41 protein-coding genes, 1 tRNA gene and 2 pseudogenes (1 of these 44 only partly in view) are annotated in these 43903 nt (G+C 59.8%); 26 read left to right on the top strand and 18 right to left on the bottom strand.

Annotation, left to right across the window (positions count from 1 at the left end; genetic code table 11):
- Positions 1-83: 83 nt before the first annotated feature.
- Positions 84-254, top strand: a pseudogene (locus ACT4MF_RS14550) (DUF8076 family protein); the annotation flags it as partial.
- 32 nt (positions 255-286) lie between these two features.
- On the opposite strand, the gene ACT4MF_RS14545 reads toward ACT4MF_RS14550, so the two are convergent.
- The 4 genes from ACT4MF_RS14545 to ACT4MF_RS14530 all read right to left on the bottom strand — a co-directional run bounded on the left by ACT4MF_RS14545 (position 287) and on the right by ACT4MF_RS14530 (position 8109).
- The gene (locus tag ACT4MF_RS14545) at positions 287-1012 is read right to left on the bottom strand and encodes a hypothetical protein (RefSeq protein ID WP_444683138.1); all 726 of its coding nucleotides are present in this window, start codon (positions 1010-1012) and stop codon (positions 287-289) included.
- Positions 1013-2026: 1014 nt separating this feature from the next.
- The gene (locus tag ACT4MF_RS14540) at positions 2027-2698 is read right to left on the bottom strand and encodes an HNH endonuclease (RefSeq protein ID WP_444683137.1); all 672 of its coding nucleotides are present in this window, start codon (positions 2696-2698) and stop codon (positions 2027-2029) included.
- A gap of 413 nt (positions 2699-3111) precedes the next feature.
- Positions 3112-4071 (bottom strand): phage NrS-1 polymerase family protein, encoded by a 960-nt coding sequence (locus ACT4MF_RS14535; RefSeq protein ID WP_444683136.1) that lies wholly within the window; start codon positions 4069-4071, stop codon positions 3112-3114.
- 3039 nt (positions 4072-7110) lie between these two features.
- Positions 7111-8109 (bottom strand): tyrosine-type recombinase/integrase, encoded by a 999-nt coding sequence (locus ACT4MF_RS14530; RefSeq protein WP_444683135.1) that lies wholly within the window; start codon positions 8107-8109, stop codon positions 7111-7113.
- A 268-nt stretch (positions 8110-8377) separates the two neighbouring features.
- Here ACT4MF_RS14530 and ACT4MF_RS14525 point away from each other — a divergent pair, with 268 nt between their 5' ends.
- The gene (locus tag ACT4MF_RS14525) at positions 8378-8659 is read left to right on the top strand and encodes a hypothetical protein (RefSeq protein ID WP_444683134.1); all 282 of its coding nucleotides are present in this window, start codon (positions 8378-8380) and stop codon (positions 8657-8659) included.
- A 101-nt stretch (positions 8660-8760) separates the two neighbouring features.
- On the opposite strand, the pseudogene ACT4MF_RS14520 reads toward ACT4MF_RS14525, so the two are convergent.
- Positions 8761-9234, bottom strand: a pseudogene (locus ACT4MF_RS14520) (DDE-type integrase/transposase/recombinase); the annotation flags it as partial.
- 93 nt (positions 9235-9327) lie between these two features.
- Here ACT4MF_RS14520 and ACT4MF_RS14515 point away from each other — a divergent pair.
- The 7 genes from ACT4MF_RS14515 to ACT4MF_RS14485 all read left to right on the top strand — a co-directional run bounded on the left by ACT4MF_RS14515 (position 9328) and on the right by ACT4MF_RS14485 (position 16637).
- Positions 9328-9825, top strand: a complete 498-nt coding sequence (locus ACT4MF_RS14515; RefSeq protein ID WP_144050392.1) for a hypothetical protein — start codon at positions 9328-9330, stop codon at positions 9823-9825.
- Between the two features lie 182 nt (positions 9826-10007).
- Complete coding sequence (locus tag ACT4MF_RS14510) at positions 10008-10463, top strand: hypothetical protein (RefSeq protein WP_144050393.1); 456 nt, start codon at positions 10008-10010, stop codon at positions 10461-10463.
- A gap of 313 nt (positions 10464-10776) precedes the next feature.
- Positions 10777-11097 carry an antibiotic biosynthesis monooxygenase family protein gene (locus ACT4MF_RS14505; protein WP_099254811.1) on the top strand — a complete coding sequence of 107 codons (321 nt, stop codon included), beginning with the start codon at positions 10777-10779 and terminating at the stop codon, positions 11095-11097.
- Positions 11098-11504: 407 nt separating this feature from the next.
- Positions 11505-11642: a hypothetical protein gene (locus tag ACT4MF_RS14500; RefSeq protein ID WP_180271734.1), complete on the top strand. Its 138-nt coding sequence runs from the start codon at positions 11505-11507 to the stop codon at positions 11640-11642.
- Positions 11643-12510: 868 nt separating this feature from the next.
- Positions 12511-12870 carry a hypothetical protein gene (locus ACT4MF_RS14495; RefSeq protein ID WP_144050407.1) on the top strand — a complete coding sequence of 120 codons (360 nt, stop codon included), beginning with the start codon at positions 12511-12513 and terminating at the stop codon, positions 12868-12870.
- A gap of 833 nt (positions 12871-13703) precedes the next feature.
- Positions 13704-15815: a PAS domain-containing protein gene (locus ACT4MF_RS14490; protein ID WP_444683133.1), complete on the top strand. Its 2112-nt coding sequence runs from the start codon at positions 13704-13706 to the stop codon at positions 15813-15815.
- Between the two features lie 57 nt (positions 15816-15872).
- Entirely contained in the window at positions 15873-16637 is a 765-nt protein-coding gene (locus ACT4MF_RS14485) for a response regulator receiver protein (RefSeq protein ID WP_444683132.1), read from the top strand.
- A 345-nt stretch (positions 16638-16982) separates the two neighbouring features.
- Here ACT4MF_RS14485 and ACT4MF_RS14480 read toward each other — a convergent pair whose 3' ends face one another.
- The 4 genes from ACT4MF_RS14480 to thrS form a co-directional block, all read right to left on the bottom strand.
- Positions 16983-17702, bottom strand: coding sequence for a class I SAM-dependent methyltransferase (locus ACT4MF_RS14480; RefSeq protein ID WP_444683131.1), 720 nt, complete (start codon positions 17700-17702; stop codon positions 16983-16985).
- 83 nt (positions 17703-17785) lie between these two features.
- Positions 17786-18895, bottom strand: coding sequence for a guanosine monophosphate reductase (locus tag ACT4MF_RS14475; RefSeq protein ID WP_444683130.1), 1110 nt, complete (start codon positions 18893-18895; stop codon positions 17786-17788).
- A 138-nt stretch (positions 18896-19033) separates the two neighbouring features.
- Positions 19034-20200, bottom strand: a complete 1167-nt coding sequence (locus ACT4MF_RS14470; RefSeq protein WP_444683129.1) for a pyridoxal-phosphate-dependent aminotransferase family protein — start codon at positions 20198-20200, stop codon at positions 19034-19036.
- A 65-nt stretch (positions 20201-20265) separates the two neighbouring features.
- The gene (gene thrS / locus ACT4MF_RS14465; RefSeq protein ID WP_444683128.1) at positions 20266-22242 is read right to left on the bottom strand and encodes a threonine--tRNA ligase; all 1977 of its coding nucleotides are present in this window, start codon (positions 22240-22242) and stop codon (positions 20266-20268) included.
- A gap of 175 nt (positions 22243-22417) precedes the next feature.
- On the opposite strand from thrS, the gene ACT4MF_RS14460 reads away from it, so the two are divergent.
- The gene (locus ACT4MF_RS14460; protein ID WP_444683127.1) at positions 22418-23398 is read left to right on the top strand and encodes a PLP-dependent cysteine synthase family protein; all 981 of its coding nucleotides are present in this window, start codon (positions 22418-22420) and stop codon (positions 23396-23398) included.
- 20 nt (positions 23399-23418) lie between these two features.
- Here ACT4MF_RS14460 and ACT4MF_RS14455 read toward each other — a convergent pair whose 3' ends face one another.
- Together ACT4MF_RS14455 and ACT4MF_RS14450 are read right to left on the bottom strand one after the other, a co-directional pair.
- Positions 23419-23841 (bottom strand): CoA-binding protein, encoded by a 423-nt coding sequence (locus tag ACT4MF_RS14455; RefSeq protein ID WP_444683126.1) that lies wholly within the window; start codon positions 23839-23841, stop codon positions 23419-23421.
- Positions 23842-23940: 99 nt separating this feature from the next.
- A complete protein-coding gene (locus tag ACT4MF_RS14450; RefSeq protein WP_444683125.1) occupies positions 23941-24543 on the bottom strand; it encodes an RAD55 family ATPase in 603 nt (200 codons plus the stop codon).
- Between the two features lie 214 nt (positions 24544-24757).
- Here ACT4MF_RS14450 and ACT4MF_RS14445 point away from each other — a divergent pair.
- The 5 genes from ACT4MF_RS14445 (at position 24758) to ACT4MF_RS14425 (ending at position 30309) form a co-directional block, all read left to right on the top strand.
- A tRNA-Arg gene (locus ACT4MF_RS14445) sits at positions 24758-24832 on the top strand.
- A gap of 239 nt (positions 24833-25071) precedes the next feature.
- Entirely contained in the window at positions 25072-25422 is a 351-nt protein-coding gene (locus tag ACT4MF_RS14440; protein WP_444683124.1) for a hypothetical protein, read from the top strand.
- Between the two features lie 519 nt (positions 25423-25941).
- Positions 25942-26517, top strand: coding sequence for a DUF7342 family protein (locus ACT4MF_RS14435; RefSeq protein ID WP_444683123.1), 576 nt, complete (start codon positions 25942-25944; stop codon positions 26515-26517).
- Positions 26510-26947: a toxin-antitoxin system TumE family protein gene (locus tag ACT4MF_RS14430; protein WP_444683122.1), complete on the top strand. Its 438-nt coding sequence runs from the start codon at positions 26510-26512 to the stop codon at positions 26945-26947. The genes ACT4MF_RS14435 and ACT4MF_RS14430 overlap by 8 nt, the downstream gene beginning before the upstream one ends.
- A 1691-nt stretch (positions 26948-28638) precedes the next feature.
- A complete protein-coding gene (locus ACT4MF_RS14425) occupies positions 28639-30309 on the top strand; it encodes a hypothetical protein (RefSeq protein ID WP_512053301.1) in 1671 nt (556 codons plus the stop codon).
- 551 nt (positions 30310-30860) lie between these two features.
- Here ACT4MF_RS14425 and ACT4MF_RS14420 read toward each other — a convergent pair.
- The 3 genes from ACT4MF_RS14420 to ACT4MF_RS14410 all read right to left on the bottom strand — a co-directional run bounded on the left by ACT4MF_RS14420 (position 30861) and on the right by ACT4MF_RS14410 (position 32898).
- Positions 30861-31772, bottom strand: a complete 912-nt coding sequence (locus ACT4MF_RS14420) for an alpha/beta fold hydrolase (protein WP_180271795.1) — start codon at positions 31770-31772, stop codon at positions 30861-30863.
- Positions 31773-31892: 120 nt separating this feature from the next.
- Positions 31893-32549, bottom strand: a complete 657-nt coding sequence (locus ACT4MF_RS14415; RefSeq protein WP_099255643.1) for a helix-turn-helix domain-containing protein — start codon at positions 32547-32549, stop codon at positions 31893-31895.
- Positions 32550-32634: 85 nt separating this feature from the next.
- Positions 32635-32898: a hypothetical protein gene (locus ACT4MF_RS14410; RefSeq protein WP_180271794.1), complete on the bottom strand. Its 264-nt coding sequence runs from the start codon at positions 32896-32898 to the stop codon at positions 32635-32637.
- Positions 32899-32974: 76 nt separating this feature from the next.
- Between ACT4MF_RS14410 and ACT4MF_RS14405 the strand changes: the two genes are divergently transcribed.
- The 3 genes from ACT4MF_RS14405 (at position 32975) to ACT4MF_RS14395 (ending at position 35352) form a co-directional block, all read left to right on the top strand.
- Complete coding sequence (locus tag ACT4MF_RS14405) at positions 32975-33598, top strand: class I SAM-dependent methyltransferase (RefSeq protein ID WP_444683120.1); 624 nt, start codon at positions 32975-32977, stop codon at positions 33596-33598.
- A complete protein-coding gene (locus ACT4MF_RS14400; protein ID WP_099255641.1) occupies positions 33595-33915 on the top strand; it encodes a DUF3784 domain-containing protein in 321 nt (106 codons plus the stop codon). Before ACT4MF_RS14405 ends, ACT4MF_RS14400 begins: the two co-directional genes overlap by 4 nt.
- A 105-nt stretch (positions 33916-34020) precedes the next feature.
- Positions 34021-35352 carry an amidohydrolase family protein gene (locus tag ACT4MF_RS14395; RefSeq protein ID WP_444683119.1) on the top strand — a complete coding sequence of 444 codons (1332 nt, stop codon included), beginning with the start codon at positions 34021-34023 and terminating at the stop codon, positions 35350-35352.
- A 7-nt stretch (positions 35353-35359) separates the two neighbouring features.
- On the opposite strand, the gene ACT4MF_RS14390 is transcribed toward ACT4MF_RS14395, so the two are convergent.
- Complete coding sequence (locus ACT4MF_RS14390; protein ID WP_444683118.1) at positions 35360-35899, bottom strand: type IV pilin; 540 nt, start codon at positions 35897-35899, stop codon at positions 35360-35362.
- 84 nt (positions 35900-35983) lie between these two features.
- Between ACT4MF_RS14390 and ACT4MF_RS14385 the strand changes: the two genes are divergently transcribed.
- Complete coding sequence (locus ACT4MF_RS14385) at positions 35984-37315, top strand: GTPase (RefSeq protein WP_444683117.1); 1332 nt, start codon at positions 35984-35986, stop codon at positions 37313-37315.
- Between the two features lie 79 nt (positions 37316-37394).
- Positions 37395-38300 (top strand): amino acid kinase family protein, encoded by a 906-nt coding sequence (locus ACT4MF_RS14380; protein WP_444683116.1) that lies wholly within the window; start codon positions 37395-37397, stop codon positions 38298-38300.
- Between the two features lie 8 nt (positions 38301-38308).
- Here ACT4MF_RS14380 and ACT4MF_RS14375 read toward each other — a convergent pair whose 3' ends face one another.
- Together ACT4MF_RS14375 and ACT4MF_RS14370 are read right to left on the bottom strand one after the other, a co-directional pair.
- Complete coding sequence (locus tag ACT4MF_RS14375; RefSeq protein ID WP_444683115.1) at positions 38309-38476, bottom strand: hypothetical protein; 168 nt, start codon at positions 38474-38476, stop codon at positions 38309-38311.
- Positions 38425-38805, bottom strand: coding sequence for a phosphoribosyltransferase family protein (locus ACT4MF_RS14370; RefSeq protein WP_444683114.1), 381 nt, complete (start codon positions 38803-38805; stop codon positions 38425-38427). Before ACT4MF_RS14370 ends, ACT4MF_RS14375 begins: the two co-directional genes overlap by 52 nt.
- A gap of 237 nt (positions 38806-39042) precedes the next feature.
- Between ACT4MF_RS14370 and ACT4MF_RS14365 the strand changes: the two genes are divergently transcribed.
- Complete coding sequence (locus tag ACT4MF_RS14365; RefSeq protein ID WP_099255637.1) at positions 39043-39462, top strand: CBS domain-containing protein; 420 nt, start codon at positions 39043-39045, stop codon at positions 39460-39462.
- A 137-nt stretch (positions 39463-39599) separates the two neighbouring features.
- A complete protein-coding gene (locus ACT4MF_RS14360; protein WP_444683113.1) occupies positions 39600-40679 on the top strand; it encodes a hypothetical protein in 1080 nt (359 codons plus the stop codon).
- A gap of 16 nt (positions 40680-40695) precedes the next feature.
- On the opposite strand, the gene ACT4MF_RS14355 is transcribed toward ACT4MF_RS14360, so the two are convergent.
- Positions 40696-40938 carry a hypothetical protein gene (locus ACT4MF_RS14355; RefSeq protein ID WP_144050425.1) on the bottom strand — a complete coding sequence of 81 codons (243 nt, stop codon included), beginning with the start codon at positions 40936-40938 and terminating at the stop codon, positions 40696-40698.
- On the opposite strand from ACT4MF_RS14355, the gene ACT4MF_RS14350 reads away from it, so the two are divergent.
- The 4 genes from ACT4MF_RS14350 to ACT4MF_RS14335 form a co-directional block, all read left to right on the top strand.
- Positions 40926-41597 (top strand): SipW-dependent-type signal peptide-containing protein, encoded by a 672-nt coding sequence (locus tag ACT4MF_RS14350; RefSeq protein WP_444683112.1) that lies wholly within the window; start codon positions 40926-40928, stop codon positions 41595-41597. The genes ACT4MF_RS14355 and ACT4MF_RS14350 overlap by 13 nt on opposite strands.
- 26 nt (positions 41598-41623) lie before the next feature.
- A complete protein-coding gene (locus ACT4MF_RS14345; protein WP_444683111.1) occupies positions 41624-42610 on the top strand; it encodes a hypothetical protein in 987 nt (328 codons plus the stop codon).
- A 21-nt stretch (positions 42611-42631) separates the two neighbouring features.
- Positions 42632-43168 (top strand): signal peptidase I, encoded by a 537-nt coding sequence (locus ACT4MF_RS14340; RefSeq protein WP_444683110.1) that lies wholly within the window; start codon positions 42632-42634, stop codon positions 43166-43168.
- Positions 43169-43762: 594 nt separating this feature from the next.
- A protein-coding gene (locus ACT4MF_RS14335) for a surface glycoprotein (RefSeq protein WP_444683108.1) crosses the window boundary here: on the top strand, positions 43763-43903 show its 5' end (the start). 2235 nt of this gene lie beyond the right edge of the window; only the first 141 of its 2376 coding nucleotides appear in the window; it begins with the start codon at positions 43763-43765; the stop codon falls past the right edge of the window.

Below are 43903 nucleotides of genomic sequence, written 5' to 3'. Positions count from 1 at the left end.
CCCTTCCTCTGACGTATCAACTGCTACTTCGTTGCGTCGAGTGTTGGCTTGGTTCTAAATGATCTTGCGACGCGACCAATTTTTTAATGACCCAGAATCCAAGGATTCTGTTCATCGTTGATGACTTGGAGTACTGGGATACAGCTGTCATACCTCAAAACGACGAGGAAATTCCCCTTAGCGATATTTTTCATGGCAGTCTAGAACACGAAGGGGCAGACTGGTTCTCGAGTCGGCTCAACGTGAGCTCGTAGTATCTATACATTCTTCTCGCAAGCGTTCAAACTTATCTATCTGATTCTCTTTCCCTTATTCTTCGCTCTTCCATTTGGATTTCTGCTTCCCAATCTCGCCAGTATTCTCCTTCTTCAATCAAATTCTCTTGTTTTTCTAGTCCTTTTGCATCTGATAGCAGGTATACCAATTCGTTTGTAATGCCGTCTGTTTCAGCTATTATTTCTTCTAACTCTTCTCGCAACTCCTCTGCCTTGGTATTCACCCCTCTTTGTTCATCCTCAAATTCCCGATAACGGTCGTCTGGCGAGGTAATAGTATATTCAATTGATTGTCTTATTATTCGAATAATAGTTTCTCGTGCATCCAATTCGCCTTCTACTTCTCTGTACCGCTCTCCTTGATCTGTTAGCCAATTTGCCCAATCATCTGCCTTGTTCCTGAGTTCCCGAAGTCGGTCTACTGGTGGGTTTTTGTCGTAATCGTGGTCTACCTCGTTGCTGATCGTGTTAATCTGGTATGGTAGACCGGAGAATTCTGAAGGAACAGAAAAATTATCTATGGCTTCAAAACGTGTTTTGACCTTGTTCCACTGTTTCTTTGGCCCGTCCTTTCGAAGTTCAGGGTCAAAATGTAGGTATTCTTGTCCGACCTTGCTTAGTTTTGTTCCGTAAAAATCCCGAAGTGCATAAGTTGCAAGTCTCCGTTGGGGCATATTCTCTAAATCAAAACTATCGAATTGTTTAAGTATTTCATCCGGCGGTTGTCGCTCAGACATAATATACCTATGTAACTCCTCAGTTTAGTCTCTGTTGAAGTTATCTACAGATGATATATTCTAGTACTATTGTGCCAATACTTCGTACCCTGTCTTAGTGTAGAGGACTCGGCTTTCTGTGTGACATCTCGCAATACCTTTCGCGAGTCTCTCTAATATCATTGTATACTAACTCGATCAACGATCGATTAGATATAGAAGAGCAGCTAGTGTCGATATACTGAGAATCCTCAGTTTGAATCATAAGGCGTTTTAAATAAAAACGACCAATACCATTCGGACCCCACTGCGACCGGTTTAGAGAGGATAGTGGCACCATTAGAAATTGATATGATGACCGTTGTGAATTACATTTGACCAACTAAGTCGCGAATGAGTTGCTCGATCCCGTTATTAGTCCGAATGTTCCAACTGACCATCTCTCGCGAGTGGAAGTTGACTATTGCACTCGCTTTGATGGGGTTGGCCACCATGTCGTACACACGGTTCAACATCAACTGAGAGTACTAGGAGATGGGGGTCTAGCACGTTCCAGACGACCCAGTTGAAGCCGTCACTGTTATTCGGGAAGGAACAGTCCCTTTCGGCGCGTTCCGCTTCAGATCAAGCACATGCGCCTGTAAGCGCTCCGTGCTGTCGTCGAACTGGTAACCGTACTCGACGTCGTCGTTGAGGTCGATGTCACCGTGACTTCGTAGTGTTTGGCGAATTTTTGAGCTTAAAATGAGAATACTGTAACGAACGCATGGAAGCCTCGCGCACGCGCGAGGCAGAGCTAGTTCCATCAAGCCTCTCAACGAACTATCTGAAAAGCGGATAGCTCAATCGAGAATAACACTGCGTCTATTAACTGATCTCAATGGTTGCATCCCAGTGGACAGCAGAGAGAACACGGTGGGGTTCTCTACTATTACATAGTCAGTCAGGCTCCACTCATCCACTTCTTGTTATAGATACAACACAGTATCAGATAGATCGCAACCAATCAACCCTATCTCGATCTTGAGGAACATCTCACTGGGGCTCAATTTCTAACAGCTTCTCACGGAGCTGTTCATTGTACTCGTTTCCATTTTTGCCGTGATGGACTCGATAGTGACAGTTAGGACAGAGGGCAATAACCGTTGAGGGCATATCTGAGCCTCCGTCGCTAAGTTCGTGAACATGGTGTGCATGGAAGTATGGGTCACCCGTTTTGCTAACAAATGGTGCTGATTCTTTGCACCCCTCACAAGACCCACCTGCTCTGGCTTTCACGTAGTCACGTACTGCACTTGAACGAGTATACTCAGTTGCATCTGAACGTGCTACAGATGTATCCTCAGAAATCTCCTCAACTGCTGCCTCTTTTGCTTGGTTTCGCAATTGCTCAAGACTAGGATCCTCATCTGGAGAGGCTGTTTTGGATGGATCTTGGCCTGTAGAATTTGTTGTCTTATCAGTTCCCTCTGATGGATCTGTATTCTCTGATTTGGTGGATTCGTCCGTATCTTTGGTACTCGGATTTGTTGATTTCTCGCTTTTTTCCTCTCCCTCAAGATTGGTGTCTTCTTCGTCTCTTCGTTGTTCTGGAACTAAATCGTCCATGGTGAATGGACCTGAATCCACTCCGATTTCTAATTCAATGTAATCCGGTATCTCATGATCGAGAAAATCAATTGGCTGGCCTGCGGGTTCTATCTCCATCAGGCGCCCATAATAGGTTTGCCTACCAACAGTTCGTCGGGGCAATTGAATTGGTCCAACATACTCCATTCCCTTTTCAATCGCTCCTTGTTTGAATTTGCCAATCCAAGTTTCAGCAGCCTTGTGAGAGTTTCCAACAATACCGATATATATAGTCGACATATAAGTTACTAGTACCTCTACCTGCCAATGACTTAGTCTCCCGCATGTCTGAATTACACTTATTGAGCCTTGTTCAGACGTGGTGTGAATCGGACGAACCGGTCGCTATCGGAAAACAAAATCGAACGGAGAGGCTCTCACAGGCTGATCCTGTTCAGCCGACACAGACACCAGCCACTGTTATCGGGGGCGTCTAAACAAGGCCCAGTTATTGTAGACCTGCCGTGTAGATCTCGATGTGATGAAGGCGGTTACCTCGTCACATAACGACCAGAGAACGTGCTACCGTTCGTTTTGATTGCTTTCTGGATGGTAACATTTCCATAGGTTCGCCCATCCGAGTAGTGGACTACATCCCATTTAGACCGGATCCGGCTCGAATGTCGAAAGCATTTATCTATCAATTGTGCGTCCTCCTTACACCAAAATGCGAGGTCCGAGGCGAAGCCAAGATCAGCCTCTGACGGAGACGCGAGTCCACCACTAGAATTGGGTGTCGAATCCCATCGATCAAGAGTCCGTTGCGCCTGTTGGGAGCCGGTCTTTGCGTACTCTTCTAGTGTACGTCGGACATCCTCGACGCTGAGACCTGTTGACACGCTAAAGGCCGACTGGGACTCGGTGATCGAAATGACCTCCTCAGAGCCTACATGACTTGTCTGTTCAGGTAGATATTTATCCTGGAGCTTGGCTATGACGCTTCCAGCATCTCTTCGAACGGACCGTTTACTGGTGAACCCTCCGCTGGGATTGTAGAGATCACCCGTCAGTACGACGTACTGATCTCGATCGAACATCTCGATCTTACCGATGTCGTCAAGCAGTTCGGATTCACTTCGTTCAGGGGGATGCGTCCCTTCGGTTACTAGATGTAGGCCCTCACCGGACCGGCTCCACTCCGTGTAGGTATTCAGCTGCCGGACAACCTCGGTAGCCTCCTGCGAGATCGCCGTTGAGTCCTCAGGAACGACGTCGTCAAGATCAACAACGACAAACGGGTCGTCTGCCCGGAGTACGTATGCCAGCTCTCCAGCATACTGTTTTATTCCTCTCAGGGCGGTGTTTAGCACCAACTGATTCTCGGGTTTCTCCCAGCCACTGACCGGTCGTTTTGGAGCCTTATCTCTCGTGACGATCCACTGGTCTCGCTCCTGAAGGGGTTCAGGGACAGCCCCCACACCGTGTTCTCTCGGCGGTATCGGTCGCTTCATTAGTTATTCTCCCAGTCTTCATTATACACGTAGCTGATCAGATCCTCTACCTTTTGTCGGTCAAACTTAGGGAGGACCTCTACAGCTTGGTCTGCCACCCAACAGTCTTTAGCTGCTTCTGGGCACTCACATAGCTCCATTAGGGCGAACCCCACACAGGCGCCGTCGGCGCCACTGTAGTGGCGACTGAATCCCTGTAGATCGCGTTGGAGTACGTTGCGAATAGCCGTGTGGCGCTCCCAATCAGGCACTTCAGACTGCTGAAGTATAGTATCGCAGCGCTTCCACGTCGAATCATCTCGGACCGCATGCTTGTTGCGTGAGTTCTCATACGTTTGCCTGCGACCCATCTGATAGCTCCACATCTTGTCGAAGTCAGTGGGATTAGAGCTATCCGCATCGTTTGATCGAAATGTGGTTCGGGCCGAGCTCCCGGTTATCCCAGCAGTGTCCGTTTTTTCATCCCATTTCTCTCCCGTGTAGATTAGATCTGCACGCTCGTAGATGCGTTTCTTCTCCCACTCTTGTGGGGCAGATACATCTCTGTGGTAGCTAGTGATGTATTCGCCTTTGTCGGCTGGAGCGGGAAAGTTAGTTTCCGGTACTCGTTGCGGTACGGTAGTTTCTTTTGTCATTGTGCCACACGACCGCCTGCCAATACTGGTCGAACTCGGGATGAGACCGAATTGGTCCCATCTAGAATCAAGCCTTCAGCCCTTGTGAGAGCGTAGGCTAGACTTTTAGGAGCGAGCGAGCACAGTTGATTGAGCAGTGCGATCAGTGCGACAGTACCCGGAACGAATTACTGACGGATCGGGTATCAGCTTCAATTGAACAATAAGCCGGCTTTGGCTAAACTGTTTCCCATTTGGTGCTAGCGTAATGTTGGTAGCATCAATTTTTTTAAATGAGTGCGAATGGGAATCCCTCCACAGCGGGGGTAATCCTTCCAAAAATATCTGAGTAGCTCAGGGTCAGGATCTGCCGATTGAGCTGTCTCGCCGGAGGTGGGGATCTTGTACACAGAAATGAGTTAGAGTCAAGTTCTAATTCATCTTCTTTTCCGTTGTCACCGTGTAGATCAAGCGACATCTCGACAACCAATCCCAGATCGCTATTTATTATGCAGACTCTGTGCGACTCACTAGGACCTGGTAATTATTATGATATGACGTCCTGAATATGAGTTTGCTGTTATTTTTGCGATAGAGTACTCCAAACCCTAGGTCCCTCATTGTCTTGCAAAATTGGTCACGAACCTCAATGAGGTGGTGGTTAAGACTATATTCACAGCATTCGCACTGGTCTTGTATCCAGTTTGAGGGCCTAGTAAGCAGAAATGGGCAGGTGAATAAGACTCTGTGCCTGCCTTTCGGCATTGCGTGCCGGTATTTATTTGGATCACCTTTTGCGATACTCTTAGAAAATGAAACGTTGGTATCGCGGTAGCGGTATAAAAACAATTGAGAGATTTCATCTTGGATACTCTTTATACCAGTATCACCAAAGCTGGTCAGGTCTTTGTCAAGGCATCTGTAAGCATCTCCAAGCTTACACTCTATAAAAAACGGATTTGATAGTTCTGTGTCATCATCAATCGGCATATCATGGCGTAGTGTAATGTCTGGACGACATTTGTGCCCGCTAGAATGTTCTGCGTCAATCGTGTACCGTTCTGTGATACCCAATGGATGGTACGAACCCTGTGTGAAACTCAACTCATCTAGTTGCTCTGTCAATTGCTTGCTAAAATCTGTTTCTTTATCAAACACATCGGGCATCTCCTCACGGATTAACCACCAATTGTCCATTACGGACGTAGATTGGCAGAATTATTATTAGCTTTTCCCTGTTATTCCTATGTGCACATAAAACGTAAGAAATACTTGTGGAAACGAGCAGTAGCACTATTCTTAGACGGGATCTAAGGCGTGATCTCGACTGAATAGTGATTGTCTTGACGGAAGTGTAGACCCAGCTGTACTGTAACTAATGTTGAGAACTACTATTTCTGATGAAATACAGAGCAAAACGTGGTGGTCAATCTATCGCTGATAGTACTCACTAGACAGCTGGCTTTTGAAGCTTGTATCTACGATGTGCATAGTATAGAGTGGAAGGAGGCATCAAGGTAGGTCCAAACAAAGTATTAGTCTGATATCAGTGTGAAGTTCTCTCTGCAAAGGAGGCAACCGTTCGTTGCTTAGCTTAGTCCTGTTCCAAATGACCGTTGACTGGTCTGTATCGACTAGCTTGGGTGTGTTGTTCTCTGTTGAGAGGAAGTAGATGAGTCGTGTATGATAGGCTGTTGTGTCTACGACTGTCTGCCTCTACGACTGAGCATGTCGCATACGATTGGTAGTCTTGGATGAACCTCCCATCCGTGTTCTCTCTGCGGTCGTGGTATTACACCAGAAAATTTGCAAAGAGTTCGCCTAGATCGTCGTTTCATCAACAGATAGAGTCCAATTGAGTCCCTCCTCATACGGCTCACAGAGGGTGACAGCGTTCGCACGTTAGCGTTCGACGTCGTCGTCGGAGACAGTGGTGTCGAACTCGTCAAAGTCAAACTCCGTCTGGGATTTCTGTGCGGACATGGCAAAGGCGTTACCCCCGAACTAAATCAAAGTGTCTCTGTCGGAGCGTCCGGTATTGAGCGATTCTCAAAGAGCCACACAAGTATACTAACTGTTCTACAACACCCTAGCTACGATGTGCATAGTATAGAGTGGAGGGAGTCGCAAGGTAGGTCCGAACATTGTCCATCTCAGTATCAGTGTGAATTCCTCTCTAAGAAATGAATGATCGGTGGTTGCTTAGCTTGATACTGTTAGAGATGAACGTTGATTAGTCGAAGTTTATGTAGTTGTAGTGCGCTGTTCTTTGTCGGGTAGGACTGTCTGAGTTGTATCTGACTGACTGTATCGTGTACAGCTAGTTGTGTTATATCCGAGTGGTCGTGTTAGATGAACCCCCACCGTGTTGTCTCTGCTGTCAGTGCTGTCCAACGAGAACAAAAATATCTGGTTCTACTAAAGACTAGATGTTATCTAAGTGCTCCCTCCTCAGATTCATCTGTTCCTCCAAGCTAGTTTGGTCGTAGTGCTTTTCCAGTACACCACCACTCACATTTGCCCGTTCAGAAACGACTGGACGAGGGACTTCTGATCGTAGATGGTGGGTGATAGATCCTCTCCGAAGTGCATGGGGACTCACTGCGTCTTCACACTGGTGCACTTCATCATACGGATGATCCTCAACCTCGCATTGACACTCCTCTCCGACGAACTGTGGTCTAGTCACCCAGTATGAGTTCTTCCGAATATTACTTCTGCTAATTCGTCCGTACCTAGTGGCCAGTAGTGGTGTCTGACCGTGTTCATCTTCCGTATCTGGATGTTGATCCTCTATCCAGTCAGTGAGGATCCGTCCTGTCTCATCAGAGATTGCGATGAACCTCTCTCCAGAGGATTTGTTCTTCAGTGGTGTTCCATACTCTGGTCGATGTCTGACTTCGATGTATCCGTCGTCACTATCGACATCATCTACGTTGATGCTGCGCACAGTCCCGGTTCTCACTCCCGTTTTCCAGAGCAACAGGATGAGCACGTGCCGAAGGCTCGCATACTCATATTTAGCAAGCTTAGACAGAATCTGTTCTGCGTGATCGTTATCAATGTGTACTGATCGTGCGTTTTCGCCCTCATCGAGCTCTGGAACATCAACCGTTTCCTTGAGTCCCATCTCAACGGCGTCGATCTGGGCGCAGAAATCGAGGAAGGCTCTGAGGGTAGACATCTGTGTCCGAACAGACACGCGATTGAGGTCGCCCTCTTCTGTTCTCCAGAGGCGGTACTCATGGAGACGTCGTCCAGTGAGCTCGTTGAGATTGGTGATATCCCGCTCTTCACACCATTGGAGTAGGTGTTTGAGCCGAAGTCGGTGTGCGTTGAGAGTCGAGTCTGCACAGTCGTCTGCTCGGTGTTTGAGATACAGTTGTACGCCTCGTTCAGGTTCAAGAGGTTCAAGTTCGGGCATGGCTCGTGTGCGATGCCAACCGTGGGGGCGCACAGAGTACCTCGTCCGGGAGGAGCCGATCTCGCTTAATCCGTCGGTCGCGTGGTTACTGTGCCTGTCTGTGCGCGGTAGCACAGACGGCAGAGAGTTCTGTGTAAGCGTCCGGGAACCGCTGTACCCCGACGCCTTACGCAGGACGTATTCGCGCCCGGCCCGCTTCGTTAATAAACGGTAGAGGTATCTTACTTACGTTTTTCGGCCGATTAGCGGTTAGTCCGGAGGTGGCGTCATGAGCGTCGATCGCCGGACCGATCTGGAGGTCGACCTCGACGACAACTGCGCGGTCGCGACCGTCGTAGAGAAGCGGACGATCGAAGTCGGCGACCTGTTCAACGACGACGGCGAACTGCGGCTCTGGAACGTTTTGCGAGATACAGAGGGTATGTCGGTCAGAGTCGCTGGACTCTATCACCGGAGGTGGATGTTTACCGAACCTGTGGAAATTATGCCGCTAGCAGATTTTCGCTCGGGCGGGTGCGCGGACATACCGCCACGGGATTGGCGGTCGTGATGGTGAGCAGGAAGCGGTTAGTGCGTGGGGTCGGAAATCATTCCAATGGATAAAGACCGCAGGGAAGCAAATGCGGAGATGGAAAAGTTAGCATCTCGGGTGCGGGGAGACTCAGTCACCGCAACTGATCCGAGATAGTCTGCGTCATCGACGAGAAATTCCACGTTATTGAGCTGGTATCGCCGGTGTAGCTCGGTCAGAAACCATCGCGTTGTCTGTTTATTTGCGGTCGGATAGAGGCTCACGTGGAGGATTTCGTTCGTCTGTGGATCAACCGCGCCGTACAGCCAGAATTTCTGGCCGTGGAGGCGGATCATCTTTTCGTCAACCGCGAGTTGATCCTCGGAGACGGTCGAGATCGGCTGTAGATCTGCTTTCTGAACCCAGTTATGGATAGCGACGTGACGCCGATCGATCCCAAAACTCTCGAGATGTTTACTTACCTCACGCAGTGACATGCCGGCCAAATGACAGCGGATCCCTACTTCAATCCCCCAGCGCGGAGTTCGATCTCGCTCCACAAACGACAAGTCGATCCACGCGATACGTTCGCTGAGGCGGTCGAATTCTGCCATAGACACTCAGAACTCGTCCGCCTCATCCGCTAACTTAACGCGACGGAATCGTGGCGGGAAAAAGATATATTTCAACCAGTGTTTCGTTCGTGTATGGATTTCCCGCTCTCCCGCCGTCGAATGCTCCACCTCTGTAGTGTGACGAGCATCGCGGCGCTCTCGGGCTGTGTCGCTGACCCGGGAGACAACGGTGGTCTATTAGAGATTCTTCGCGCAGATGCACCAGACGGGGCAACGGTGACGCCGTCGAGTGATGAACGACTTCGCTCCGTCGAGCCGATTCAAACCGCGCTTAGCCGTGCAGCGGAGCGTTCGGTCGCCGACCAGCGCGTGGACAGTTCGGAGTTTTCAGACGTCAGAGCGGCGCTCTCTCCGCTACCCTACTACGAACGCAGTGACCCGCAGAACGACAGCTCCCTTCCCTCTGGAATATACCTCCGTCACAACGACTCGACGTATGTCGCCTCACTGTGGCCCTACTGTACTGATTCGATTCTCGGAAGCGCAGAGAGTGAGGAAGGAAACTACGGCCGGGGGGGATGTTTAAATCCCGAGGAGCGTCCCGGCGACTCGTTAAATGGGTCTACATGACCATCGCTTCCCGAGTTCTACAAGCTACGGACTCGCTGAACAAACGTGAACGAACCGCTACGTTAGGACGCTTGTCGTGTTAGAACCATGGTCTGTATTGACCCAAACCGGGTCAGAAAAATCACTTGCTGAGGGGTTCAACAGAGCCGAAAATATATATTCCTCTACTATATTCCCAAAATATGTCAGATACATTCCCGGCCGGAGCAGTCCCCTTATCAATGCTTGCTGGGATATTGTGGGTTGTCCAACCGGCAGCGTTATTCCCGCTATTCGAGCCCCTTCTTGGTGATGCCTCGCTCGGTATTGGATTTATCTTTGCCGTCATCTTCGGTCACGGAGGCAGAAATTTTCTTCTCCTGGTCCTCATAATTAGCATCTTCTGGATGGTCTTTCGGGATCCTCGGTCGCTGTGGGAATTTGATCGACCTATACAGGTCGCTGCCGTCGCCGGCGTCGTATTCTTACTTCTACTCTCGCCCGTCAGCGACGTCTTCTCCAATTTCCTACCACGAGGTGACATTCCCTTAGTATTCCGTTCGATACGCATCGCTGGCTCGATCTGCGCCGCTGTTCTTATTGGAAGCGTTCTGGTCAGCAAGTTACGCTCCGTCCGTTCCCGATCCACGTCGGCTTAGCAAGCGGATCGCAGATTCATTTGAGATCGTACGTATGGCTTGTACTAAGTGATTTGAGAGTTCTGTACTGGGCGATCACCATCTTGGTAAACCGTGCTCGATCGGTTGCGACATTCGTGCGCTGTATTCAGCAGCGCCGTCGCTAAGTACTTGAACTCTGTCAGTGCCGGCGTGGCCGATACGGAGGATGTAGTCAGCATTCGAACAGTGTTATTTTCTCCAAATATGCTCTGAACTAGCTGATAGAATCCATCTGCGTATCTAGCTCTCGAAGAGAAAGCATCTTGCTCGCGCGAGGGCGAGACTCGTAGTAATGTATCTCGTTACGTTTCGCCTTGACCCGGGGGAGTATGACGAGGAGTTTCACGAGCTGAATGACGCGATACAGGCGGCTGCTGAGGACACGGACGGTTATCGCGGCAAGCGAACATGGAATGCTCCAGAGAGTGAGGAGGTTCTCGTCGCGTACTACTGGGAGTCCTTAGACGCGCTTGAGACGTTTGGCGCATATTCAGAGCACAAAGAGGCGAAACAGCGGTGGACAGAGTGGTACGATGCCTACGAGGTCACCGTCACGGAAGTCATCGAATCGTATGGAAGTGGATTTGGGAACGACGCAGACCCACCTGCGTAATGTAATTCTGTACTGACCGATTCATGAGTCCTCTGTACTGAGCGATTGAGGGTGCGAAGATATCAATTGAGAAGATTTTCAACAAAGCCCAAAAGCTCTGTGCTGGACGCATTCTCTGTATCTCGCACGGTGCTACTGATGGATGGGAGTGTTCTGGCTTTTGTCCTCAATTAAGTTAATTGGCAGTTAACGGCCATCGGAGCTGAATTTCTGTTCGGTACCGCAACCCAATCACGTCGGTGTGAGACGATTGCGAGCGAGACGCGGGCTGTTTCGGCTGAGTAGCGACGAACCACCGCTAACGACTTCTAGGACAAGTTGTCACTCAACAGGCGAATACCGGCCCGATCACGCCGGTCGACCCGTGGGCTCTGCCGTCTTTTATGCGACCTTGTTAGAGAACTTCCATGGGCCTAGAGGCGACCGGCAAGCCGGACCGGTACAAAGTGTGGCTCCGTGACAACGACGAATGGACGCTTGAACGGGCGAAGGTCGAAGGGGGCGAGAAGGATCTCCAAGGTCTCGGTGAGGAAGCTGCGCAGTAGGGACAGCGAGGCAATTCTACAGAAAACCGTGTGGGAACAGGGTGAGAGGAGCACGGTCGACTCGAACTTGAAGACGATCTGTAGTCGAATACGGTTCGCGTGCAGGTGACAAGTCCTGACTCGGTCGTGGTCAATACAGACCAAGCAGGCATCGCTCTGTATAGGCGAAGGACTGCTCAGGGGCCATCAGCGTTCTTCAACAATCGTAGCAGTAGACACAGAGTCAATATCATTGCGACGACGAACGTAATTCCGATAATAATAGTCCCTGTGCCGACCATACCTGTTCTCAAGTGTATAGCTCCAAGAAGACACTGGCTCGAAGTACCTCTTTTCGGATTCAATCAGTTCGCACTCTTCGTCGACCGGCTGTTTCAGACATTAATGTGTCTGAAGAAGAGGGTTTCAAGAGGGCCGTCTATTTGGGCCTGCTAAGTAGTGCTGAGAATCAAAACAGTACCAAAAGCAGGTATACTTCAACAGGGCAAAACGAGTTTGGGATTCTCTGTATTGAATCCCAAACTCGCACACTAACTAGACGACAGAACGCGTTTACGACCACATTGACCGGGTCTAACCAGAACGGTCTCAACGTCTCTACACCGTTCAGGTTCTGTTTTCGATCAGATCGCGGCGAACCGCGTCGCTGGCGGAACTCGCACTCGCGCGTGCGCCAGCCCCCCACCCCTCCCGCGGGATGGAGGGCGTGAACCTAGATATTTTGAACGCACGTGGATCCGCCGACCTGGAACGCCGGTACCGATAAAGTTGGACACGAATCGATTGCGTGAACAAATCATCGACAGACATTATCACTCATGTTAATAATAGAAATGATTATGTGATCGAGTGAACATAACGGGGAGACATGATCAGGCGGACATATCTCAGTGCGGTGGTAGGCGTGGTGACAGCCACAACACTCTCAGGATGTACACAGGGGGACGCAGTGCTGCACGAGACGCAGCTCTCGGCTACTTCACCGACAAAGGAGTGGGAAGTAGAATTAGAAGAGGGCAATCGAATGCGGCTCGAGGTTGAATCAACAGACGACGGTCCCGGCAGCATCGGTGGATACGTTCACCATGCTGACACAGGCGAAGAAATCGCGAGTACAAGCGACAGTCAAACGGACGAAACCTTCGAAGTGCCAACCACAGGGACATACATCGTTTCAGTCGATCCGAGAGGGGTCACGGGAGAAATCATACTCCGTGATCTGGACTGAGTCGGAAGACATTCTTTGATACCTCTGAGACTGCTTCTACCGTCATAGTGCTGACTGCACCCCCTGTATTCAGCACATGCTCAGTAAACTATCAGGGGGTGTTTCAACAGGGCACGCTCGACTGAAGCGGCGCCGCGGGACCAGTTCTGATCGGCGGTCGAGTATGTATACTTCCACTTTCAGTCCGGGTTCTGAGTACACTTTTGAAGCATATCTGTGTCGATCGGTGTATGATGAAGGCGCAGGAACTCGTTCGCAATGCCGATGGCACGATTCCCGATCCGGTCCTCACACTCACCCTCAAACCCGAGACATCTTCGCGGTCGGGATGGCAGTCACACCGGACCGCCTCTGAACTGATGTTGTACTCACGGATGATGTTCGGGCATAGCGAACTAAAATTCAGTTCGTGCACACCCTCGTGAACGCCGAAATCCGACCCGAACGTGAACCCACACTGGTCAGCCGCGTCCAACTGCGCGGCAGTCTTGAACCGTTCCGTTCGCCATGACCGCCACGTCATCACAAACGCGATCTTGCGATCGTAGGTGGAGAAGACTCCGTGGAAACGACTGTCGAAGCGGCCATCGGGCCGCATCCCCGTAGATTATTTTTGCAGAGCCTTCTATGAATTCAAATCGTGCCCGACCCCCTCTCTGTTGACCCCACGCCCGATAGCGGCCGCTCGCTGCAGCGTTCTACGCGAAGTCCGACCCGAACGCGGCGCCGTGCGCCCTCAACGCTGACACCGTGGATCACCCCGATCCGCTGCGGTGTTTAAAACTGATAATTCGCGCTATACCTTTTTATCCACCTCCGGGTTCAAAATCCGTATGCAGCCTCGTGGAGAGTCAGTTCTGACGGTCGTTCACCTCGGCTCCGGCGCGGATCTGGTGCGCGAAGCGGCTGCGGAGTCGACGGTCGTCGCCGGGGCCGACCGCGTCCTGTCCGTCGGAGAGCAGCTGCCCGAAACGCCTCCACAGGATCCGGGGGACGTGCGACTGATCGTCTGTGGGCTGACGGGGTCGTTGGGCGTCGACGCCCTCGTCGGACTCCGCGAGGCGTTTCCGAACACGCCGTCGCTCGCGCTCCTCTCCGACGACGACGCGCTCGACGACGCGCTCGACGCCGGGGCAACGGACGTGTTGGTTTGCGGCGGCGACGCCGACCGATCGGCGCTGCTCGCTCGGCGGATGGACACGGTCGCCACCACGCCGGTCGAGGGGTCGCTCACCGCGAGATCGACCGAGCGCCTCCTCGACGCGATCGACGACTCGTTTTACACGCTCGACACGGACGGCACGCTTCGGCGCTGGAACAGTCGCTTCCGGGAGGTTACCGGCTACGACGACGAGGAGCTCGCCGAGATGCACGCGCTGGATTTCTTCGCGGGCGCCGACAAGGACCGGATCGCCGGAGCGATCGACACCGTGATCGAGAGCGGCAGCGCCGCGGTCGAGGTGGAACTGGTCGCGAAAGACGGGACGACGACCCCGATCGAGTACACCGGCGCGCTCGTGACCGACGCCGACGGGACGCCGCGAGGGATCGCCGGCATCGGGCGGAACGTGGCCGAGCGGCGCGAACGCGAGGACCGGCTGGTGCGTCTCCGACAGGCGGTCGAGACCGTGGTCGACAGCGCACCCCTGACGCTGTTCGAGGTCGACGCCGACGGCGCGATATCGACGGTTCGGGGAGAGACGCTTTCCCAGGGGCTCGGACGGCGAATCGCCCGCGGCGACTCCGTCACGGAGGCGTTCGCCGACCGGCCCCGGCTCCGGCGTGATATCGAGACCGCCCTCGGTGGCGAGGCGGTTCACGAACTCGTCGACATCGGCGATTCGACGCTCGAAACGTGGTTCCAGCCGGCGTTAGACGAGACCGGGACCGTCAGTCGGGTGATCTGTCTGGCGCTCGACGTGACCGAACGGGAAGCCCGGGCCGGCATGCTCGATCAGATCCAGGCGAACGCCGGCGAGGTGATCTGGCTGTCCACTCCCGGGAAGGGGTCGATGGACTTCATCACCGATTCCTACGAAACCGTCTGGGGGCGCGATCCCGAGACGCTCGTCGAGAGTCCCACGTCGTTCGTCGAGGCGATCCACCCCGACGACCGCGACAGAGTCGAGGCGGCGCTGGCCGAGCAGCGCGAGACCCCCGGCGCGTACGAGGAGACGTACCGCGTGGTCCGCCCGGACGGGGAGGTCCGATGGGTCCACGACCAGTCGGCCGGTGTCTACGAGGACGGAGAGCTGACGCGCATCGTCGGGATCGCGAGCGACATCACCGTTCGGAAACGGCGCGAACAGGAGCTGCGGCTGAAGAACCGCGTCGTCGAGACCGCACCCGTCGGGATCGCGATCCACGAGCGGGCCGGAGAGGCGGCCCCGATCACGTACGTCAACGATCGGTTCGAGTCGACCACGGGCTACGAGTGTGATACCGTCGCCGGCGAGGGGGTTTCGGTGCTCGCCGGGCCCGACACGGACACCGACCGCCTCCAGCCGATAGCGACGGCGATCGAGGCGGGCGAACGCCGCAGCGAGACCCTCGTTCTCTACCGGGCGGACGGGACGCCCTTCTGGGGCCGCGTCGACGTCGCACCCGTCGTCGACGCCGACGGGGCAGTGACCCACGCCGTCAGCTTCGTTCAGGACGTAACCGAGTCCAAAGAGCACGAACAGGAGATCGAGCGACATCTCGCGGAGTTCGGTGAAGTGCTCGCCGAGGACCTCGGCGTTCCGCTGCGGGAGGCGAAGCGACGCCTGGACGCCGCGGCCGACGGCGGGTCGGAAACGGAGCTCCGCCGGGCGGAACGGTCGGTGGAGACCGCCGTCTCGCTCGTCGAGGACCTCGCGACGGTCCACTCGTTCTCGGTCGAATCGCGGCAGCTCTCGGAATCGATGCGCGAATCGGCGCCCACGCCGACCAGTCACGATGAGTGAGGCGACGGGACCGCGATCCGGGGTCGCCCCCCGCCCCGCGGTGGGTGGGTGATCCCCGTGGAGCTGCCGGCGTCGGAGGTCGTCATCTGCGAGACGAACAAGACGAGGGCGGACCTCTACGGGCTCTGGCTCGACGACTACGCTCCGCGCCGGGCGCTGACGACCGCGCAGTTCGCCGAGGCGTTCGACGCCGGGGTCGCGGTCGTCGTGTGGGACGGGGCGTTCGGCGACGGCGAAGCCGAAGCGGTCCTTGACACGGTCCGGTCGGGGGCGTCCCACTGTCGCGTGCTCGGGATCCGAGAGCGATCGAACACGGGGCCTGCCCCGGCGTACGACCGGAATATCGAACGACCCGTGTTCGAGACGGAGCTGGCGGAGTGCGTCGAGACGCTGTTTCACCGGGCGAACTACCACCTGCTGCTCGATCAGTACTACCGGACCACGGTGTTGGTCTCGGCGTACGAGTGGCAGGGCAGCAGCGACGGACGCGACAACGAGCGGTACGAGCGCCTGCGAGATCGGGCAGCGCGGCTCGAGGGGTACCTGAACGGCCTTCGCCCGCGGATGAGCGACGAGGATGTCCGCGCCGTCGCGGACGGGATCACGGTCACCGATGTCGACGACACCGACGACGGACCGTCGATCGAGAGCAAGTACCGCCCGGACGAGTGTGCGCGGTGCGGCCGAGACTGGACCGGGGGGGCCGACGGCGAGGCGCCGACGGTGAAGCTGGCGGCGTACGTGTGGCGGTGTGACGACTGCGGTCACGTGGATATGCGCGTGGATCCGAATCACCGACACGTCACCTCGTTCAGACGCTGACCGGCGAGAGCCCGGCCGCTCGCGGGTCGCCGAATGAGCTCGTCGTGCACCGCGGCGTGAGTCCTTTATGCAGTCTGCCGACGACGGTGCCTGCATGTCGACTCTCGACGACGCGACGGCGCACGCGCTCGCGGAGCGTGGCGGCGAGCGCCCGCCCTCACCCCTCGGCGTCCTCGAGCCGCGCGCCGCACTCCGGGCAGACCTCGTCGGCGCGAGAGACCGCGAGGTCGCATTCCGAACAGAATCGACGGTCGCAGGCCGGGTCGCCCATACCCGTTCGTCCGCTCGGCCGCCTCATAACTCCGACGGAGGGGGAGCTCCCCACAATAGCACGCCGAGGCCCGCCTACCGCTTTCGCAGCGCGGCCCGGTAATGCGGTCCGTCCCCGGTCCCGCTGCGATCGATCGCGTCGACCTCCCACCTCGTTCCGAGCGCCGCTTCGCGGAGCCGGTCCGGGGAGAACAGCCTGAAGTGGAGCGTCGGGTCGGTCGTGCCGGCGTACGAGAACCACATGACGCGGTGCGCGAGCCCGGGCGTCGGATCCCCGCGGTATCCGAGGAGCGCCGTCGCCTCGGGGTGTGACGGATCGTAACAGTCGACCACGGCGGTCGCGTCGGGCGTCGTCACGAACGCGAGATCACCGAGAAACGCCGAGAGCCCGCCCATCGACCCGGCCAGTCCGATCTGCGTGCCGATCGCGAGCGCCGACGCGAACCGGTCGCGCTCGAACGCGTCTCGGAGGGCGAACATGTCGCCTTCGCGAGCGTCCTCGACGCCGCGGTCGCGCATCGTCTCCACGAGCGCCGGGCTGGTCTCGACGGCGACCGTCTCGAACCGCTCTTGCGCCCACAGCGCGTGGCGACCCGCCCCGGCACCGAGGTCGACGACCGGCCCCTCGAGCCGCGACGCTAACCACGATCCGGCGTCGCTCTCGGGGTCGAACGCGTCGAAGTAGAACGCCTCGATCGGATGCTCGCGCGTCTCCTCGCCGTCGCCCTGCCTGAGCGGGTCGGTCCGGTCGCCGCGGTGGTGATCGCGGACCGCGCGTCCGAAGGCATCGGTCATGCACCGATGGTGTCCGTCGGGCGTGAAAAGCTATCCGTGGGGGCGCCTCACATTCACATCCCCGCAGTTATCCACTCGACACCTCAGTCGTCGCTCTCGGCGGCCGACCCGCCGGTCGAGTCCGCGACTCGCTTCGTCTCGCTGTCCACGCTGATCCCCTCCCAGTCGTCGTCGGTGTGGAACCCCTCGCGTTCCTTCGCCCCGGGCGCGACCCGGATGAACTCGGCTCGGTCGCGGGCCTGCTCGATCGTGTGCCCGCCGCAGTACGAGAGCCCCGAGCGGATCCCCTGACAGAACTCCCCTGCGACCGTCGCGACCGGGCCCTTGTACGGCGTCAGCGCCTCGACGCCCTCGTCGGCGCCCACGTCGGCTCCCTTGTCGTCGCGCTCCTCCGCGGCGGCGGTCGTCGCCATCCCGCGCGAGCGCTTGTACCGCGTCCCGTCGACCTCGACGACCGCACCAGGCGCCTCCTCCGTCCCGGCGAAGAGGCTTCCGAGCATGACGGTGTCGGCGCCCGCCATCAGCGCCTTCACCGCGTCGCCGGAGGTGCGGATCCCGCCGTCGGCGCAGATCGTCACGTCAAGCTCCTCCGCCGCCGTCGCGCAGTCGTCGACCGCGGTCAGCTGTGGGACGCCGGCGCCGGCGACCTTCCGCGTGGTGCAGTGGGAGCCCGGACCGATCCCGACCTTCACGCAGTCGGCGCCGGCCGCCGCGAGGTCCTCGACGCCGGCGGGCGTGGCGACGTTCCCGGCGATCTGGTCCGTCTCCGGGAACTCGTCGTCGAGGCGCTCGACCGCGGCGACGGTCCGGTCCATGTGCCCGTGCGCGACGTCGACGACGAGGGCGTCCACGCCCGCGGCGACCAGTTTCGCGCTCCGGGCCACGTAGTCTTCGTCGATGCCGACCGCGGCGCCCACCTGCTCGCCCGCAGCGGCCACGTCTTCGACCTGCGCCGCCTGCTCGTCGGCGGTAAGGAAGCGGTGGAGCACGCCGAGGCCGCCGGCACGAGAGAGTTCGATCGCCAGTTCCGCCTCGGTGACGGTGTCCATCGCCGCCGAGACCAGCGGCGTCTCCAGTTCGACGCCCGGCGTGAGCCGGGTCGAGAGGTCCACCTCGCTCCGGCTGTCGACCGGCGACCGCTGCGGGACGAGCAGCACGTCGCCGTAGCTCAGTCCGGTTCGTAGATCGTTCATACCCTTAGCGAGGAGAGAGACGCTCACTGATAAATCTCTCGGCGCGCGGTGGACGAGGCGGCAGTCGTGGTCGGGCGGCAGTCGTGGTCGGTGGTCGGCAGTTCGGACCCACCGCGGCCCCTCTGTGACCCGAACCGCTCAGAACCCTTGCTCCGCCAGCGCGTCCTCCAGCGCCGCGAGGACGTACTCGACGTTCTTCGGGCGGGCGGAGTAGCCCATGCAGCCGATCCGCCAGATGTCGCCCTCGAGGTCGCCCAGTCCGGACGCGATCTCCAGGTCGTACTCTGCAATGAGGTGGTCGATGACGGCGCCGTCGTCGATCCCGTCGGGCACCCGCACCGCGTTCAGGCTCGGAAGCCAGTACTCGTCGGGAGCGTTCATCTCGAGGCCTAACTCCTGCAGGCCCGCCTTCAGATCGCCGGCGACCTCTCGATGGCGCGCCCACCGCGCTTCGATCCCCTCCTCGGCGACGAGCCGAAGCGCCTCGCGGAGCGCGTACACGTTCGTGATCGGCGCGGTGTGGTGGTACGCGCGGTCCTCGCCCCAGTACCCCTCCAACAGCGAGAGGTCGAGGTACCACGACCGGGGCTGTTCGTCCCGGTCGAGCACCTTGTCCATCGCGCGGTCGTTGAGGGTGAGCGGGCTCGCGCCGGGCGGACACGAGAGGCACTTCTGCGGGCCCGAGTAGGCCACGTCGATGTCCCACTCGTCGACCCGCAGCTCGACGCCGCCGAGCGAGGTGACGGAGTCGGCGATCACGAACGCGTCGTGGTCGTGGGCGATATCGGTCAGTTCGGGGACGTTCGGCTGGAGGACCCCGGTCGAGGTCTCGGCGTGGACGAAGCCGAACACGTCCGGCTGGTGCTCGTCGAACGCGCGCTCAACGTCGACGGGATCGAGGGGTTCGCCCCACGGGGCGTCGATCTCGACGACCTCGCCGCCCGCGCGCTCCGCCATCGACTTCATCCGCCCGCCGAAGTAGCCGTTCGTGGGGACCAACATCGTGTCGCCCGGCTCGACGAGGTTGCCGACGGCCGCCTCCATCGACGCCGACCCCGTCCCCGACACCGGGATCGTCCACTGGTTGTCGGTCCGGAACGTGTAGCGCAGCAGTTCCTGAACCTCGTTCATGATCTCGACGAACGAGGGATCGAGGTGGCCGACCAGCGGCGTGCTCATGGCCTTCAACACGCGGGGATGGACGTCGCTCGGCCCCGGCCCCATCAGCGTCCGGTCCGGCGGCGTCAGCTCGCCCACGTCCGGTACGTCGTTCTCGCGCTCGGTCAGCACGGATGTGTCACCCATGGAGGGGGGTATCCAGAGGAGCGCCAAAAACACGACGGAACCCGCCGGTCGGTGAGTCGGACGGGTTAGCTCTCGTCGACGAAGTCCGGCTCCGTCCGCTTCGCGTCGCGCTCGTCGGCGAGGTGATCGACGAACGCGTCGAGGTCGACGTCGCCGCGCTGGTTCTCGAAGCGGTCGCGGACCGAGACGGTCCCCGCCTCCTGCTCGTCGTCGCCGACGATGACCATGTACGGGAGGCGGTCGTCGTGGCCCGCCCGGATCTTGCGGCCGACCGTCCAGTCGCGGTCCTCGACCTCGACGCGGAAGCCGGCGTCCTCCAGCTCGTTTTTCACGCGGTGCGCGTAGCCGAGCGTCTCGTCGGAGACGGGGAGGATGCGGACCTGCTCGGGCGCGAGCCACAGCGGGAAGTCGCCGTCGAAGTGCTCGATGAGCACCATGAAGAAGCGCTCGTAGCTCCCGTACAGCGCGCGGTGGATCATCACCGGCTGGTGGTCCTCGTTGTCCTCGCCCGTGTAGGTCAGATCGAACCGGTCGGGCATGTTGAAGTCGAGCTGGACCGTCGGCCCGTCCCAGACGCGCCCCAGCGCGTCCTCGAAGCCGAAGTCGATCTTCGGGCCGTAGAAGGCGCCGTCGCCGGGCTCGACGTCGTAGTCGTAGCCGCCGGATTCGAGCACGTCGCGGAGCTGTTCCTCCGCGGACTCCCAGATCTCGTCGCCGCCGACGGACTTCTCGGGACGGGTCGCCAGCGCGACCTCCACGTCGAGGTCGAGCGTCTCGACGACCTCGAAGATCATCTCGATCACCGACTCGATCTCCTGTCGGATCTGGTCGGGGCGGACGAACAGATGGCCGTCGTCGATGGTGAACGACCAGACGCGAGAGAGCCCCGAGAGCTCGCCGCGCTGCTCTTTCCGGTACACCTTCCCGTTCTCGAAGTAGCGCTGCGGGAGGTCCCGGTACGACCACGACTGCTGGTCGAAGATCGTCGCGTGGCCCGGGCAGTTCATCGGCTTGAGCCCGTACTCCTCGTCGTTCACGTCGAGGAGGAACATATCGTCCTTGTAGTTCTCGTAGTGCCCGGATTTCTTCCACAGCTCGGTCCGGAACACGTGGGGCGTCTCGACCTCCTCGTAGCCGTGGTCGCGGTTGAGCTCGTTCGCGAAGTCGGACAGCTCGCGGAGCACGGTCTTCCCCGGCGGGTGGTACAGCGGGAGGCCGGGACCGGTCACCGTCGGGATCGAGAAGAGGTTCATCTCCTGCCCGATCTTCCGGTGGTCGCGCTCTAACGCCTCCTCGCGCAGTTCCAGGTGCTCTTCGAGGTCGGACTCCGAGGCGAACGCCGTCCCGTACACGCGCGTGAGCGTGTCGTTGTCCTCGTCGCCGCGCCAGTAGGCGGCCGAGACCTCCAACAGGGTCGCGGCGCCGACCTCGCCGGTCGACTCGACGTGGGGGCCCTGACAGAGGTCTCGCCAGCCGTCCTGCACGTAGAAGGTGACCTCCTCGTCGTCGGCCTCCTCGTCGAGGATCTGCTGTTTGTACTCGTTGTCGGCGTAGATCTCCTTGGCCTCCTCGCGGGACCGGACCTCGCGCTCGATGTCGTAGTCGGCCTCGATGATGTCGTCCATCTCGTCTTCGATGGCGTCGAGGTCGCCCTCGTCGAGGTCCACGTCGGTCACGTCGTAGTAGAAGCCGTCGTCGGTCGGGGGACCGATCGTGAGGGTCGCCTGCGGGTAGAGCCGCTGGAGCGCCTGTGCGAAGACGTGAGCCGCGGAGTGGCGCAACACCGTCAGGTACTCGTCGGACTGGTCCGTGACGATCTCGATCCGCGCGCAGTCGTGGACTTCGGCGTGCTTTTCGACGAGTTCGCCGTCGATCTTCCCCGCGACCGTGTCGCGACCGAGCCCGGGGCCGATCTCGAAGGCCACGTCTTCGACTGTCGCCCCCGCCGGAACGTCCAGCTCTGATCCGTCCGGAAGGACGACCGTCACGTCGGCCTGCGCATCGGTCTCGCTCATACCTCTTCGGAACCGGACGAGGGGCATAAGTTTGTTCGATCCCCGTCACTCGCTCACGTCCGCGGTCCGATCCGTTTTTGTCACACCGGTGATCGCCCGCACCGGACCCCCGGACCGCGGCGACGCCCGCCGAAGTCGGGGGGCGGAGGCCGCCCTGCCGCTCATGGAAACACGCAAAAGGGCCGGCAACGATTGCGGGAATATGACGACCCATCGGGAGCCCCTGTCGTCGGTGTTGGAGACGATCGGGGAGACGCCGCTCGTCCGGGTGCACGACTCCCCGGACGAGGTACCGGTGTACGCGAAGCTGGAGTCGTTCAACCCCGGTGCGAGCATCAAGGACCGCATCGGGAAGTACATGCTCGAACGCATGCTGGAACGCGGCGACGTGGGAGCGGAGGGCACCGTGGTCGAGCCGACCGCCGGCAACACCGGGATCGGGCTGGCCGTCGCGGCGAACCAGCTGGGGCTGAACGCGGTGTTCGTCGTCCCCGAGCGGTTCTCCGTGGAGAAACAGCAGCTGATGCGCGCGCTCGGCGCCGGGGTTGTCAACACTCCGAGCGAGGACGGGATGGGGTTCGCCATCGACCGCGCCCACGAGATCGCCGACGAGCTCGACGACGCCGTGGTCCCCCAGCAGTTCTCGAACCCGCTCAACGCCGAGGCGCACTACGCCACCACCGCCCCCGAGATCGGCGACGCGCTCGACGACGAGGTCGGCGCCGTCGTCGCCGGCTGCGGGACGGGCGGGACGCTGATGGGGATGGCTCGCTACTTCCGTGACCGCCACCCCGACACCCACGTCGTCGCCGTCGAGCCCGCCGGCTCCGCGTACCGCGAGTTCCTCGGCCAGGACGTGGAACACGAGGAGTACAAGACCGAGGGGATCGGCACCCACGACATCGAGCGGAACGAGCTGTTCGACCCGGAACTCGTCGACGATATCCGCTCCATCCCCGACCGCGAGGTCCACGAAGAGATGGGTCGACTCGCCGCCGAAGAGGGACAGCTGGTCGCCTCCTCCGCGGCCGCGAACGCGATCGCGGCCAAGCGGGTCGCTCGCGGGATCCGCGACGGCGCGATCGACGCCCCCTACGAGACGGTCGCCACCGTGTTCCCCGACTCCTCGGAGCGATACCTCTCGAAGGGCGTGTACCGATCCTTCGAGGAATGGGAGGGGTAGCGCGGCGCCCGGCGCCGCCGTTACCCGCGCAGTCGCCCGTGTTCGACCTTCATACAGCGGTCTTGGACGACGTCGATCCCGTCTGCCTCCGCCGCCGCGGCCGCCTCGTCGTGGCTGATCCCTAACTGCAGCCACGCGGCGCCCGCGTCGCCGCGCTCCGCGTGTCGCTCGCGTACGGCGTCGAGTATCTCCGGCACCTCCTCGCTCGGGCGAAACACGTTCACGATGTCCACGTCGGCCTCGACAGCGGCCAGCTCGTCGTACGCCGGCTCCCCGAGCACCTCGTCTGCGAAGGGGTTCACCGGAATCACGCGGTAGCCGTGGCGCTGGAGGTACGCCGGCACGTCGTGTGCGGCCTTCCCGGATGTCGTCGAACAGCCGACCACGGCGATCGTGTCGGCCTCGAGCAGTTCATCGAGGCTCTCGTCGTCGGTGAGGGGCATGAGTGTGCGTACGCGAGCGCGAAGCGTAAAGAATTCGGAAACCTCGGTACTGACACCCCACCGTACCAGCGGTCCGATACCTGACCCTCTCTCCGGGCCTCAGGCCAGCCGGATCTCGGGTTCGCCGTCTTCGGGGACGGTGATGACGCCGTCGAAGAGCTGTTTGAGGGTGTTCATCGCCTTCTCGTCGTGGGAGGTCGAGTCGATGCTGAACAGCCCGAGCCCGTTCACGCTCTGGATCCGTCCGGTAAACACGTGGAGAAAGCGGAACACCGTCTGGAGGTCAGAGTACATCAACAGCGTCGACAGCGAGTGGACCATCACGCGGTTCTGTTCGATCCCCCGATCGCCGAACGCCTGCAGGAACTCTGAGAGCTTGATCCCGATGCCCGTCATGTCCACGGGCGACGAGGCGTACTTGATCCGGTCGGACTCGCGAGCGTCGTTGACGCCCTGCTGGCGGGTGACGCAGTCGACGACGGCAACCGGCTTCCCCTCGTACGGCGTCCGTTTCTGGTAATCTTTCAGGACGCGGTCGGCACCGTCCTTCGTGGTGACGACGATCGCGCCGTCGCCGCGTTCGGTCCCCGCTGCCAACAGGTCCATCATCAGCGACCGCTTCCCGGTGAGCGGCGGTCCGGTGAGAAGGAGGTTCGTCCCGGGTTCAACCTCCTCGTCGAAGTGTGGCCTCAGGTCATACATGGGCGTACCTCAGCGACGACGGAACCGACTCGGGCCACTCGTTCGGCAGTGACGCCGTGCGACCAAGACACATCTACTAGGGAAACCATGCTGGCTCCCGATAATATTCTTTTTGATCGCCCGTGGATCCGAGATCGCCGACATCGACTTCATCCGGTCCATACCGATTCCGAATCGCGGGACTTAACATCCTCACCGAAGTAGCGAGTCGTACGGGCGCTTAGCTCAGTCTGGATAGAGTGCTTGGCTTCGGACCAAGCTGTCGCGGGTTCAAATCCTGCAGCGCCCATTCGTTTTCCGAACGATCTAGATTCAACAGACAGCGTCGGGTTCTTTATAAAGATCTCCCGCTGCGCGCGAAAGATTTCATTCACTTCCCGAACGGGGGTCGACGCCGTCATGCGATTCGCTAGAATCAAGATTACCATCCGCGCACAAAAATGTATGGTAACATATCGGTCACGAACCTATTCAGTATGAGCGCGCGGCCCAGGAAACCTCAAAAGACTCTCTACCGATCCTGATGATATGTGGGCGAACCGCGGGCAGAGTGATCCAGTAGGTACGATCATCACGGTGATCATAGTGGCGATCATCTGTATGCTCGGAATTTACCTGTTCTCAGAATTCAATCAGACAGTCACGATTACAGGTTCTCTTGCCGGCAGTGGAGAAGAACTGTTGATCGATGCGGCTGATGTGGTTGGGTTAGCAGTTGGTGGTACCGGTATTGCTGTCACTGCTCTTCTGATCCTTCGGGGGTTGGACGGTGAATACCCAAAATATCGGAAGGTCCGTTTTGTTTCCACTTACCATAGTGCTGATTCTTGCTGCCTTGTGGCCATATCTTCCAATCTCAGGCCCATTCTCTCAACTTAGACTATACAGTAAGCAATCGAAATAGTATACCAACAGCCCAGAGACCAAATCCGAAAAGAAGCAAATATGCCATCGGTCCGTATTCGGTCACGACTGGGTTCTCTTCATATCGAGCGAATCCATATATGCCACTAATCAAGAGGAATGTCGCACCAATTAGCTGAAAAACCGTACTTGGTGCGAACTGAACCCCTTCAATAACCCCGACCTGAGCTATGAGGAGCGCGCTTACTGTGATGAAGCAAAGAGCGACCAATCGTGACGGATGCATGCCGATAGATTTGCAATCTCATCGGATAGTTCTGTTGAGTACGCAGTTCTCATCGACCGGCTGTTTCAGGCAAAAATCTGTCTGAAAAATAGGATTTCAACAGAGCCACCTAGGTGTACTCTCCGACGCATAGAGCGAGCAGTCGCAGAATCGTCAGTTGCCTAAACACAGTTAGTGCAGAAATAATCTAGTGAACCACAGATATAAATCGTTAGGTCCAGTAGGTTGCTGTACGGAGACTCTCTCTCATGGATACCACAGACATCCCCGACGATGCATACAACGGTGAGGAGTCCACACTTAATCTCGAGGAACTGGAATCGCCTGACACACTGCTCAGGGACGGACCAATCCGAGAACGGCTTCTCGACGTTGTCGTCGGAGTTCGCACGCCGACGAAGGTCTCGACGATCGCTAGGCGTGCCGATTGCGGCACTGAAACGGCACGGGACTACTTAGAGTGGTTCGACGAGATGGGGATGGTTCACCGGCACAACGGTCGCCCGGTCCGCTATGAGCGCAACGACGCGTACTTCCAGTGGCGGCGCATCGACCAGATCCGAGAGGAATACTCTGAGCAAGAGATCGTTGACGCACTCGACGATACGCTCAAGCAAATCGAGGACTACAGAGCGCAGTTCGATGCAACGCACCCAGACGAGGTGTCCCTCGTCGACGCGACTCAGGAGCAGAATCTGTCCACCGAAGCAGCCTGGGAAGCGCTCTCTGAGTGGGAGTCATTCGAACAACGAGCTACACTCCTCGACGCAGCACGCCGAAACAACCCAGTCGCTGGTAGCAAGCCCGATCCAGTCGATGCCTGACGATACGGCTGACCCACCCAGTCGCGGTCCCATCGATACAGAAATTCTCGACCGGATTGCTACACACCTCGCTCGTAGCGATCGGTTCGACGACATCCAGACACGACCGGAATACGCGCCGAACGCAGTCGTCGCTGACTACGATCTCGGATACTTTCCAGGCGGCGTCACCCGTGCGTATCTCCGGATCCGCTGGTTCGAGACCGACGACTTCAGCATCCACTATTCTGAGCAGTACCAATCCGGAACTTCGTGGGAATGCCGATGGGACCGCCATCCGAATGACCATAACAACCGCGAGCACTTCCACCAACCCCCAGATTCGTCGACCCCCGGAGAGGATGCCGACTATCCTGACGACTGGCGAGATGTACTCGCAGCCGTCCTTACCGATCTCGACGACCGGATCAAAGCCTTCTGGCGCGAGTGACTATCCGACGGGAGTAACGGGCGCTTCTCTCACTATTGACAGAGTTTGGAGAGTAGATTAACATCTGGCGGTCAACAGGCCGAATCTTCTGTGAAACAGCGAGAAGGTTGTAGCAGGGATGATGAATTACCGATGAAAAGGGGAGAGTGGTAGAAACGTGGGGGTTCGGGAAGGCGGGTGACAGGCCGATAGCAATACTGGCCCGCAAGAGCAAACGAGAACTGATGAATAAAGAAATCGGCTAACGATTAAAATCCACTTTGAGCTATGCAAGTCTTATTGCACAGTGATCGACGGTGGCTGAGAAGCGTCATGTAGACCGGACATACGGGGCCATACCGGTACTGGTTCGCGTGGTTCTACAGACGGAGCAGGCCGAGTGCCTCGGGGCTTGACCCCGAGGCGGTTCACTGACAGGACAGGCCGAGGCCGTTCACGATGACCGTGACCGGCTGCGCCACCGAAGCATCCAAACGACGGAGTGGATCTATGATCACCTACTGAAGTCACGTTGCTCGATTTCTCTCGTGTCACCACACTGTACTGCATTCCCAGTTCTATCCAGTTCCTTGTTTGTGGCTACCCTTGCTGTGAGAGGGAACGACTCCTCGTCGGACTGTGTGAACGGTATAATCGTTCCACCGGCGAATCAGTAAGTGAATAAATGGCCCTGAAGGACATCCTAACCGTCGATAAACTGGTCGAAACGACTGGCCAGTCCAAAGAGCAGCTTCTCAAGGACCGTGAGGCTGCGGCGAAGATGTCGGGCGACTCTGACGAATAGCAATATCCTCGATGGGCGGATCTGGTTCTGTGAACACAATCGATCAACTGCTGGGACACACGGACGGACCAGCAGACTCGGTTACAAATCGAGACCTTACCCGAGCACGTTCATCAGTACTTCCAGAAACAGGACTTTGAGGCCACATCAAAAGGTGACCTTGGGAGCGCTGACAACTACTTAGCGCACGCCCCAGATTCAGATCACCGCCACCCACTTCCATATATTGGCGACTTCCACCAGAACCTCTTCAGCAAATTCGAGAACGCATTCGAATCATGTAACGAAGTGGGAGAGTAGGTTAGTCACATTCGATTCTTCCGCTTCGCTACTCCCTTTACAGCGACGCTATCCCGTCGCCTTCTGCGGATTCAACAGAGCAGACAAATCGTGCTTCAAAGTCGTGCGGTGCTGGAAGTGTCGAATATGCTTTCAGAAGGAGTTCGAACTGGCGATCGGTGAGGACATCTTCATGCGTGTGTCGGGTTGTGAGGGCCCGTCAATAACGGTCCGCCCATTCAGTCGCAGATTGGTTGTGGTGAGACACCCGTAGCCGTTCTTATGCTGGCAGATTGAGAGTACCGTCAGGCTGTGATGTATAGAAAGCGCTAGTCGGCCAGCCGCCGGTATTTTTCTCTCCACAATCATACGAATACTTATTATAATGCCTCTCCTCCATCATCCGAGTATGAATTCACGAGGACGAGACAGTCACGCAGACCGTGTGTCACGTGCTATCATTAGCCGCCGAAAGCTACTGGCGGCGAGCGGTATCGTTGCGGTTGGTGGGCTGAGTGGGTGTCTGAATCGAGTGGCATCGTCCGTGACGAACACGGGAGCATCGCCAGCAGCACCGTTCGCAGGCATCGGCGCATACACTGGCCCCTCACCGACGAATCGAGCCACCGTGTACAAACTAACCCCAACCGTAACCGCTGAATCGGGACCACTCTCCGGAGAAGTCGAACTCGAAGCGTGGGTCACAGCACAATCCATCGCCGCCACCTGCTGCTTTGACTACAACGAGGACACGGTTCATTCCGACCGAGCCAGCTACAACAACAGTCGGAGCAACAGGTCAACCATCCGTGGCCCGGGCGACGCCGACTCAGATGGCGACGGGCTCACCGACGGGGTCGAAACCCGCTCGGAGGTATTGGACCTAGAGAACCAGCTACTCTCCCAGACAAAGGCCGCAGCAGACTCCATCAGCAAACGCTCCGCGCGCAAAGGCCGAGAGGGTATCGTAGACATGGGCCACACCATCCGAGACATTCAAAACGCGTTGGAACGCTGCTCTGACGACGTGTGCGTGACCGTACGGGAACACGCCGACGGACGGGCGAAACTGACCCAGCAGGCGGCGGCCCACGTCGAGAACGGAGAGTGGGACCGCGCTGCCGAGGTCCTCCAAGAGATACAAGGAATCGTCGAAGGGGACATCGAACTACTCGAATCATCCTTGAAGGATACAGACGGAGAAATCATTCTCGGGGAAGACCGGGACATGGTGATGCCTGACGACAAGGAGGTCGATATCGACGCACTCTACGAGTACCTCGCTGGAGCGCCAGTCATCAACGAGCAATTCACAATTACCGTGCCTGATGCCAGCCTCCCGGGAAGTGACGCGACACTCAGAGACGAGCTCACCCCGCGCCGCATCATCGAGTACGTAACAGGGCGAGCCGACGAGGAGGAGAAGCTCTACGCGTGGGGGCACGACGAGGTCGAGACAAGAAACGGAGGTGGGGAAACCAGTCCGCTTTACGAGGCCGAAAAGAGAGGAGGTGACAACCCGCTAAACAGAGGCCTCATGTCTGACGACACTTCGCTGTACAACTCGGACACGTTCCTCTCCGCCATCTCTGGACCCGTTGACACGGGCATCCACCTCGAATCACACGTCGTTGACGGACGAGTAACAGTCAATCCGGTGAACGACCCACCGACGGCCACAGATAAGAAGACCTCGCTTGCGGTCAGCGCAGACGGGTCCTCGTCCGCCCCCGCAGACTTCGACGACTGGGGGTCTGAGCTCGGGGAGGGTTCGACCACCTCGACGCTGGTGTGCCCGATTATGGTCGCGCCCCCAGAGTGCCCGTTGCTGTTCCCCGCGCTGTTGTACGTGAGCCGCTGTAAGAACGCCGACCAGTACATCTACACAGGTGGCTGGGTCATCGATGACGGCAGCCTCTACGAGGATTCACTCACGCTCGTGGCGGTGCGAGAACCAACAGCAGTCATCGGTGTTGGCGCTGGTGATTTGGATGGAGATGGGTACAGCGACATGATGCCTCGTCGCCTGTCGGATGACCGAGAGCGACGAGGGGCGAGACTGTTCGATGGGACAGTTTCGGATGCGGTTGCCGAAGGGGTCCTCTCAGAAGCAGAAGGAGAAGACATCATCCTTCGGAAGCGCCCGGGAAGAGATGCTGACCAGCAAGAGGAGGCGGCTGCCGCTGATGTGCCTGTGACTATGTCTGCACAAGGGCGACTTCTCCACTTTACGGACGTAAACGCCTCAGACGACGTGAAGTTCAAAGCTGGAGCCGAACTCTCCAAGAGCGTGAATTAAACCGTCCGGCTCAGTGGCTCTCTCGTTGCTCGACCTGTGATAGGTCACCGACATGCGTCTTCACTGAGGATTGCCTCGGTACGAGTGAGACCGCTCCATACATCCTCTGTATCGGTCACGACCTTACTGACAGAGGTTGAGTAGGTGCCAGAAGTACTGCTGAATACAGCGCGCGAGTCTTCCACTGAGTTATCTTCGGATTCGATCGGACCGGATCGGTCAATACAGCTCACGAGGTTATCGAAGAAGGATACCCACGTAAAGTGTGAAGAGGGCCGCGAAAACGGGAAGCAGAAGAGCGACCACACCGATCACTCCGCCAGTTTCTATCGCAATTGCTGCACTTCCTACTGCCAGTATCCATGCCAGTATGAAGGCGACTCGAAACCGTAGGTATCCTCCAATGAGTTGTGTGTCCCAAAGGGCGTGGAGGGGGCCGCGCATACACATCGTATGGTTCGTTTCTGTAAATACCCACGGTAGGTTCGCAGTTCTCATTGACCGACTGTTTCATGTGAGAATCTGTCTGAAGAATGTATTTCAACAGACCTCTACGAGAGATGACGGCAGAGCGCTTCAGATACTTCGTCACGTTCATGATGTACCCAATGCGACGTGTCAGGAAACATTTGTAGCCGGCCGTCTTCACAGTAGGTGACGCTTTTTTCGGCCATCGAGGGGAGCAGTGCGATGTCGTCCTCCCCCCAACAAATCAGCGTCGGCTGAGTAACTGTGTTGCGTGGTGGACTGTCCGAACGACGGAACCCACGATACCAGTTAATTCTCGGTGTGATCCCAGTGTGCCGCCAGGCTGCCTTATAACAAGCAATCGTGTTCTCGTCGAACGTTCCAGGGTTGGACGTTATTTCGAGAGAATCTACCATATTGGCCATATCATTTCGAGCCAACATCCATTCGGGGAGTTTCGGGACCTGATAGAACCAGACGTACCAGCTCCGTGCGATCTGCTGCGGACTGGATCGTAACGTTTCTCGATACACTGCCGGATGTGGGACGTTGAATATCCCGAGTCGATCGACCATGGCGGGGTGACGGAGTGCGGCGTTCCAGGCGACGAATCCACCGAAGTCGTGCCCAACGATGTGGGCCGACTCTCGCCCCTCACTGTGGATTAATTCGCACACGTCAGCGACCAGTTCCGATTGCCGATACGCATCAATCCCGTTCGGTGCGTCGCTCAGATTACAGCCCCGCTGGTCAGGGACCACCACACGGAAGCCAGCCTCGACGAGCGAGCGGATCTGATCGCGCCACCCGTACCAGAAATCGGGATGGCCGTGCAGGAGGACGACCAACGGTGCATCGGGGTCACCAGCAGCCACGACGTGTAATTGTAAATCGTTGATGTCGCGGTAGGTGGATTCGACGTCGTGATCGGTGAGTAACGATGCATCAGTGTTTGTGCCCATACCACCGGTTGCTGGTGATTTCGTGACTGACATCGTGTGGATAGAAATACGAGGCAAACCTCGATATGCGAACTGCCCCACCGATGTGGCTTCTTATAAACTTTTGAGGCGCACCGCAGTATCGTCGGCACGGCCGGTGACAGTAACTGCGAGTTAGTGAACGAGTTCGGTGAACACACGTTCTTCGGCTTTCCGAAGGTGCTCACCGACCGTTGCGGGAGAAATACCAATAACCTCGCCGATGTCTTCGAGAGACGCTTGACGGGGCTCACGATAATACCCCAGATCAACTGCTGCCTCAAGCACTTCTTCTTGTCTCGATGTAATCATCCTGTTGAACGATGAGTTGTCGGCTGTATAATCACCCATTTTGAGAACATCAAACGTGAGCTGATCCATTTCATCAGCATAGTCGTACAGTTTGCTGAATGTTTCGTCAGTTCCGATGTATGTGACTTTCAGCTGGTTATCGGATGTGAAGCGAATCGGAGTCTCGATCACCAGCAGCGACTCCCGTTGTAGTTCAAGGGAGCGTCGAACCGATTCCGTCGGTTCAAATTGACTCACAGCCATCCACCGGTCATCTCCGGCGGTGAGATAACTCATGACATACGGGGACTCTTCCATGATCTGTTTGTATCGTTCTTTACTGCCGCTCGCCTCAGCAAATAGGAGTACAGTATCATCATCGAGCAGTTCGATATGATGAATTGCTCTCCGATTGATAGACGGGTCTTCTGTAAGTTCTTCCCCAAGTGGATGGAATGCCGTCCCTCCATCTGGTTTGACCAACACTGTGAGATATCGCATACAAGGACTAGGTATGCGCGGCGTTAAACAACCACGGCTTATGTTCCATAAACTACACCATGACTGAGGCAGCGTGCCTACTGACCTACACCAATAACTGATCCCTGTAGAGAATGCAGCAGCAGAAACACTCGACCGCGAGGACGCCCGGGAGTATGACAACGACGGCGATCGCTGGACCCGCGAGGACAAACCCTTCGAGTATCTCTGCACCCCCTGCAACCGTGAGTACTGCCACTAGAACTGCGAAGACATTGAGGGGACGCTCGTGGCGGCTGACGCCGGCCGACCCGACCGGAAGACGTTCGTCAAACGGTTCTGTGAGCTGACGACCGACAACGAAGACCACGATTGAGAGACTCAGGCAAATGAATTCCAACCACAATCACAATCGAAACGATGGTGACGCGGCGTCAAACCGACCGATGTCAGTTTCGGAGATCAAGGACTCGTACGCCGAATACGCTGACTGTATGCACCGACTCGAATGGATCGACCGTGCCGTCTTAGGTCGCTATCGACAGGCCCGATTCGGTGATGTCGAGGGACGAGTACTGGACGTCGCCTGTGGCACCGGGACGAACTTCCGACACGTCCCAGAGACGGTTGACCTCGTTGGGATCGACATCAGTCCAGCGATGCCGGAGAACGCTGCGGAACAGCTCACCGAGCAAGGGATCGATGGGACCCTCAAGGAGATGGACGCACAGGACCTCGAATTCGCTGACGACAGTTTCGACGCGGTGATTTCAGCACTGTCAACGTGTACCTTCCCCGACCCCATCGCTGCACTGCACGAGATGGAGCGCGTCTGCAAACCGGACGGCACGATTCGCCTCGTCGAACACGGACGCAGCGACATCGGTCCAATTGCGACGTATCAAGAGTGGCGTGCCGACGCTCACTACGGCAAGACCGGCTGTCGGTGGACGCAAGCACCGCGCGAACTCGTCTCCGAGGCGGGCCTTGAGATACAGGATTCAACCACTGGACTCTTTGGCACGATCACCACCTTCGAGATCACTCCGAGCCAGTGTGGAGAACGATGATCGAACTGTCTCCCGGCATACTGGAATGGCTGGCAGTCGGGTGCGTCCTGACAATCGCTGGTGCACTGATCAAGGTCCGTGGGTGGACGTTTCTCCTCGCGGGCTACGACGAGACTGCGCCTGTCCCGGAGCCTGTCGTTCAGAATATGGCGGGGAACACCGTTCTCCGTGTCGGCATCGCCGTCTTGATTGTCGGCATACTCGAATCCGTGACGAATCCGCCGTCGTACCTCAGCGTTCTGATCGGGGCCGCCATCGTACTGGACGTGCTCCGGCTGCTCTACCGACTGAACACGTGGTCGCCACAGGCAACCTGAGCCGATGCTGACACCTTCCCCGACGGCTGTGTGTCTCTTGGCATTCTCTCGCCGAGACTCCCCCTCCCGAATTACCATCACTGTTCGACCAATGAGAGGTGACTGATGACTGATCTCCTGATTCACGATGCGGTCGTCGTGACGATGAACCAAGAGAATCAACTCCTGACAAACGGCTCTATTCGAGTTACTGACGGAACCATCTCGTCGATCGCAGCAACTGAGCCTCGTGATCGACACTCTACCGCGGAGCACGTGATTGATGCCAGCGGAAAGGTCGTGATTCCCGGCCTCATCGACGCCCACCGCCACACCGATTTCACGCTCGTCCAAGGCCTCTTCAGTGAGCTCAGCGGTGGTGAGTTACTCAAAGAAGCCTTCGCGTTGTACCACACTGCCGAACCAACCCTGGGTGACTCGTTTTTTGAGGCGGCGTGGCAGCTCGCCTGCCTACGGCAACTCACGCACGGCGTCACGACGGTCAACGCGATGGATTTCACTCCGGAACTCGGGGCAGAGGCGATCGGTGAGTCTGGGTTACGTGGCGTGATCGGACCGGAACTCGCAGACTTTCTCAACCCCGCGTCCGCAGGCGACCAGCTCGCAGCTGCCCGTCAGTTCATCGAGACCTATCACAACTCCTACGACGGGCGTGTCACCGCGAGTATCGCACCGGGCGGTGAAGCTGGCTGTTCACGGCGACTCTGGGAGGGTGTCGCTGAGCTGCGGGCTGACTACCCTGACTTGCGGCTTCATACGCATCTGTACGACTCTGCTGAAGCCGAGACGATGGCGGCGGGGAGCGGCGCTGACGATCCACTCGACTTACTTGATCGGTACGACCTCCTTGATGAACGAACACTACTCACCCATCTGCTGCATGCAGACCGAGATGATGCGCGACGGATCGCCGACGCCGGCGCCGGCGAAGGTATGATTTCGACGCTCTCACGAAAGGGGTTCGACGGGCGCGTCCGGTTCACAATGGGGTCGGATCGATCGAAGGGGTTGCTTGACTCGTCGCGCGTTCGATCGGCGCGTAACGGTACTTTGGGCGGGTCCGAGCCGTCGTGTCGAGAGCAGCTGTGGGAACCGGTGCGGTTGCTCCCTACCGGCAGCCAGTACAACGGAGGGAAAACCGTGTTATTTAACACGGAGTTGTCAGAAAATCGGATCGTGTCCCAACCACCCTCCATCCCCTCAGTACACTCGGTAGCCGCCTACGTGGCTGATGGCGCTCGTATCGCCGCGATACTACTCATCTGGAGTGTCATTGCCGCGTTCTTCACCTACGGCGTGAGCGAGATCGGCGGCACCGGGGGGCTCCTCGAGACGCTCGGTCCGCAGATCGGAACCCTCGTCGCGTTGACAGGGTTGCTTAACGCGATCCTTTTCGTCCTATATCGGTCGATCGATTACTGGCACCAGTACACGTGACCAGTCGCTACGCGAAGGTCAGCGTCTCATCAGTTATCTCGATGTCAGTCGGGTCACCGTTGAAAATTCCGTACTCACCGGAGATGCTGATCTGTTCTCGGTAGAGGATTGACCCGGACGGCTCGTGTATCATCTGCAGTTGGATCCGGTCAGCATCGGGGTAGTTACCCCCGTCACCCGCGAGTCGGCACGCGACGTTGACAACGGTACACTCGATGTCACCCGGAATCGTGGTGCCGTCTTGGTTATTGTGGACCACTGTGAGCGCAACGGTTTTACCTGCCCGTAGCGATCTGTTGAGTGTCCCGGTGACGCGCTGATCCCCGCGATCGAGATACACGGCGATCTCGTTAGCGTCCACGGTGTCGCCGCCTCTGTTGGTGACGGTGATGTCCCGGCGAAACTCGCCGTACTGTGGCGCCGAAGCCGGTTCCTCCTCGAAACTCAGATCGAGGGCAGCAAAGGTTGGCTTCGCTCCGAGATCATCGACGGTGCCGAGTGCGAACACGCCGGGTCGTTTAATCTGTTTTATCTGCTGCGGAAACACTACTGGACCGCCTCGGAGTCGACGGCGGGCCGGCACCGATTAGGCCCGGCTCATTTTCCGGAGGCGGTCCCAGTCACAGCCGAGATGCGAGTCCTGATAGTGGGCGCCGCCGGGCGAGACTACCACGACTTCAACGCCGTGTTCCGCGGACGCGAAGAGATCGATGTCGTCGGGTTCACGCAGGCGCCCGGGCAGAATCTGGGTGAGCTGGACGAGACGGATCGACGCTATCCGAGCGAACTCGCCGGGGAGGGGTATCCCGACGGGATCCCCATCGAACCCGAGCGCCGACTCGAGACGCTGGTCGCGGACCACGACGTCGACCAGGTCGTGTTCTCCTACTCCGACGTCGCCCACGAGCACGTCATGCACCTCGCCTCGCGGGCGCTGGCCGCGGGCGCCGACTTCCGGATCGTCGGCCCCGACGAGATGATGCTCCCGACAGCCGTCCCGGTGCTGGCCGTCGACGCCGTCCGGACCGGGTGCGGCAAATCGCAGGCGGCCGGCGCGTTCGCCGACGCACTCGACGCCCGGGGCCACGAGGTCCGGATCGTCCGCGAGCCGATGCCGTACGGGGAGTTGGCCGCGAACCGCGTCCAGCGGTTCGCCAGCCACGACGACCTCGACGCCGCCGGCGTCACCATCGAGGAACGCGAGGAGTACGAACAGCACATCGACGCGGGCCACGTCGTCTTCGCCGGCGTCGACTACGAGGCGGTCCGCGACGCCGCCCAGTCCGAGGCCGATGTCATCGTCTGGGACGGCGGAAACAACGAACTCCCGTTCCTCCGTCCGGACCTGCACGTCGTGCTCGCGGACCCGCTCCGGGCCGGTGACGAGGTGGCCTACCACCCCGGCGAGGCCAACCTCCGGCGTGCCGACCGCGTGATCGTCAACAAGGAGAACAGCGCCGCCGCCGAGGCGGTCGAGACCGTCGTCGAGAACGTCCGGTCGGTCGCCCCGGACGCCGAGATCTCCCACGCGGATTCCGTCGTGAGCGTCGCGGACCCGGACCGCATCGCCGGGGCGTCGGTCCTGTGTATCGAGGACGGACCGACGCTCACCCACGGTGATGCGAGCCGCGGCGCGGCGGCCGTCGCCGCCGAGCGGTACGGGGCGCGAGAGCGCATCGATCCCACGGACGCCGCCGTCGGGAGCATTGCGGACACGCTGGCGGAGTATCCGCACCTCGACCGCGTCCTCCCCGCGATGGGGTACTCGGACGCGCAGATCGCTGACCTGGAGCGGACGATCCGAAACGCCGACTGTGACCTCGTGCTCGCCGGGACGCCACACCGTCTCGAGCGACAGGTGTCGGTCGACGTTCCGATCGCACAGGTCGAGTACGACGTCGCTCTCCACGACACCACGTTCGACGCCCTGCTCGAACGGCACGCCGACGCGATCGGCCTCTGAGTCGGGCGACCCGGCAAGCGGGTGCGGTGCCGGTCGGTTTGGCCGTTCGTTTTACTGTGCCGCCCCCCGTCGGTCGCGTATGCGAACGGTGATCGCGCTCGGCGGGAACGCCATCGCCAGTGACGGCGATGTCACGGTCGCCCAACAGCGGGCGAGGATCGGAGCGCTGGCCGACGCCGTCGGCGAACTCGCCGAACGGGGCGACGAACTCCTGTTCACTCACGGCAACGGCCCGCAGGTCGGGCAGCTGCTGTTACAGCAGTCGAGGGCGGACGCCCCCGAGCGGCCGCTCGACGTGCTCGTCGCCGAGACGCAGGCACAGATCGGCTATCTCGTCGCCGACCAGCTGGAGTCGGCGGTCGACGGACGCGTCACGACGGTCGTGACGCGGGTCCGCGTCGACCCCGCCGATCCGGCCTTCGAGGACCCGACGAAGCCGATCGGCCCGTACTACACCGAGTCGGAGGCCGCGGAGCAATCGTTCGAGACCGGCCCCGTCACGAAACCGACCGGCGAGTCCGCGTATCGGCGCCTGGTCCCCTCGCCGGAGCCGACGGCGGTCCTCGAGATCGACGAGATCAGGGGGCTCGTCGCTGACGGGGTGACGGTGGTCTGTGGCGGCGGCGGCGGCGTTCCGGTCGTCGGAGAGGGTGCGTGCGAGGGCGTCGAAGCCGTCGTCGACAAGGACCACACCACCCGCCTCGTCGCGTCAGCCGTCGACGCGGACTGTCTCGTGATGGCGACCCACGTCGAGTACGCGTACCGGAACTTCGGAACCGACGACGAGGAGCCGATTCGGGAGACGGACGCGGCGTCGCTCCGACGGGCGCTCGAGGCGGGCGAGTTCGCCGCCGGCAGCATGCGACCGAAGGTGGCGGCGTGTCTGCGGTTCCTCGATGCGGGCGGCGACCGGGCCGTCATCACGACGCCCGACTCCATCGCTGCCGCCGTCGACGGCGACGCCGGGACGCAGATCCGCCCGTAACGCCCCGTTCAGTCGGGGGTTGCAGCCTCCTCGAGGTACTCGACGGCCGCCTCGGTCGGCACCTGGTCGAAGCGCCGATAGAACGGTCCGACCGCGCGGAACCCCTCGGGGGTCCGGAGGGCGATCACGTCGTCGGCTTCCGCCTCGTGTTCGGGGACGGTCGTCGGCGACGCCACCGGAACCGCCACCGTGACACGGGCCGCGCCGGCGGCGTCGGCGGCGTCCGGCTGTCCAGGAACGCGTCGCGTTTCTCCTCGGCACGCCGTCGGGCTCGCTCCCGCTCGGGTTCGAGGGCCCCCTCGTCGAGCCCGAGCCGACGGATGACCTCGTCGTCGTACCACGCCGCACCGTCGGCGGTGACCGCACCGACGGCGTGTTCCGGGTTGCTCGGGAGCGCGATCTTCTTCGCGACCACGACGTCAAGCGGAACGCCGAGCCGGTTCGCGACGGCGCTGGCGAGTGGCAACCCGCCGCGGGGAATCCCCAGTACGATATCCGGAGCCATGCCACGCGTTTCGAGTTCGTCGGCGAGTCGCTCGCCCGCTTCCGTTCTGTCGGAGAAATCTCCCTTCTCGCCGATATCGACGCGACCACGCTCGAAAAAGGGACGCCCTAATCGATCGACGGAATCTCGGTATCATCTCCTCGTGTAACACACCGGCATTCGAAATCGGCGCCTCGACCGGCAACACACTTAGGATTCCGTTTTAACAGACAGTCTCCGGAAGCGTGTGACGGACCGATGCCAGTCGAACATCTCGCAGTCGAGCCCGTCGTCGCAGAGCCAGACACACCAGCTATCCGCGTCGCGGAACGCCTCAGAGACGAGGGCGTCGGTAGCGTCGTCGTCGAGAAGCAGGGCAGACCAGTCGGAATCGCCACCGACAGGGACGTCGCGATGGCGGTCGCAGACCACGAGGACCTCTCGGAGTTGGAGGCGAGCGACATCATGACCGAAGATCCCGTCACCATCGAGAGCGACGCCGAGGCGGTCGAGCTACCCGAGAAGATGGCAGCGACACACGCACGACGAATTCCGGTCGTCGACGACGGGAAGCTCACCGGCGTCGCGACCCTCGACGATGTCGTCGCGACGACGGGCGAGGAACTGGAAGACGTCGCCGAAGTGATCGAAGCTCAGTCGCCCGAGTATTCGCCCTGAGGGCACGCGAGCATCGAGTTTGACGGCCGCTTCCCGCCGGCTCTTCTCGAGCGGGCGAACGCCGGCGTCTCAGGCGACGTGGCGAGTCCCCGGTATTAGGCTCCGGTCTTTCGGTGACGCCCCCGCACCGAGCGCCCATGGGCGAGCATCACGTGCCGAAGGGGGTCAGTTTGGAGACGCTCCGGGAGATCGTGGCCGGCTGGGCTGCGGTCGGGGCCGCGGTCGAACCCCGGTACACCGCAGATGTCGAGGACGCCACCGGCATCTCGGACGCGGTCGGACGGCAGACGCGGTTTCTCGAGGATATCGGCGTCCTCGAGCGGTCTGGCCAGCAACACGAACTGACCGACGAGGGGCAGGCGCTCGCGGGCGCGCTCGTGGCCGAAGACCAGTCGCTCGCCGCAGAGCGTGGCCGGGAACTCCTGACCGACTGGGAGCTGACCGAGACACTGCGTGGCGTCCTCCGGGAGAACCCGATGGACCGCGCCGATCTGGTGGCGGTCGTCGCGAGCCTCGCCGGAGCGGACCCCTCGGCAGGCCGCGTCCAGAGCGGCGTCACCACGCTCCTCGACCTCTTCGAGTGGACGGGCGTGCTGACGCGCGACGACGATCGGTATCGCCTCCCCGAGGGGGCATCGGACGAGGAGAGAGAGTCGACCGCGGACGGCGACGACGGCCCCGCCCCGCCCGACGCGATCGACGGATCCGACCGAGCGGACGCATCCCGCGAGTCGACCCGGTTACCGGTTCCCGACGAACGGACGGCACCGGCCAAGCCCGCACCCGCTCGGCGGCAGTCGGAATCGGCGTCCGACGCCGACGAAGCCGACGGAGCGGTCGTCGCGGTTCCGACGGTCGTGCTCGACGGTGGCGCATCCGATTCGACGCCGACGATCGAGTTCGTCTCCCTCTCCGGCGGCTCCGATGAAGCCGGCATCGCGCTCGGCGAGGTTGCCACGGCGGTCTCGGAGGCCGTCGAGTCGGGGACGACCGACCGAGACCCACGCCGAGACGCGACCGCACCCGGTGCTGGCGGGGGCGCGGCGACCGAGTCGTCTGGCGGCGAGGGAGACGGGAGCGGCGCGACGGGCGGCCGGCAGACCGGCGCCGGCTCGCACGCGCTCTCGCTCGGCGTCGACGTCGACGCCGACGACGAGGATCTGGAGTCGATCATCGCCGCGGTTCGACGGGGGCTGATCGACAAAGAGACGGAGTGAGTCGAGGGGGGAGCCGTCAGATCGTCGCCGCGCCGAGCAGCGCGTGCTCTGACGGTGAGGAGGCCGCTATGAGTTTCTCAGAGCCTACGGGGGGCGAGACGGCGTCCGACCGCCCATCGTCGGGCGGGGGGTCGCGTGCCGCGGCCGACGGCTGTCCGCCGACAGGATCGGTAATTAGGGTGTGGTCGACGGGGATCTGAGGTACTTTGGGCGGTCGCTGAAAGGCGTTCGGGATGACCTCCACGTATGTCAGCGACACAGTACAACCTCGATCGGCGGCAGTTGCTCGGTGCACTCGCCGCGATCGGCGGGGGGAGCGCAGCGATCAGTGCGGGGACGTACGCGACGTTCAGCGATACCGAATCCAGTAGCGACAGCATCGAGACAGACTCGATCGTGTTGGACACGGGGACACAGACCCTCTCGTTCACGACGAACGACATCGAGCCGGGAGCGAGCGGCAGTTCCTCGGTCGTCCTGGAGAGCGCCGGGACCGCGGGCGGGCGGCTGGACGTCTCCATCGCGAACGTCTCGAACACTGACGAGGTGTCGACGAAACCCGAGGAAGACGCCGAGGCCGAGGCCGACGAGGATAACATCCCCCTGGCGGACCAGCTCGAAGTCAAGATGTGGGTCGAAGAAGCGAGTCCCGACAGCGGAGAAGGACAGTTCGACGACACTTCTGACTACGGACTGAAGGAGGACGGAACCGTGGCACATGGAGACGGCGCGACGCTGAATTTCGCGGATGTCTCGGATTTCCCATCCCAACCGACCTACCAGACGATGACGTTCGCCGATGACAGCCCCACGGATAAGGAGTTCTTCGTCGAGTGGAAACTGCCACAGGACGCGACGAACGCGGTCCAGGGCGACAAGACGACGATCGACTTCGACTTCACGCTGAACCAGGCCTGAGGAGCGTCGGTGCCGCTTTCACAACCATGGTCGCGACCACTCACGTCGGCCGTCGGGAGGCACTCGCGGGAGTGGCCACCACGGCCGCGCTCGCGGCCGGCGTCGGCGGCACGCTCGCGTCGTTCGGAGACACCGCGAGCGACTCCGGCTCGCTCACCAGCGGCGCCTGGTCGACCTGTCGCGCCGTCTACACGGACGGGGGCGCGCTCGCGTCGACCACCAGCTCCGGCAGCGTGACGACGTACGGCACCACCGGCGTCGACGTCGTCGGTCCCGCGGAGGGAGGCTTCAGCGGCAGTTCGTACCACCTCCCGATCGTCGACGGGAACGGCGACCTCGAACTGATCGCGGCCGACGGGAGCACCACGGCGCTCGACGTCGGGAGTTCGAAGGCGCCCCGCGGGGCGAAGTCGCTCCTCGCGACGGCGACGTGGAACGGGCATCCGCTCTCGGTCTACTACCCCGGCGACAACGCGAGCACGCTCTACCGCGTCGCGCCCGGCGGGAGCGCCGAGGCCGTCGCCTCCCTGGGTAACGGTATCAAGGCAGCGATCGGGGCCGGAGACGTCGACGACGACGGCGTCGAGGAGTTCGTCTTCGTCGACGGCTCGGGGACCGTTCGCTACATCGTTCCTGCGACGGAGACGACCAGCCGACAGATCGCCTCGACCGGCACGAGCGCCGGCTCGAACAACAACTACGGCGTCGGTGCGCCGGCCGGCGTCGACGGGTACGGCGACGTCATACCCGCCGTCAACGGCTCCGGCGGACTGGGGCTGCTCGGCGCCGACGGCTGGGTCGAGAAATCGCTCACGAGCGGGAGCACCGCCAAGAAGACCGCCGTCCACGCCTGCGACTTCGACGGCGACGGGGAGACGGAGCTCGTGTTCGCGGGCTACTCGAACAGCCACCTCAGATACCTCGACGACGTCGGCGGGACGAACGATGTCCGGAGCGTCTCCGACGCCGCCGGCGACCCGATCCCCGTCGACACGAAACGCGGGATCTGCTGACCCGCCACGACCGCTCGAACTATGCTCGACAGATTCACCACCGCACTCAGGATCGGCGCGACAGTGCTCCTCGTCGGATGCGTCGTCCTCGTCGCGATCGTCGCTCTCCCGTCGCTCGCGGGCGGCGCGAACAGCTACGTCGTCCTCTCGGAGAGCATGGAGCCGACGCTGACCCCGGGCGACGCGATCGTCGTGCGGTCGGCGCCGCCGTCGGCCGTCGAGGAGGGTGATGTCATCACCTATCGAGCGCCCGGTTCCGTCGACGACGCGGATCAGGACCGGATCACCCATCGCGTCGTCGAGAAACGACAGACGGAGAGCGGCGTCGCCTATCGGACGAAAGGTGACGCGAACGACAGGCCCGATCCGACGCTCGTCCCCCACGAGCGGGTCGTCGGTGCGGTCTGGTTCCACGTCCCCGCCGTCGGTCGCCTGGTCCTGTTCGCACAGCGGCCGCTCGGACTGGTCGTTCTCCTCATCGGTCCGGGGGTCCTGCTCCTCGCGAGCGGGCTCCGACAGCTCGCGACGGCGGTCGACGGGGAGCCGAGCGGCGATTAGGCGGGCGTCGCTCCCCCGCGGCCGAGTCAGTCCCGCCCGGACGGGAACCGCGTCCGAACGCGAGGGCGAACAGGCGAACAGGTCGGGCGAGACGCACGCGATCGCCGACCGATCGGGCGAGTTCGACGTCGTCGTCACCGGCGGGGGTGAGCACACGCCCCTCACGACGGTCATCGGCGACGCGACCGACGACTGATCGGCCGCCGATCGTGTGACGGCCTAACAGATTAGCCACCCCGGCGCAGTACACCGATTTCACTCTCGAAAAGCGGTGGCGTGCGCGTCAAGTGTGTAGGTCGGCCCCTGATTGTGTCCCTCGGGTAACACCTGTGTAGTGCCAGCCTCCGACAGCGGGCTGACATTCGAGACACCGACCGATGATGATTCGATCACTCGATCCACGCGACGCGACAGTGAACGGGCTCGGGCGTCGCGGTGACGCCTCGGAACCGACTCGATGTCAGCCGCCGCACGCGCTCCGGGGCGACCGCGCCCCAGCGTCCGGCGTCGAGATATCGAGACCCGGCTCGAACGCGACGACCGGCATCCCGGAACGGTCCGGCGAACCGACCCTCGATACCGCGACGACGACAGATGAGTAACGCCACCCAGAAGGCGCGTGCGCTGGCGCTCTCGGCGCTGCTGATCGCCTCCGTCGTCGCCGGGAGCGTCGCCTTCAGCGGCGCCGCCGCGGCCGCGACGAACACGTCGATCACACCCGACGATAACGGCTCG

The sequence above is a fragment of the Halorubrum sp. FL23 genome (assembly GCF_052439115.2).
GTDB lineage: Archaea > Halobacteriota > Halobacteria > Halobacteriales > Haloferacaceae > Halorubrum > Halorubrum persicum.
The sequence above is the reverse complement of the archived record's forward strand: the minus strand, read 5'-3'. Positions and strand labels throughout refer to the sequence as shown.

What these genes read in the sequence shown, in the direction of transcription:
- ACT4MF_RS14545 (WP_444683138.1), bottom strand. Translation starts at nt 1,012, where the DNA reads ATGTCTGAGCGACAACCGCCGGATGAAATACTTAAACAATTCGATAGT.
- ACT4MF_RS14540 (WP_444683137.1), bottom strand. Translation starts at nt 2,698, where the DNA reads ATGGAGATAGAACCCGCAGGCCAGCCAATTGATTTTCTCGATCATGAG.
- ACT4MF_RS14535 (WP_444683136.1), bottom strand. Translation starts at nt 4,071, where the DNA reads ATGAAGCGACCGATACCGCCGAGAGAACACGGTGTGGGGGCTGTCCCT.
- ACT4MF_RS14530 (WP_444683135.1), bottom strand. Translation starts at nt 8,109, where the DNA reads ATGCCCGAACTTGAACCTCTTGAACCTGAACGAGGCGTACAACTGTAT.
- ACT4MF_RS14525 (WP_444683134.1), top strand. Translation starts at nt 8,378, where the DNA reads ATGAGCGTCGATCGCCGGACCGATCTGGAGGTCGACCTCGACGACAAC.
- ACT4MF_RS14515 (WP_144050392.1), top strand. Translation starts at nt 9,328, where the DNA reads ATGGATTTCCCGCTCTCCCGCCGTCGAATGCTCCACCTCTGTAGTGTG.
- ACT4MF_RS14510 (WP_144050393.1), top strand. Translation starts at nt 10,008, where the DNA reads ATGTCAGATACATTCCCGGCCGGAGCAGTCCCCTTATCAATGCTTGCT.
- ACT4MF_RS14505 (WP_099254811.1), top strand. Translation starts at nt 10,777, where the DNA reads ATGTATCTCGTTACGTTTCGCCTTGACCCGGGGGAGTATGACGAGGAG.
- ACT4MF_RS14500 (WP_180271734.1), top strand. Translation starts at nt 11,505, where the DNA reads ATGGGCCTAGAGGCGACCGGCAAGCCGGACCGGTACAAAGTGTGGCTC.
- ACT4MF_RS14495 (WP_144050407.1), top strand. Translation starts at nt 12,511, where the DNA reads ATGATCAGGCGGACATATCTCAGTGCGGTGGTAGGCGTGGTGACAGCC.
- ACT4MF_RS14490 (WP_444683133.1), top strand. Translation starts at nt 13,704, where the DNA reads ATGCAGCCTCGTGGAGAGTCAGTTCTGACGGTCGTTCACCTCGGCTCC.
- ACT4MF_RS14480 (WP_444683131.1), bottom strand. Translation starts at nt 17,702, where the DNA reads ATGACCGATGCCTTCGGACGCGCGGTCCGCGATCACCACCGCGGCGAC.
- ACT4MF_RS14475 (WP_444683130.1), bottom strand. Translation starts at nt 18,895, where the DNA reads ATGAACGATCTACGAACCGGACTGAGCTACGGCGACGTGCTGCTCGTC.
- ACT4MF_RS14470 (WP_444683129.1), bottom strand. Translation starts at nt 20,200, where the DNA reads ATGGGTGACACATCCGTGCTGACCGAGCGCGAGAACGACGTACCGGAC.
- thrS (WP_444683128.1), bottom strand. Translation starts at nt 22,242, where the DNA reads ATGCCCCTCGTCCGGTTCCGAAGAGGTATGAGCGAGACCGATGCGCAG.
- ACT4MF_RS14460 (WP_444683127.1), top strand. Translation starts at nt 22,418, where the DNA reads ATGACGACCCATCGGGAGCCCCTGTCGTCGGTGTTGGAGACGATCGGG.
- ACT4MF_RS14455 (WP_444683126.1), bottom strand. Translation starts at nt 23,841, where the DNA reads ATGCCCCTCACCGACGACGAGAGCCTCGATGAACTGCTCGAGGCCGAC.
- ACT4MF_RS14450 (WP_444683125.1), bottom strand. Translation starts at nt 24,543, where the DNA reads ATGTATGACCTGAGGCCACACTTCGACGAGGAGGTTGAACCCGGGACG.
- ACT4MF_RS14440 (WP_444683124.1), top strand. Translation starts at nt 25,072, where the DNA reads ATGTGGGCGAACCGCGGGCAGAGTGATCCAGTAGGTACGATCATCACG.
- ACT4MF_RS14435 (WP_444683123.1), top strand. Translation starts at nt 25,942, where the DNA reads ATGGATACCACAGACATCCCCGACGATGCATACAACGGTGAGGAGTCC.
- ACT4MF_RS14430 (WP_444683122.1), top strand. Translation starts at nt 26,510, where the DNA reads ATGCCTGACGATACGGCTGACCCACCCAGTCGCGGTCCCATCGATACA.
- ACT4MF_RS14420 (WP_180271795.1), bottom strand. Translation starts at nt 31,772, where the DNA reads ATGTCAGTCACGAAATCACCAGCAACCGGTGGTATGGGCACAAACACT.
- ACT4MF_RS14415 (WP_099255643.1), bottom strand. Translation starts at nt 32,549, where the DNA reads ATGCGATATCTCACAGTGTTGGTCAAACCAGATGGAGGGACGGCATTC.
- ACT4MF_RS14405 (WP_444683120.1), top strand. Translation starts at nt 32,975, where the DNA reads ATGTCAGTTTCGGAGATCAAGGACTCGTACGCCGAATACGCTGACTGT.
- ACT4MF_RS14400 (WP_099255641.1), top strand. Translation starts at nt 33,595, where the DNA reads ATGATCGAACTGTCTCCCGGCATACTGGAATGGCTGGCAGTCGGGTGC.
- ACT4MF_RS14395 (WP_444683119.1), top strand. Translation starts at nt 34,021, where the DNA reads ATGACTGATCTCCTGATTCACGATGCGGTCGTCGTGACGATGAACCAA.
- ACT4MF_RS14385 (WP_444683117.1), top strand. Translation starts at nt 35,984, where the DNA reads ATGCGAGTCCTGATAGTGGGCGCCGCCGGGCGAGACTACCACGACTTC.
- ACT4MF_RS14380 (WP_444683116.1), top strand. Translation starts at nt 37,395, where the DNA reads ATGCGAACGGTGATCGCGCTCGGCGGGAACGCCATCGCCAGTGACGGC.
- ACT4MF_RS14370 (WP_444683114.1), bottom strand. Translation starts at nt 38,805, where the DNA reads ATGGCTCCGGATATCGTACTGGGGATTCCCCGCGGCGGGTTGCCACTC.
- ACT4MF_RS14365 (WP_099255637.1), top strand. Translation starts at nt 39,043, where the DNA reads ATGCCAGTCGAACATCTCGCAGTCGAGCCCGTCGTCGCAGAGCCAGAC.
- ACT4MF_RS14360 (WP_444683113.1), top strand. Translation starts at nt 39,600, where the DNA reads ATGGGCGAGCATCACGTGCCGAAGGGGGTCAGTTTGGAGACGCTCCGG.
- ACT4MF_RS14350 (WP_444683112.1), top strand. Translation starts at nt 40,926, where the DNA reads ATGTCAGCGACACAGTACAACCTCGATCGGCGGCAGTTGCTCGGTGCA.
- ACT4MF_RS14345 (WP_444683111.1), top strand. Translation starts at nt 41,624, where the DNA reads ATGGTCGCGACCACTCACGTCGGCCGTCGGGAGGCACTCGCGGGAGTG.
- ACT4MF_RS14340 (WP_444683110.1), top strand. Translation starts at nt 42,632, where the DNA reads ATGCTCGACAGATTCACCACCGCACTCAGGATCGGCGCGACAGTGCTC.